The following is a 57,671-nucleotide window of genomic DNA, read 5'->3' on the forward strand; positions in this document are numbered from 1 at the left end:
TAGTGTTCAGTATCGAGTACAACCCAGAAAGTGCGCTCACTGAAACCAGAACCAATGCGACACTCCTCTCTATGAATTGTCGCTTAGTTAACCGAGTCACTTGCCAGTCTCTGGATCTAACGGGGTACTACGATACTCTTTACCAGCTAAAATATCGTAGTGAATCACCGTATCGCTACTAAACTGAGAAAAATCAAAGTAGACAGTTTCTGCGTTAAACTCCTGTTTTTTGGATATCTTTTCACCATTAACGGAATAATGGCAACCTAGCCCACCCGACCAGGTCTTGTCTTTCCATTGATGTAAAAAGGCGTCACAATTTTTCGCTTTAATTGCAGAATTTAAGTCTATCGGTTTGTTGTAATATTTTGTTCCTGATTGATAAATGCGTAGTTGGGCAAAACCTACAGTATCAAATGCGTTATAGGCTTCGACCTTGATATCTCGTAATTCGACCACGCAATTTTTACTGTTTGTGTAAGTTGAGTATGGCACGGTGAACTGATAACGGTCATCACTTACATCATTACTCGGAGTAAAGAATGTAGTGATCTTTCCTCCTCGATGGGCTTTTTGGCCAAACATATCATAAGAGTAGGATTCACAGTCATCACCATATACCCAATAGTTTGCCCACACTTTTACGGTTGCATCGGTTGGTTTTAAGCCCGTAACCAGAATAGATTCTTGCTCGGTAGTGTTCAGTATCGAGTACAACCCAGAAAGTGCGCTCACTGAAACCAGAACCAATGCGACACTCCTCTCTATGAATTGTCGCTTAGTTAACCGAGTCACTTGCCAGTCTCTGGATCTAACGGGGTACTACGATACTCTTTACCAGCTAAAATATCGTAGTGAATCACCGTATCGCTACTGAACTGAGAGAAATCAAAGTAGACAGTTTCTGCGTTAAACTCTTGGTCTTTTGATTTCTTTTCACCATTAACGTAATAAAAGCAACCAAACCCATTCGTCCATCTATTATATTTTGCAGAATAAAAGGGCTCGCATTTTTTAGCTTCGATTGTAGAATCTAAGCCTATCGGTTTGTTGTAATATTTTGTGCCTGATTGGTGAATACGTAGTTGGGCAAAACCTACAGTATCAAATGCGTTATAGGCTTCGACCTTGATATCTCGTAATTCGACCACGCAATTTTTACTGTTTGTGTAAGTTGAGTATGGCACGGTGAACTGATAACGGTCATCACTTACATCGTTACTCGGAGTAAAGAATGTAGTGATCTTTCCTCCTCGATGGGCTTTTTGGCCAAACATATCATAAGAGTAGGATTCACAGTCATCACCATATACCCAATAGTTTGCCCACACTTTTACAGTTGCATCGGTTGGCTTTGAACCTGCTACTCGAATCGACTCTTGCGGATTTGCATTCTGTGCTGAGTAAAGACTACAACCTATACCAACAAGAAATACAAGCAGCGTGAGGTTTATCCCCAACCTTGTTTGTTTAGTCGATAGCGTCATTTTAATTGTTCCTTAATTTCATCAGGTAAGGATTGATTAGACATCAGCAGTAAACTGAGCGGATACCGCTCAGGGTTGTTTAGAGTCGCGGTTAATTCGTGTCTGACCTGATGATGATTGTGCACTAATTGTTCGCAGATCGATATCTCTTGTCTTAAGCGGGCAAGATAAGCTTGATTAGTGGGCGAGTAGGGTTTGCCTAACGTTTCGGCTAACTCGTACTTAGCCTTCAAGTTGCGTTGTTGTAAATCGTCGATGGTATTTGAGAGGTAATTGATCGTGCCTTGATAATTGTCATACAAACTTTCTTTACTGAGTGCTTGCAGTTGAGCGAACAGGTTAGGGATATAAACCTCCATACCGTGTTCAGCGATTGAAGCATCGGTCAAACCATCCACTAATGCATAGGAATCATTTTCGGCCATCTTAGCAATATCTAGCATGGTGATTTGAGTCTGTCGTGGCGATAACAGTACCTGCTTGGGCTCATCATACGTGATCAATTGAGATAGGGAACCATGATGAAGATAGTTATCATCATCGTTATCCATGATCATTTTTTTGGCTAAATTCACACTGCTATTGAAAATGTCAGACAGTTCGAGACCTTCGGTTGGGTTTGTATTAGCCCATGTCATCGGGATTTGGGGAACGAGATCGTGATTATTAACATACCGATAATGGACAATATCGCGGTAACGCTCGACAAAACTTCGCGTTCCTGTGCGCGGCATTCCGTAAGTGTACAAACGCAATGTTGATGGCGAATAGGTATCTTGTATTAATGCGCTCATGATCAGCGCTGCTGCACCGCCTAAGCTATGTCCACAAGCATATATTTTCTTTTTGTTATGATGCTTGAGTATTGCATCATCAATTGATTTCCATAACGCCATAGCATATTGATAAAATCCGCGATGCAAATAAGTTCCCCCAAACTCAGGAGGAGCAATTTGTGCGAGATCAAAATTGGTCTTTACCATGTCCTGTACGAAGGGGGATTGAATTGTGTCGCCTAATTTATCTACCAACAGAACTTCTATCCCAGAAGCGGCTTTGACAATTTTGAGAAAATGAGTGTCTTCTACTCTATTTCTGTTCTCAAAATATGGCTCTGTGCCTCGTATGCCGATTATCGCGATATCATCATTAAACAAAATGTACCCTTCAGCGCCTACATCTTCATCAGCATAATAATTGTAGTTAAGTGCTTGGCTATATGGGATTTCTTGCACAATCCATTTTGTTGCTAGATTGCTACAATTTTTGGGGACTTTCCTAGTCTTTAATTGCGTTGTTACGGTATCAATAGAACCGTTTGTATCCAGTGATTTCCCATCATCTATGTTGAATTTATCTGTGGCATACGCCAGTTTCGACAACAAAGCAAAAGTGTAACTATTCACCAAGTTGAACCCATCGGTATCAACAATCATTGGCATATAGCTGCGTAGGGCTTTTATCTCGAGCACATGGGTGGTGTTGTGTGAGGCACGAACCCCTTTAATATCTTTACGTGCATTGGCTTTGAGTGCGCTATGGTGCTCGGTCAAGAACGAATCTTGAGGTGGGGTTGACCACAAATCACCCACGCTCACTAAGGCGTATTTTTTACGGTTTTGATGAACCGCACCCAGCTCTAACTCTGCTCTTGATTCAACTGGCGACGGGGTCTGTTCGTTGCGACTCTTATACTGTTCTACCGTGGCTAACAGGTTTTCTGTTTCGACGCTGATCACCCACTCCCCTGCGGCCAGATTGGCAAAATTACAGTTCCCTTGGCGACTGGTCTGTTGATGCGTTTCTAGCGTGCTGGGGTTAGTAATGGTCACCTTTAAGTCATTTATCGGTTCATCGTTTTCGCTACGAAACTCAACCTCTAACCAATTGACTGCGGGGTTACACAATACGCAGTGATTGTACATTTCAATCGCCATTACGCTTCTCCTTGCAATTGGTGATACAGGGTTTTTAATCCAAACAGCAATTCATCATCTCGCAGTCCAACAATGGTTTTTTGAATCGACACCTGATTCAGGAAGGCTTGCTTATGGGTAGTGATAATACTTGCCGTTAGTGTTCTCTCTTGTAGGGTCTGCTTTTGACTATCTGGTGCTAATTCCAATGCCGTAAAATGAGCTTGGAAGGCGCTATCAAAGTGCGGCATGTTGTGGTCAATTCTTGTTTCCATCAGTTGAGACTGATTCTGCCAGAGCCAGCTTTCTACGTTACGACTCAGCAATGGTACATTAGCTGTGTTATCAATGTGGTGCTCTTTAATTATCCACCAAGGCGTATTTTGATCTTGAGCCAAAGTTTGCTGGGTGGGGGTGTCTGCTTGCCAGCTTTGCCACTGCTGATTGTAGCGGATTAATACGCTGTGATTCCTGAGTAACTGACTGACTTCTTCAGGGAATAAACGCGGCAGCATTGCGCCAATATAACCGGGGTTATAGAAAGAAAAAAAGACGCGTTCACCAAGTAACATTGCTTGAAACAGGCTCGCAAAATGGGCGCGAAGCTCTTTTTGAACAGAATCGGTACTGACAATAATACCGCTTTGTGCATGGTCATCTTGCTGCCACCATTCTATAAACTGTGCGTTAACAGGAAGTAACCAAGGGCCATCTTCTGGATTGGTCAGAGTATCTAAGCTCATTAGTGGCCCACCATCTTCGCCACCGCACTGGTAGAAAGCGACCTGAGGTTGGTGGGGGGACCGTGGGTCGACAATGGCGTAGAGGCCTTTGTTTAGCTCGCGTTGTTCATATAGCCATTGGGTAATATTCAACTGTTTCATTTTATCTTTCCTTGCTCACAGGGTTTGAGCAATGAGGTATTAGCGTCCACAGTAGCTTGTGCTGGCAACGTTATCGGTTGTGGGGGCGTTTGTGTTTCTAAACCATTTGGCAGCTTGCTTATCTCTCCGCCATAACCACTGCCACTACCTGGGCTACCGCCCGAGTTTAAATTCACGCTAGGGCCAACCAAGCTAACACCAGACGCGTCTAGTTTTATAAAGCTGCCACCGGCTTTCAAAGTCATTTCAGAGCCCGCTTCGATAACGACCTTCATACCGGCTTTGATGTGGAGTTCATTGCCAATTTCAAATGCATGCAACTGAGCGATTTTTTGGTGCAGATTCCCTTCTACAATCGAGGTGGCGTCTTGTTTGACCAGAGTGCGACTCTCTCCGTCAATGGTGAGGTTGTGGCTGTTTTTAATCTGAGTGAAGTGGTCGTTATCGATCGTGATATGTTGGTCGCGCTTGACATGAGTGGTCATGTCATTCAGCACTATCGAGTCAAAATCCTTCTGCGCATGAAGATAGACTTGCTCTTGGTCTGCTTGGTCTTCAAAACTCAGTTCGTTAAAGCCTTGCCCTTGGTGGGTCTCACTGCGCAGGACGGTTTTGGTTTTGTTGTTGGGCAGAACATAAGGCGGTTTATTGACCGCATGATAGGTGCGCCCCGTGATGATGGGCTGATCAGGGTCACCATTAAGAAATGAGACAATCACTTCGTGCCCAATACGAGGTAAAGCGACCATGCCATATTGACTGCCCGCCCAACCTTGAGAGACTCGCACCCAACATGAACGATGTTCAGGGTTTCTCTCTTCGCGATCCCAGTGGAAATGGACTTTCACGCGACCATGTTCGTCACAGAAGATTTCCTCTCCCTCAGGGCCAACGACCGTCGCGATCATGGGGCCATCAACGGTTGGTTTGGTCTCGGGCTGCGCTTGCCAATTGAGATGAGCGGGGATGGCTTGCCATTGGTTGGCGTAGGTCGTCTTGCCTTGAGTGCCCTCTTCCTCGAGTGCTTGAGCCTGTTCGCCTTGGTGATTGACTTGAACCAGCAGCCAAGCGCGATTAAAGGATGTGTTGAGGTGGTCACTCAAGGTAAATTTATACCCTGAGCGGAGCAACAATTCGTTGCTTTTGCCTTTGGCTAACTGGGCGTTACGGCGCAGATAACTCAAGCGAGTGCGGGTGAAGGCGATGCCATTTTGGTCACCTTTGCTCGAATCGAGCAAGATCTTGCTCAGGTCGAGCAAAAAGTTGCCCGGAAGCAAGAAATGCACCGAGGAGACTGTGAACCATCACAAATGATGAAAAATCAGAAAATACCCCACTGCTACAGAGGGGTCGTTCGCAACAGTATGGTTTGCTATCCAGTGTGTTGCGAACACGTTAAGTGATAGGAGCTGCCTAATCTGAGGCGCTTATTTTGCATTTTCGTACTTAGAAACTCATCTAAGCACTCTTCTTCACCGCACTTCGTTTACCAAGCAAGTAACCTAGCCCTAGAGGTGCGAAGAATATCGCGACGATAAACAGGACAAAATAGATAATGGTACTCTTAATCAGTTCCACCAACTTGTCCATCGCTAGTGTCAGCACGTCTTGTGACACCTTATCGAGATCCTGAGTAAATTTCTCTCTCTCTGCACTGACGATCAAAGCAATCTCTGCACGCTCTCGAGCGACCATCTCCTCTAGCGCCTGACGTTCAAGACTCAATTGGTCGAGGCGCGCCGAGGTACGAACATCGATATCATTAACCAGCGGCTGCAACTGAATCGCCATCTGTTTGGCAAGGTTCTCCATATACTCTGGGTTGTTTTCTACAAAGTCCTGAAAAGATTCAGAAGTGGCCTGCAAACTTTGTAGCGTCGCCGTTAACTGCTCACCACTAATACTGCTGTTCATCGCGATCAATTGCGCTTTCCAAGTCATTATCTTTGGCGTCTGCTCAGAGACAAGACTCAATCGGTCCGACACATCACCAAGCGCCTCAGGCATGGTACCCAACGTCGAGACAGCGTCACTTTCACTGATTTGGTTTGCTTCTAACCAAGCACGATATGCGGGAGTTCTAATAAAACTTAAGTCTTCAAATGGGTGCTTAGCGGCAAACTCAGCCACAAATGTTTTAGTCGTGTTATAGCGACTTCCCTTTAGCAAAGAGTGGGCTAAGTTATCGATTTCTTGAGATAGCCTTTGCGAGACTTGCTTGGCATCGGATGTAACAAATAGCTCACCACCCGCACCAGAGTTAAAGAATTGATTCATCTGCTCCGTGAAGACCCAGCTATCGATCAGAGCTGCGGTTGGAGAAACTTGATACGCTGAACGTTGTAACCCTTCTTCGGCGTTGATCTTCCATAGCAAGACGTAAGATTGGTTAACCTTGTCTTGAGGCTGATAATTGGCAGCGATAGTATCCGCTGCTTGTTCAACCTGAGAAAAAAACTGCTGGGTGTATTCACGAGTGAGCAGCCTCATATTAAGTTCTTGCTGCGTTAACGGCGTCGTTTGACTATCCAGTTTAACTTCAAGCAGGGAACAGCCACTCAATGGCAATAACATTAAAAACAACCAAATGACGGAAGAGCGACGCATTAACTAAACCTCAGATTGAGCGAATAAAAACAAGCTCGATAGTTTATCGATTGAAAGTCAGTATACCGTCAATTTCACTGATTATTATGCTCTTTTAAGAAAAGTCTGGCTTCTGAGATCGCTCTTTCCAGACGCCAAGTCAGCTCATCTAGTAAATCTGGCACCAGAGTAATATCGTCTTTGATTGCCACCTCTACTTTACTGGCTGCTTGACGTAGTTTAGTCGCGCCGAGATTGCCGCCCACCCCCTTGAGACTATGGGCTTTTCTTTGCGCTTCTTCAGGGGAATCTGTCAACAATAGCGTAATCTGCTCACCGTCTTTATGGTGGTCCACGATGAACACTTCCAACAACATGCACACCGATTCCATATCGTTGTTCAACGATTCAAGCATTTTTTCAAAGTTAATCTCAGGCTCATCTGATGCATTGTGAAAGGTGTTTTTTCTTACTGGCGTATCATCCGGAACAACTTCGATGGCAGTGGAGGCTTCGACCTCTTGCTCTGACTCCTCTCCCTGCTGAGACCCCGCCTGACGAGTATGACGATAAGCAAGGGGGAGCATCAGTAATACTGCCAGCATAAAAGTCAAAGTAATCAATAACCCCAACCAAATATGCTTCATCAACAATTGATCGTAGGCCATTCTTTGAATATCAATTTGAGCATAGACATCGTGCGTCATCAGTTTATCGACGATGTACTGCCCTTGCGCGTACCCCCCTAAAACCAACGAAATCTGGGCTAAGACTTGTTGTAAATCCCGTCGTGCGTCCTTTGGTAACTGGGCAGACAACGAGTAGATTTGGTCTAATTCTCGGTAGATTTTAGGACTCGATTTCCGGTCGCTGAAAATCGCTTCTAGAACATTGGCACTGATTCGGTAATAGAGCAGCGATAATTCGGCATCATTTGAGTATCGTTCACGTTTAAGGCGAACCTGCTCGACAAGGGTCAGCAGATCTAAATTGTTATCCAAGTAGATCTGTGTTTGCTCTATAAATCGGTCGGTAGTAAAAAGTAACTGATTGACATCTGGTAGGTACCAACTTTTCTGATAATGCGCATCGATTTGTAATCGAAGAGCATAGATAAGCTGTAGATCGAGTGATTGCGAGTCCGCCATATGGACGCGATAAGGCGTGTCAAACGAGAAAGTCTCTCGCAAGTCTTGAATACTGCTGCCGAGCTCATAGATTTGCTCTTTCGTCGCATTTATCGAGCGATAACTGTTTGCGAGTACTGCAATGCAAGCGACCCACACACACAGTAACAACCACCCGATTTTAAGCGCCTTACCTTCCATGCTCCCGCCTAAATAGATTATTTCCCTTTAATACAAGAATATACACTATATAGAGGAAGTGGAGGACTAACTGGCAAAATATTGCAGTCAGTCCAGTTCTTATACCAATTATCTATTTCGAGTCAGTTGATCACGTAGATTTGGTGGTGTGCCTTTGATGGTTAGCGTGTCTGTTTCTGGATCGTAGAAAATGCGCTCACCAAGTAACAAACTATCGAAGCTGACATTCAAACCACCACCAGCACCAACGTATTTGGTGAGTTTGCGTACGGCGGCACGATCACCAGGAAAACTCTCTTCCAACTGATATCCCTGCTCTTGTGTGTAGTCCAAGAAACTGGTGCCATCTTGTGATGGAGGTAACTCGCCAGATAATTCTCTCACCTGAACTTCATCGCCAGATTTGATTTGTTCATTACAGTAATCTGCCACCTGTTTCTTGTAGCTGATTACTTCCTCTTTTTCGAGCTTAGAATCCGCACAGAAATCTTCGACCGCTTGCATCAATACTTGGTTTTGTACTTTGGCGTCTAGACCCACTTCTGCTTGCAGAAAATCAAGGAAGAAATCCGCAACCTTACGTCCAACGCGTCCTTTGATGTACGCGAGGTAACGGTTGGAATCTTTGTCCGTCTCAAAGCTGGTCAAATCGATTCGTGCGGCAATATCCATTTTTGATAAATCAAGATAATCTGTTGCGCTGATGTCCAACCCTTCCGTAACCTTCAAACTCTGATTAGAAGGAATAATCGCCACAAAAAGGTAGTCAGTAGCCAGTGACTGATATTCAGCAATAACCAAAATGCCTTCATCAGCAAATGGGTATTTAGATAGCTCATCCTTCAGACGGTTGGCACTGAGCTGGGAGAAATCATAAAAATTTTGATTTCCTTGACGTAATTCTTGCAACCAGACCTGAAAATCGCTGTCTGATTTAAAGCTGCCGAAGCCTTTGCCTGCTTTTGAATTGAACACTCGATGCAGTTCAGCCACTAGATTTTCGGTAGAAGAATCGTTAGCGAGAGACTCGGTTCGAAAGTTAACAACCAGTTCATCGGCATCGTTTTTTTGCAGTTGATGAAGAATAACGTTTGAAAGATGAAGACTCATGATGAAATTTATCGCTGCGTAGGTTTCAGTTGCGTGGCATTGTAGGTTATCATAAGCCGCTTTACTATCATCATAAGAGTCTTTATGCCGATTACATCTAAATACAGCGACGAACAAGTTGAACGAATCCTAACGGAGATCGCCGCAGTACTTGAAAAACATTCTGCTGGCCCAGAGCTTGCATTAATGATTGCGGGTAATATCGCTACCAATGTCTTAAATCACGATATTGCTGCTTCACAACGCAAAGCAATTGCTGAAAAATTCGCAGAAGCGCTTGTTTCTTCTGTAGAAACTAAAAAACACTAAGAACAATAACGGATAATAGAACACTTACATGGTTGATAACGGAAATACATACGGCGAACGCGTATCGCGGTTAGTGGGTTGGGGGCACTGGTTTGCCTTTTTCAACATCATCGCAGCAATGCTGATCGGAACCCGTTATATCACTCAATCTCCGTGGCCTGAAACACTACTAGGACAATTCTACCTAGCAGTATCGTGGGTTGGGCACTTTGGTTTCCTTGTCTTTGCCTTATACCTACTTGTTCTATTTCCGCTGACCTTTATCATTCCGTCACGTAAGCTGTTCCGCTTACTGGCGGTCTGTTTTGCAACAGTCGGTTTAACTGTACTGCTGGTCGACACGCAAGCCTACCAAACCATCAATTTGCACTTGACCCCTGTGGTATGGGAAGTGCTATTTAGCGATGAAGGATCGACGCTAACCGTAGACTTGCAGCACTTATTTATCGTCCTGCCACTGATATTCTTATTGCAGCTTGCCTTATCTGAATGGGTGTGGCGTAAGCAACGTAAGTTGTCGCACAAACATGTTGGCCGCCCGATCGCGGCACTGTTTTTTGTTAGCTTTATCTCAAGCCATCTGATTTATGTCTGGGCTGACGCGTATTTTTATAACCCAATCACAGCTCAGCGTGCGAACTTCCCTCTCTCCTACCCGATGACCGCGAAGTCATTCATGGAAAGACACGGGCTGCTTGACCGCGAAGAGTATTTATTGCGCTTAGAACAAAGCCAAGATAGCAACGAGCTAGTACGCTATCCACTGGAAAAAATTGAGTTTGACCGTCGTGTAAACCCACTTAACGTTTTGGTTGTTAGCGTCAATAACCTACGCTCCGACGTACTGACGCAAGAAACGATGCCTGCGGCTTATCAGTTCGCGCAACAGAACCTGAACTTTACCAACCATTACAGCTCAAGTAATGACTCATTTGGTACCTTCGGTCTGTTCTATGGATTACCTAGCAGCTACTCAAGCAGCATTAAGGCACAGGGCTCTAAGCCTATCCTTATAGACACTCTTATCGAAAAGCAGTATCAATTCGGTCTGTTTAGCGGCGATAATTTTGATGAACCTCTTTACGGTGAAACGGTTTTCCGCGGTATGAACTTTACTGGTCTTGCCTTTAACGACACTCAATCACCAGACTCGCTAGCGATCCAAGCTTGGGCAGATTGGGCAAAACAACAAGGCAATAAACCTTGGTTTAGTTACATTGAACTGACAACCGTCGATAACTTTAACGCATACGACAGCGGTGAAGCTCAGTCAGCAGCAAACAAATTGATCGCTGGCTATAAAAAATCGGTGGCAACGGCTGACCTAGAGATCGCTCAGTTGCTCAAAGAAATCAATACGCTTGAGCTCAGTGATTCAACCGTGATCATCATTACCTCTAACCACGCTACAGAGTTTAACGAGACGAAAACCAATAGCTGGGGTTCAAACTCAAACTACAGTCGTTACCAGTTACAGGTTCCAATGATCATTCACTGGCCAGGTAAAGTTGCCGCTGAATATCAGCATAGAACAAGCCACCTTGATATGTCGGTCACTCTGCTTCAAGACTTACTCGGCGTATCGTCGAACCCAAGTGATTTCAGTAGTGGTCGTAATCTGTTTGACGAACGCAAACGCAGATGGATCTTGGCAGGCGATTCGCGCGATTTAGCCTTAATTACCACCAAAGACACCACAGTCATTGATAAGTTTGGTAACTACAAACTCTATGACGAGAATTACCAACGTCTAAAAGACGAGAACCCAACTTTGCCGGTTCTGATGCAAGGCTTGACTGAATTGCAGCGTTTTTACGCAAAAAGCAACTAAATCATAGCGTTATAGGATTGACCCACAGCGTAATTAAGATTAGATTATGGGCATCGGACTGTAGCGCAGCTTGGTAGCGCACCGTCATGGGGTGTCGGGGGTCGGAGGTTCAAATCCTCTCAGTCCGACCATACACCTAAAAAAAGAGAGCTTCGGCTCTCTTTTTTATTGCCTCAAAGCAGCCTAAAGTATAAAAAACACTCGCTTAAACACCTTTTTACTTTCAACCGCTCAATATTAAAGCAAACAATAAAATTAGGGGTTTACAAGATTTGTGAACCTCTATATTATTCGCTTCAACAACGGAGAGATGGCTGAGTGGTTGAAAGCACCGGTCTTGAAAACCGGCATACGTTAATAGCGTATCTAGGGTTCAAATCCCTATCTCTCCGCCACTTTCAAAGATTAAACCGCTGTTTTTACAGCGGTTTTTTCGTTTCTATAGCCTCAGAAATCATCTTGCACAGAAAGGTAGCACAGATGTACTTAATGAGACTGAATAGCCATTCAAACAGTAGCCACCTACTGACGTCGTTGGCGTAGAGTTACAAATCACCGTTCTATAGTTGATTGATGTTTTCATACTGACCTTGGACGTAACTACCTAGATGGGTGGAAAACAGTCCTGATTCAATCAAATCCAGCGCCTTGTTTTTTAGCTCTTTAGGGTAGATGCGTAAGTCAACTAACTCGGGAATCGGGACCCATTCTACAGATTGAATATACCTTTCATCATTAAGACCACGCAGGTTTCTTGTATGCGGAACGCCAAGGTAGCTGTCGATAAGATAGAAAAACTCTGCATGATAACGATTGGTGTGTGTCTCCAAAAACTCCCTGACGCAGATAAGCTCGCCGACCTCGACCTCTATTCCTGCCTCTTCTTTAAACTCTCGCACCACACAGGCCTTGGAGCTCTGGTCACAAGCTTCCATTCCCCCACCTGGCGGAATCCAATATTCACCGCTAAAGTCTTTCACCTTTAGCAGCAACATTGCACCATCTTTTATCAATAGCCCTGCCCCTCGGATGCGATGCTCCATGAGTGCTCCTTATTAACGTCCATAAGTGTTTATCGCCGCACGAATCAGTTGCATGTGGATTGGAACCAACTCTTGATGCTCACTTCGATAACCGCCCCCAACCACACAAGCGATGGGGATCTGCTTCTGTTTCGCTAACTCAAACATAAACTGATCACGCGCGTAAATCGCTTCACTCGTTACATTTAAATAGCCTAGCTCATCATCCTGATGAATATCGACGCCTGCATCATAAAGAATAACATCAGGTTGATGAAGATTGATCGCCATCTCAACAACGGAAGTAAATGCCGAAAGAAATTCTGTATCATCAGCGTCTCTTGGCAGGGCAACATCTAAATCCGAATCGGGTTTACGCGCGGGAAAATTCTTATCGCAATGAAAAGAGAGGGTAATAATCCGCGCATCTCCATCGCATAAGGTCGCTGTACCGTCACCGTGATGCACATCACTATCCACGATTAAAATCTTATCGACACCTTCTATATCTAGCCCTTGCTTGGCGGCAAGCACCAGATCATTAATTAGGCAGAAGCCACTGCCAAAATCGTAATGTGCATGATGATAGCCACCACTGAGATGAATCGCGACCTCGTTATTGTATGCCTGCCGAACGGTTTCACAAGTTCCACCAGCCGACATTAAAGTCCGATTGATCAACTGCTCACTCCAGGGAAAACCAATTCGGCGCATTTTAGTGACGCCAAGCTTTCCGGTTATCAATGAATCAATGTAGTCGGGGCAGTGACATTGACTGACTTGCTGCTGTGATAATGGCTGAGGCTCAACATAGTGCAGACTGCGGAGCCATTGAGGATCTTTCCCTCTTTGTTCTTCAATGGCTTCAAACAATAAGCGGTACTTGTTGATAGGGTAACGATGCCCAGCAGGTAGAGCTAATTGTGAATAAAGCGAGTGATAAATCAGAGGGATCATATTGGTTCGATTTGAGCAAAGATTACGGCTAATGTTATCAGTTGGTTATTTGGTTGCAAGGCTACTCATCGACTTCAGTGGTCAAATAGTCGAGGAAATTGGAGTAGTCTGCGCAGAGTCGATTCTCAATCTATTGAATGGCAACAAGCACGAGGTGCGTTTACCGCCGATGGAGCTGATTGTCCGCCAATCAACAAAATCGATTTACCGTTAAGGCTAGCTGCGCGTGAGAGCATAGGTTAACAACGACTATCAATGCATCCAGCTTGAGTTATGGTCGTCAATCCGGCGAAGCTCAGCTTCAGGTTGCTTACAGAGCTTATCAAATCACTATAAGTATCAAAATTGATCACATTTTAGATTATGATGATACTTATTGCTTAGTTACCATCTTGCGCTTTCTCTAATCTGTAGTGGTTAAAAACACTTTAAACATCAGAGATAAGGAAGGTTAATATGAAAATGAGTAAGCACACACTTGGCTTGGCGTTACTTTCAGCCACCAGCATCGCTTTTTCGGGCGCCGCGAGTGCATTACAGCTCACCAGTAGCGATATTCAGGAAGGTCATCCAATGGCGAAAACCTTTGAGTATGCCGGCTGGGGATGCGATGGAGGTAACCTTTCACCACAATTGAGTTGGAAAGAGATTCCTCAAGGTACCAAAAGTTTCGCTATCACCGCTTACGATCCAGATGCCCCAACAGGCAGCGGTTTTTGGCATTGGATTGCCATTGATATTCCACTAGAAACAACTCAACTGCCAAAAGCAGCGAACATCAGTGAGCTTGGTGGGAAAGAAGTTCGTATAGATTATGGTTCGGTTGGATTTGGTGGTGCCTGTCCTCCGATCTCTGACGGCATGCATCGATACCAATTTACCGTTTGGGCTCTGCCTAAAGCTGAACTAGGGCTCAACAAAGACACACCTGCTGCCGTAGTAGGATTTACTCTTAATAGTATGGCTTTAGACAAAGCGACACTGACAGCCACATACACTCGCTAAACGAAAAGGAGATGTGATGACTCACCTCTATCAAGTGACAACGTTTCGAGCACAACAGCTCCAAAAGCTCCGTAATGTGACAATTCACTCTCCTAGCCTGATTCAAATATTATCTGGCAGTAAAAGGCTGTTCATTAATCAAGGGACGGTAGATCTTGCCTCGTCAACCTTGTTGCTGTGCGAGGCATCTTCTCGATTTAGCTTTGAGAATCTTCCAGATAAAGGGGCTTTTCTATCTCGGGTATTCAGTTTTCACCACCCTGCCCCACAAAGTTTGATTCAACTCAGCAACGATAATGCCAATAGGCTTCAACAATCTTGGATCAAAAACGATAAAGCGATTGAACAGACACTAAATGTTCTTTTTACTCTCGACTTAAAAACAATGAGTCACGCCACGCAGCGTCTTTGGCTGGCTCCACTTTATCAGCAGTTAGCTGAGCGAGGAGCGCTTCACTGCCTGTTTAGTAGCGAACAAACCTCGTTTAGCCAGCAACTGACTCGTTATCTTGCCCAATCTCCGAGTGACACTCACCCATTAGAAGAAGTCGCTAGTCACTTTGCGATTAGTCGAGCGACCTTTATGCGCCGACTCAAAAAAGAAGGCACCCAATATCGCGATGTGCTTACCGAAGTGAGGCTCAATCACGCACTCAATTTAATGCAAACAAGAAACTGGAGTGTTCTCCAACTCGCTTTTATGTGTGGCTATCAATCTGAACAACGTTTTACGCAACGATTTAGATCTAAGTTCGGTTTAACGCCGGCAGACTATATGCAGACCGTGAACAGCGATATGTCTCACACCGCTCAAGCAAAGGTGCATTAGAATGACAAAGTCGGCATTGGGGTTAGTAGTCGTGGCTTGTTGGATTCTGACCGCCTGTCAATCTGACCGCCCAAGCGTTTTCTTCGATGACTATCTTACTCGGGTGGTACGGGTTCAAAATGCGCCCCAAGTGGAGAGCACATTGGAAGACTATGTCAATCTACCTCGCAAGCGCGACCTATATATTGAGATACCCTCGATATCTATTGGGCTGCTCGATAGCTATCAACTGCGTCAGTGTGGCTTATTTAACTTAATTGCTGAGCGAAACTCCGTACTGGGTAAAGTCGCTGATGAGTTTCGCAACTACGATTATCAAAATGCACTATTGGATGGTTTGTCACGTTGTATTAATAGTCCGCAACTTGATCCAGAATTACAGCAAGTGCTGGCAGAGATAGGGGCACACAAACGCGCACAGTTGGCATTGCATCAGTGGAACTTGCTCTTTACTAGTGAAGCGATGCAAAAACAGTTACAAGGAAGTCAGTGGTTAGAGGCTAATCTTGGTCAAACGGTATCGGAGGTCAATGAAGCGCTAACTAGACTCAATCTCGCCTTCCATCAATCCGAAGAGAAAACCATCGACGTTCAAGAAATACTGGAGAAAAATAACATCGTTGGCAATCTAAGCTACTCTCTTGTCATGGCGACCAGTAAGCTCAATCTGGTCACGCTGCAGCTTACCGAATATGATCATAGTATTCTCTGCCAGCCCAACCGCAATACTACAAAATACCAGTACTTGAACAATGTCTTCGAACAGCAGTATGTCGCCAAAGTCCAACCTTATATGGCTCAGCTCGACCGATATTATCAGAACCTATCCGCAAACTTGACTCTGTTTGCTCCTCAACCTGATATTCACAATTATGTTTATCCGTTAGCGCAAAACCATCAAGCTTTTCGGTTAGCCATACGCCGCCACGTTGACTACTGGCAGCAGCTCTTTAAACGCTGTGGTCGTCAGCTCGGCTAACCGGACTTAGGCGCCGTTTTCGTCGCAGTTTTTTTGCGATATCGAGCGTTTTTACGCTTGTAGGCAGGGCGCTCTACTTGCGGTAAGTGACGTAGAGATTGCGGAACGTCACCACTACGAACTTGAGCCATCAGGTCATCAATTCGTTGCTGTAGCGCCTGCATAAACGGCAGATATGCCTGATTGCGATCAGCCATACCTTGCAACTGGTGCTCCCAGTTTGCCGTCATGTCTGGGAATGTAGAGTCACTCGGCAACGCGTGGATCAAACCGCGACCCGCTGGCGTACTGAGAATCGACTTACCCTGTCGTTGCAGTAACTGGCGCTTAAACAGCGTATCAAGAATCCCTGCACGTGTGGCTTCTGTGCCTAAGCCGTCGGTTTCTTTAAGAATCTTCTTTAGCTCTTTATCTGCGACAAAACGGGCAATACCCGTCATGGCTTGTAGCAGCGTCGCTTCCGTAAAGTGCTTCGGCGGCTCAGTTTGGCGATCTTTAATTTCACCCTCACGGCAAGTGAGTACACTACCTTCAGGCAGTGGTGGAACCGTATCTACCCCAGAATCTTCATCATCCACTTTGCCCAGCAACTCTTTCCAGCCAGCGGACACCAACTGACGACCTTTAGCAATAAAGGTTCCTCCAACAATATCAAACACCAATTTCGCTTCGGCGTAGACTGCCGCTGGGTAAAACTGCATTAGATATTGTCTTGCGATCTGTTGATAGATCTTCATCTCGTTCGCAGAAAGCGCATTGTGTGAGGCTTTCTTTGGCGTCGGAATAATCGCATGGTGAGCGTCGACTTTTTTATCATTCCACGCTTTTGATTTAAGGCTAAGGTTTGCACCCTTTACCGCCTCACCAAGCTCCTTGGCATTGTTAGCGACAGCGTCACAAACACTACTAGCTTGACCATAGTGCTCAAGCGGCAAGTAACGGCAGTCAGAGCGGGGATAAGTAATCAACTTGTGTTTTTCGTACAGCGATTGACAGGTATCCAGAACCTGCTGAGCACTCATACCAAAACGTTTTGCTGCGTCAATTTGTAGTGCTGAAAGCGAATATGGCAGTGGCGCTGATTGCTTCGTCTGTTTCTGCTCAGACTCAACCACTTTGGCTGGTTGATTCGCTATTCGCTGAGCAACATTTTCGACCAACTTGCGGTTTAATACCCGCCCTTCTTCATCTTGCCACGGTTTACACGCTTCACTTGGCTTCCAACGCGCTCGGATATCAAACTGATGCGAGCCATCTTGGTAGGGAATCAGTGCGTGCAATGTGAAGTAGTCACGAGGGATGAAGTTCTCGATCTCTTCGTCACGACGTACAACCAGTCCAAGTACCGGCGTCTGCACTCGACCGACAGACAGTACCCCCTGATAGCCAGCCTTTTGACCAAGCAAGGTATACGCTCGAGACATATTCATACCGTAAAGCCAGTCTGCACGGGAGCGAGCTAATGCGGAGATTGACAGTGGAATAAAGTCACGATTACTGCGCATTTGGTTCAAAGCGCGTTTCACTGCAGGTAAGTTGAGGTCGCTGATCAACAGACGTTGGGTCGCATCCTTCTTCGATTTGCTTACTTTGCAATAATCGAGCACCTCGTCCACCAGCAGTTGCCCTTCTCGATCTGGGTCGCCAGCGTGGATTATCTGACTCGATTCTTTAAGCAATTTTCGGACGACGGTTAACTGTTTGCTGGCAGACTTTCGTGGTCTTAATTGCCACTGTTCCGGCACAATCGGAAGATCTGCCAGATTCCATTTTTTATAGCGTTCGTCATACGCATCAGGCTCTACCTGCTCAAGCAAGTGACCGATGCACCAAGTCACCACATCACCGCTACCACAGCGAATAAATCCTTGCTCGTTTTTTTTAGGGCCAGGCAGTGCCGCAGCAATCGCGCGACCTAGGCTGGGTTTTTCAGCGATAAACAGACGTGACATAAAGTAGGACTAGCTAAAAACAATAAGGGCCACATTATCGAATGTGGCCCTTATAAATCAAGAAAAACTGTAAATTTAAACAGTATTATTCTTCGTCAGACGCTGCACGCTCAGCCGCTTCTTTTACTAGAGGCTGAAGTTCACCTTTCTGGAACATTTCAATGATAATGTCACAACCACCGATAAGCTCTCCTTCAATCCATAGTTGAGGGAAAGTTGGCCACTGTGCGTAAGCTGGTAGCTCTGCACGGATATCAGGGTTTTGAAGAATGTCTACGTACGCAAACTTCTCGCCACAAGCCATCAGCGCTTGTGCCGCTTGTGAAGAGAAACCGCAGCTAGGTAGTTTAGGAGAACCCTTCATGTATAGAAGGATAGAGTTTTCTGCGATTTGCTGTTTAATTTTATCGATAGTTTCCATTGCTTCCTCTTAATGGAGTTACTGCAAATATTCTGGACATTCTAAACCATTAGCGCAGAATAAAAAGCCTATAATATCTATGGTTATTTACAAGGTTATGCTTTTGAGACTTGCTGAGCTTAACTAATAAAGAAATTTCATATAGAAAATGTCACCCTGCGCTTTTAATAAAGTAAAAACTTGCTAAACTAGAGCGCAAGTCAGCAAATTGATCATGGTTGGTGATTCACTGACCATGACTAATAAATAACACTGGAAGCAATCGAGAGGGGCAACCCTTTCTCATCAATGGAGAATTGAGCAATGGCATTTGAACTACCAGCTCTTCCTTACGCGAAAGACGCACTAGAACCACACATCTCAGCAGAAACTCTAGATTTCCACCACGGTAAGCACCACAACACTTACGTTGTAAAGCTTAACGGCCTAATCCCAGGCACTGAGTTTGAAGGCAAAACTCTAGAAGAAATCGTTAAGACTTCTACTGGCGGTGTTTTCAACAACGCAGCTCAAATCTGGAACCACACTTTCTACTGGCACTGTCTAGCGCCTAACGCAGGTGGTGAACCAACAGGTGCAGTTTCAGATGCAATCAACGCTGCATTCGGTTCTTTCGAAGAGTTCAAAGCAAAATTCACAGATTCTGCTATCAACAACTTCGGTTCTTCTTGGACTTGGCTTGTTAAGAAAGCAGACGGCTCTCTAGAGATCGTAAACACATCTAATGCAGCGACTCCTCTAACAGAAGAAGGCACAACACCACTTCTAACTGTTGACCTATGGGAACACGCTTACTACATCGATTACCGTAACCTACGTCCAGACTACATGAACGGTTTCTGGGCACTGGTTAACTGGGACTTCGTTGCAGAGAACCTAGCAAAATAATCCATCTTCCCTAGGATTAAAATTTAGTCATATTAAAAGCCAGCATTGCGCTGGCTTTTTTGCTTTTCTCACTATGATTTTCCTAAAGTTTTTCGAAGCTAAGTCGCTATAAAAGCAACACTCGAGAGGCATTATGCAGATTCATACTTTAGACAAAGCAGCAATTATCAACGAACTTCAGTTCGGTAATGGGATCAACCATGCCGTACACGAAGGTCGTCGTGCAGACTTTGCGCTAATTCTGTCAATGTTCTCTGATGACGTTCGCGACAACACGCCGACGGAAAAAATTGACCAAGTGGACACCAGTGAGCAAGCGTTACGCAAACGCTTCGAGTTGCAAGGCCCACAACAATTGCGCTCAGATCAAAGCTCCTATGAACTTTCTGCCCAGCAAGCATCTCTCTTTCATAGCTCCGGTTTACCGAGTGCAAAACTGTGTCATTACTTAAAACCTGACGCTCTGACCTATCTGCCAGAAGAGACTCATGACTTGCCAGAAGAGGTCTACCATAACCTGTCGGGTCATCAGCGAAGGTTGCTCAGTGAAAAAGAACCTAAGTCTTTGATGCCTATCGATCTTTATAACCAATTAATCAAAGCTCAGCGTACTTTCCAAATTCAAGCACAAGCTTAGCACCATCATTCTACTTCACAGTTTTTTGTCTTAAATGTGCTACTCCACTAGCAAGATCCCGTCAATGTGTGAATAGTGCCAAAGAATCGTAAATAACCTTCCATCTCACTAAGGTTATTTGACCTTATTCACAACTAAGTCACAGTTAATCTACCATGATATGTGGACACCTTTTTGCGCGTACATTGCTTATGGGGGGGGAAGCCAATGGATATAAAAAAAGCTGTCGTTTTAATCACATCAGCAGGTTCTCAGATCGGGAGTACTCTTGCGTATCACTTCACCTCGCTTGGGGCGACCGTGGTTTTGTGTGATGTAAACAATCCACAATTAAAACAGACCTATCGTCTGTGCAGTGAGATCTCCGACAATGTATTCCAGTTCACGATTCAAGATCATTCACTAAGCTCAATTCAAGACCTGTTCGGTTTTATGGATAGCTCCGTCAAACGCTCACCAGATGTATTAATTAATGCATTGACGGCAGAAGCCATGCCACACATTTTTGATCAACAAGCCAGTGCATTGTTTACCCAAAAGCTCTCCCTAATGGCAGCAACCATGTTCAGTTTTGGTCAAGCAACCGCAGAACGCATGCGACAAGAGAAGAAAAATGGCGTGATTGTTAATGTCATTGCACATCCGGAATATCAGGATTTATCAGGTTTTGACAATGCCGCCTCGATGGTCGTTGGCTTCACCCAAAGCTGGGCTCGTGAACTAACGCCATTTAATATTCGAGTTGCTGGTGTTGTACCTGCTCTTGAGCATGACGATACCCATTGGGCTGAAGTGCAAGATGAGTTGATTCGGAACACAGAATATATTGTCTCTAATGACTACTTTAGTGGTCGTGTGATGGCTGCTTAGAGTGCTCACCACTAAGTATTGAAAATGGTGAGCGACAGTTTATAGAGAATCTAGAATTTTCTCAGACGCTTCTTCAATGAGATCCAACACCAACTCAAATCCGCTATCACCGCCATAGTATGGATCGGGAATTTCATCGTAGCTTGAATTGGTATAGCTTAAAAATAGTCGAATCTTGTACTGAAAATGGGCCGGACACTGGGAAATAAGATCCGCTTTATTGTCTCTGTCTGCAGCAAGAATGAGGTCAAAAGCTTCAAAATCACTGCTAACAATTTTCCTTGAGCGAATGCCTTTAAATGAATAGCCGCGTTTCTCTCCCGCCTCTTTGGAACGCGCATCTGGTGGATTGCCTTGGTGATAACCAACTGTACCTGCGGAATCAACTTCAACGTCAATACCTCGCTGGCTTGCCTTAGCTCTCAATATAGCTTCACCAGTTGGTGAACGACATATGTTTCCCATACATACGACGAGTATTCTCTTCGCCATCGACCTAGCCTCCTCGCTAGCTATTAGTTGTCCATAAAACTGGTAGGTGTTTGCATCAACTTGAATCGGTTATCATATCCACAAAGTGACTTAATAAAAAAGGAATAACCATGGTCTCTGAGAGCAACAAAGAAGCACGTCACAAAGCAAGGCAACAAAAAGTAAAACAAGAGGTCGATGCGAAAGTCGCGGCAGCTCAGGAAGAGAAAGGCTTGTTGTTGGTGATTACTGGCAATGGCAAAGGAAAGTCCACTTCTGGATTTGGTACGATTGCACGAGCAGTAGGCCATGGCCTCAAATGTTCCGTTGCTCAGTTTATTAAAGGGACATGGGACAATGGTGAGCGTAATCTTCTTGAAAAGCTCGGCGTAGAGTTCCAAGTAATGGCTACTGGCTTTACATGGGAAACACAGAATAAAGCAGCCGATACAGAAGCAGCGCAAATCGTCTGGCAGGAGTGTAAACGAATGCTTAAAGATGAGTCGATCAACGTTATCCTGTTTGACGAACTGACCTACATGGTTAGTTACGGCTACATAGACTTAGATGAGGTTGTCGACGCACTGACTAACCGTCCTAAGATGCAATCTGTAGTGATCACAGGTCGCGCCGCTCATCGTACATTGATCGAGCTTGCAGATACGGTATCCGAAGTGAAAAACGTCAAACATGCTTTTGAGTCAGGTGTAAAAGCCCTCAAAGGCGTCGACTGGTAACCTAGACAAGCACCTAGATGTAAGACTCTAGGTGCTTGGAATACAAAGCTACTCGACAACGAAACGACCTAATAGCTCCTTTTGATCCTCAGATAAACGAGCAAGTTCGTCAGAAGCTTCAAAACAATGTTCAATGCTTTCGCTGTTATCTGTTACGAGCCCAGATAGAAGCGTAATGTTCTCTGAAATAGATTCCGTCACCTGCACCTGCTCTGACGAAGCCGCCGAGACTAGCGTATTTTGTTCAGAAATTTTTTGCACAGAGGAGTCGATATCCATAAAAGCATTCAAAACTTGCTGAGAAATGTCTTCACTCTCTTTTAGCAACTCTAAATTATCTTGAATCTGTCTATAGACCGTTTCAGCTTGATCTTGAAGCGCCCCAATAACACTCTGAATCTCTGATGTTGATTCTTGTGTTCTAACCGCTAAGCTTCTCACTTCATCTGCTACAACAGCAAAACCTCTTCCTTGCTCTCCAGCTCGAGCTGCCTCTATCGCTGCATTGAGAGCCAGCAAGTTCGTTTGTTCTGAAATACCATTGATTACTTCTACTACTTGACCAATATTGCTCGAATGTTCCTTCAGCGCCATCATCACTTGGGCAGAGCCATGAATAGAACCAGAGATCTTCAATCCAATTTCTTGAGAGCAATCAACTCGGCTTCGACCCAGTGAAATATGTTGCTGCGCTTTTTTCGATGCTTCCTCTGCAAGAGATGCGTTGCTATTTACCTCTTTAGCGGTACAAGACAACTCCGTAATTGAAACGCTAATTTGATTAAACTGCTCTCGCTCTTGTATCGCATTATCTTTTGATTGTTGCATCACCGATGATAGCTCAGTCGCAGATGAAGCCACATTAAGACCATTCGAATTCATCGTTTTGATAATTTTAGAAACGGATTCTGATAGCTGATTAATAGACTTCGACAAAAGACCTATTTCATTGTTACCTTCATACAAACTAACAACAGTAAAATCTCCACTTGCCATTTTTTGCAAAGCCAAAACAATGTTATTAATAGATTTTGATAAACCATTTGAAATATACCAAGAGAAAATTAAAGCAACAATAAATATAATAGATATTTCTATATAGCTATCAATGGTAAGTTTCTTTACATCTTGCTTTGACTGTTTAAATTCATTTCTAATACTGGCATTCATCTCATCAGAAAAATCTGCAAGTGATGTAATTAATTCCAATGCCAACATATCAGCTTTTTTCAAGTACAAGTCAAATTCATCACTATCCGTCGAGTATTTCCTCTTATAGTTGACCAGCTCTTTTGCATGTTCATAGTAATTATTAAACTTATTTTTTCGAGCAACAGTGGTTGCCTTACCATCATCAATGAAGCCCTTTTCAAAGTTTTGGCGCCATTCTGTCAATAACTTTAAAAACTCACTCTCGAACTCCTTGCGCGTTGATGCTTTAAGAAATAATAACCTGATCTCATAGGTTGGCTGTATTTCGTTGTCATTAATTGCATTTATGGAGGTGAGTGCTGAGTGAGAAATCTCAGACAAAGTGACTATCTCGTCGTTCATTTGTCCTTGCTTAAGGATATAAACTGAAGAAAATGAAATTAATATAGCGACAAAAGAAATATTTAACTTACTTTTTATACCTAACCCACGAAAGAAATTTCTCATTTATTACACCAAATATTCGTACACATGTACGCCTTATTAAACACGGTTGAATTGCTTAACATGATAACAACAATAAACGAACGAATCTGTAGGATAATACCGAAATCAATGTAGGAACTATCACTTAGAACCTATCCCAAAAGGATTTTATTCCCACAGAGATTTATTCCAAACAATGCGACCACAAGCAAAAATAGCTCTATTAGATTGTTATTATTTAAGTTTATTCACGACAAGTAATGGCACTCTCAATAGATACGAGGATGAATGTACTCATGTCTTCGTTGTAATATCACGGGTACTGTTGCGAGGACAACTTGATGATAAAGATAATATTGATGAGATATGCGTGGCATTCTAATTTAATTGACTTAGGTTAGAACACCAAGCCAACAACCTGACCAGAATAACCTTACAATTGTAAAAAAGGGCTTCTAATAAATTAGAAGCCCTTTTTTTATATAACAAAATGCCAGGTGTTAGTTAAACAAGCCTTTAATTAAGCTGTTAACCGCTTCCTTGGTTTTTTCATCTTTGATTTTGTCACCTAATTTCTCATCGAGCTTTTTCAGACCACGATCAATTTCTTTTTCCGCTTTCTGTTTCAGCACATCATCGAACACGAGCTTGAACTTAGGTTCAGACCAGTGACCAGATATATTGATAGGAATGGTAACGTCTTTGAGTTCATCAATGTCCTTGCCACCTTGCCCTTCTAAAGAGCTGACAATCGATGTACTGACGGTAAAATCAACCGTTTCATTGAGGTAATTGGCACTGCCTGTACCACGAATGCGCAGCAATGGTGATTGCATGGTCAAATCGTTAGTCGACACATTGCCCTTGTTAAGCTTAAGTGTTGCTTTCATCGCACTGAAGTCAGTTTTTTGCACTTGATCAACGGACTCAACTTTTTCGCCTTTGATCTTTGCATAGTTCTCACGAATTAACTGAGCGACGTTAATACCATTAACTGCGCCATCTTCGAAGTTAATCACCACATTGCCGACTAAGTTCTTCTTAATGCCAGTTGGCGTCAGGCTAGTACCTTTTACGTCAACATCAATGTTACCCGTCCCTTCTAAGGTCTCATTGTTAGCTACATCCTTCAGTAAAGGCAGCACTTTAACACCTTTGATGCGTTTTATAGCCGTATAGCTGGCTGGTGATTTACGTGCATCTAAACGTGCTGTTGCACTAATTGAGCCCTCATACAAATTGGACGTAAACGAAGTCAGTTCAGCAACACCACGATTCACAGAGAAGCTTGCTTTAACATTCTGCATTTTGGCATTACTCGCTTTGAATTTGTCGATACTAATATCACCTTCTATATCCAACGTTTTTAATGCCGTTAAATCAGGTTCAACCTCTTCAACAGGTTTCTCAGGCGATGTTTCAGATGGTTTCTGTTCAGATTTTTGTGCTGGAGAAGAAGCTTGTTTCTGCTCTTCGGCTGGCTGATGAAGGCCTAAAAACTCATCTAAATCAATATTAGGGCTGTACAACGCAAAACGAATTTTTGGAATCTCCACGAGCGTCACATCCGCTTTGCCGTCCAATTGCAGTGCGTTGGCAGTTAATTTCTCTAGTACAAAGCTTAGGTGACTTTTAACTAGGTCAAACGATAGGTCTGATGCCATATCCACTTTCATCGGCGATTGTGGCAAAGTCTCGCCTTTGAATTGTGCATCTAGTATCAATTTGTTCATTAATACTTTGGTAATCGCCTGATCAACAGTTAACGAAGCAGAACCTTTCATATCAATATCAAGACCAGCCGCATTACCTATGACTGAGTAGGTTAACGCATTGGCTTTATCAAACTCGAACGTCTCTAGGCCGAGCTTAACACTATCAATACGAGTGGCAGGATCACTCATGCTTGCCTCGAGATTTATATTGCGCAGAGCGTATTGCGTGAAACCTGTAGCCAGCTTGAATTCAGCATCACCTTTAGCACTGAACTTCTGCTGATTGTTTTCACCTTTGGCAGCAAACTCGACTTTGGTCCATTTTTCTGCGGCAAATTCAGACAGATTTAGTGATACATCGTAAAGTTTAGTAAACGAGCCTGCCTGTTTATCCTGAACATCAACCGAAGCGTTAGAGATTGTGACGCCCGCTACATTGATACTCCAAGCCGGCGCGGAACTTGGGGTTTCTGAGCTCTGCTCGGCTGGCTCAGAAGCAACATCTGTTGTCGGCGCTGAAGTGGCGGTATCTGCCTGAGCGTTTTGTGCCTGAGTAAGAGCATCGATATTTCGCGTACCATCTTTTAGCGTTTCTAATGAGAACGCAGCACCATCCAGTGTGATGTTGCCAATTTCGAGCTGTTTGTTAAACAAAGGCATGACAGAGACATCAATCCCTACCGTATCGACTTTAAACATATTCAGCTGTTCAAAACCTTGCGGGTTACGCAATTCAGTCTGACCTAGCTCAAAGCCAATCGATGGGAAAAACTGCCAGCTAATATCACCGTCGATGACCAGATCTAACCCAGTTTGAGTTTTGGCTTGTTCGACAATTAGTGGTTTAAATTGGTTGGGGTTAACGAGGGTAACCAACGCGATAATCGCACCAAGAATAGCAATTACAGGGATGGCTATTATTAGTAATAGTTTCTTCATCAGCAGTATCCTTGCTTGGTGAGCACACCAAAAAAAAGAGGCAAGCTCCAAGTATAAATGATCGTGGCAGAATAACAGACGACCATAAAAAGAAAGTGGCACTAAAAGTGCCACTTATCTCATAAAAAATAAAGTCTTATGCGTTTATTCGGTATTAAGTTTTCAAAAGTTTTGCAATGTGAGCTTTTAGCACGTCAATCGCGATACGGTTTTTACCGCCACGAGGTACAATAATGTCTGCATATTGCTTTGATGGCTCGATAAACTGCATAAACATTGGACGAACGGTTTCTTGGTACTGTTTAAGCACTGAATCCATTGTGCGGCCGCGCTCTTCTACATCACGTTTTACACGACGTAGCAGACAGATATCCAACGGCGTATCCATAAATACCGTCGCGTGCATCAGGTCACGTAGACGAGGATCGGTCAGAAGAAGGATACCTTCAAGGATAATGACTTTCTTAGGCGTCATTGTTGTGGTGTTTTCTGTACGGGTGTGCTTAGTGTAGCTGTACTCAGGTACTTCTACTGCTTGTCCCTTAACTAACTGCTCTAGGTGTTGGCACAGCAGATCATGATCGAGTGCGCTTGGGTGGTCATAGTTGGTTTTTACACGCTCATCCATACTCAGATGGCCTTGGTCGTTGTAATAGCAATCTTCCGTAATCACACCAATTTGATGATCGCCCACTTTCGCACGTAATTCGTTGTAGATAGTGCTAGCGATTAAACTTTTTCCAGAAGCAGACGCGCCCGCAATACCGACGATGACGCATTGATTATTATCAGACATTATTCTTGCACCCGATGAATTAGATTGGTGTCATATGCTAATACTAGCAGTGCTCATCGAACCGAGCTCTGTGTATTAGGACAAATTTAGATAAACCGCCTGATTATAGGGAGTTAAGAGGTGAGTTGCCAGTCGCTATTAAGCCGATTTACGTAAATGGAATAAAAGTTTTCAGCGCAATCGATTACACGGAATAAGAATTAAAAAGAGCGCTAAATGAACGCTCTTTTTTTGACCACACGACCGATTATTCGACCATGGTAAACAGTATTGAATCGGGTTTTGCTTTGCCCTGCCAGTACAATCTCGAGCTTACTGCTTCCGCCAAGGTGAGATATTGTCTTCCATGCTCAGACTCAGGTCGAGCAGCGACTGTCGGCTCGCCTCGGTCGATATCTTCTCGCATTTGAATGTGTAGAGGGATTTGAGCTAACAAGTCTAAGCCATACTCATTGGACATTTTTTCTGCACCACCAGCACCAAAGATGTGCTCTTTTTCGCCACAGTGACTACAGATGTGGTAACTCATGTTTTCGACAATGCCAACCACAGGAACATCTACTTTTTGAAACATGGCTGCACCTTTACGCGCATCGGCCAACGCTAGGTCTTGCGGTGTCGTGACGATAACCGCACCCGTGACTGGGACTTGCTGGGCAAGCGTTAACTGGATATCCCCCGTACCTGGCGGCATATCGATAACTAAGTAATCTAGCTCAGGCCATTCGGTTTCATTGAGAAGTTGAGCCAACGCTTTCGCCGCCATAGGGCCACGCCAAATAGCCGCTTCATCTTTTGAAACCAAGTAACCGATTGAATGTGTGTAAATACCATGGGCAACAATCGGCTGCATCCACTTGCCATCTCTAACTTCTGGCTGAGCCTCTGTCTGCCCTAGCATAAGAGGAACCGATGGGCCATAGATGTCTGCATCAAGCAATCCGACCTTTGCACCAGATTTTGACAGCGCAAGTGCAAGGTTTACCGATGTCGTCGATTTACCTACTCCACCTTTTGCTGACGTAACAGCAATAACATTTTTTACCCCTTTCACCTGTGAGGCAACGTGTGTCTCAAGGGCTTTTGGTGCAACAAGAATGTCATACGAAAACGACGCCACCTCACCTTTCGATTGAGCAGCCGCTATCCAGTCAGTCAGCTCCTCAACTAAACCGTTAGCTGCAAAAGGAATTTCTATCTTAAAGCCCGCCGCTTCGACACTAACGATCTTGGCTACTGACGCCCACTGTGGCGCTAAGCTTGAATGCTCAAATTGGTTTAACCAATCACAAAAATCTTGCTTTGAACTAAATTGACGCATAGGTCCTCCTTATGCATCTAATCGTAACACTCTGTCAGCCTAGACTGAACCATGAAAAAACTAGGGTATTCCTGTAACTGGTACCTTGGAGTCACTGGTTGGATAAGGTAGTATTACTCTCTATTTTTTTATACATCCTAAGAAGCGAATATTAAGTATGGCAAACGATCCAAGAACTCTTGATCCAAGGAAACTGCTGGTCACTTGTGCCCTTCCGTACGCTAACGGTTCGATTCACCTAGGTCACATGCTTGAGCACATTCAAGCTGACATCTGGGTTCGCTACCAACGCCTACGCGGCAACACTGTAAACTTCATCTGTGCTGACGATGCTCACGGCACGCCAATCATGCTAAAAGCACAACAGATGGGTATGACGCCAGAAGAGATGATCGCTGCAGTAAGTGAAGAGCACCAAAAAGACTTCGCTGGCTTCGATATTAGCTTTGATAACTACCACAGCACTCATTCAGAAGAGAACCGTGAGCTTGCATCTCACATCTATCTGGAACTGAAAAAAAATGGCTTTATCTCTAGCCGTACTATCTCTCAGCTTTTCGATCCTGAAAAAGAGATGTTCCTTCCAGACCGTTTCGTGAAAGGTACTTGCCCTAAGTGTAAGTCTGAAGATCAATACGGCGACAACTGTGACAACTGTGGTGAGACATACAGCCCTACTGAACTGATTGATCCTAAATCAGCAGTATCTGGTGCAACACCTGTAATGAAAGATTCTGAACACTTCTTCTTCGACCTACCTCAGTTTGAAAGCATGCTACAAGAGTGGACTCGCTCTGGTTCGCTACAAGCTGAAACTGCAAACAAGATGCAAGAGTGGTTCGAATCTGGTCTTCAACAATGGGATATCTCGCGTGATGCGCCTTACTTTGGCTTCGAGATCCCAGGTGAGAAAGACAAATTCTTCTATGTTTGGCTAGACGCGCCTGTTGGCTACATGGCTTCATTCAAGAATCTATGTAACAAACGTGACGACCTAGACTTCGATGAGTACTGGAAAAAAGACAGCACGACCGAGCTATACCACTTCATCGGTAAAGACATCGTGTATTTCCACTCTCTATTCTGGCCAGCAATGCTAGAAGGCAGTGGTTTCCGTAAACCAAATAACGTATTCGTACACGGCTACGTAACGGTTAACGGTGCAAAAATGTCTAAGTCGAAAGGCACATTCATCAAGGCAGCGACTTACCTAGAGCACCTAGATCCTGAATGTCTGCGTTACTACTATGCAGCGAAACTCAACAGCCGTATCGACGATCTGGATCTTAACCTTGAAGACTTCACTCAACGCGTTAATGCTGACGTAGTTAATAAGATTGTGAACCTTGCTTCTCGTAACGCTGGCTTCATTTCTAAACGTTTTGAAGGCAAGCTATCGGCAAACTTCGCTGAACCTGAGCTATACAACGAGTTTGCGGCGGCGGCAGATCGTATCGCAGAACTTTACGAAACTCGTGAGTTTGGTCGTGCTATTCGCGAAATCACCGCACTAGCAGATAAAGCGAACCAGTATGTTGACGAGAAAGCACCGTGGGTAGTGGCGAAAGAAGAAGGTAAAGACCAAGAGCTACAAGACATCTGTTCTGTCGGTATTAACCTATTCCGCGTACTGATGACATACCTCAAGCCAGTGATGCCAGAGCTTGCTGCGCGCACTGAAGCATTTCTGAACGAAGAACTGACTTGGGATGGCATTGCGACGCCACTGACCGCTCATGAAATCACGAAGTTCAAGGCACTATTCAACCGCATCGATCCTAAAAAAGTTGAAGATATGGTTGAAGCGTCTAAGCAAGATGCTGCCGCTGAAGTAGCAGCGAAAGAGAAAGCTGAAGCTGAAAAGAACCAAGCTAGCCAAACAGAACTCGACAAAGATCCAATCGCTGACGAGATTGAATTTGACGCTTTCGCTGCAGTGGATATGCGTATCGCACGTATTATCTCATGTGAAGAAGTGCCAAAAGCAGACAAGCTACTCAAGTTCCAGCTTGATATCGGCGGTGAAACTCGTCAGGTTTTCTCGGGCATTAAATCGGCTTACAAACCTGAAGAACTGGAAGGTAAGCTAACCGTAATGGTAGCAAACCTAAAACCTCGCAAAATGAAGTTTGGTATGTCTGAAGGTATGATCCTAGCCGCTGGCCCTGGTGGCAGCGAATTGTGGATCCTTGAACCACACGAAGGCGCTCAGCCTGGCATGCGCGTCATGTAAACTGAATAAATCGTCTAACTCAGAGCCCTACTCATCGAGTGGGGTTTTTTTATGTCCCTCACATTATCAGTGCTTTATGCACCAAATCGGTTCAAAATAATTCAATAATAAAATTTAAGTGATTGAATTTTAAGAAAGTTAAAATTGGCACCATATCTGCTCCACCACTTTGTAGGTAAACATTAACAAGGAGTAAGTTATGTTCGTGCTTTTTTCACTAATCTTGTCCCTGACGGTTCTTGCAACCCTATTTCACCATTCAAAGAAACGTCATTCCGGTCTTGAACGAAAATTCGAGATTTTAGTTCTGCTGCGCCAACTATTGCTGCTTAGCCGACAACATAGAGCCATCACACATCAAGCATTGACTAGCCAAGATTTTGAGCGCCAACAAAACACACTGGCGGGCATTTTCGATTCGATGATGGACCACTCCAATACACTTATCGCTACAGCCCAGTTCGAAAACAAGCCAATGTATCGAATTTTGCAATTAAAGCTCAAATCTCTGCACCAAGAGTGGCAACACCGAACAGTGGCACGGAATCAGATTATTCACGGCAAAACCATTCGCCACTGTATGTTTTTAATGGATGAAATCGCGATTGCATGGCTAATTGAATCTGGCCGAGAAGACATTAGTGACGAATATCATATGAACTGGCAGCAGGTACTCGATAGTATGGAGACGCTCACCCAACTAAGAATATCAGTTCAGGATCTTGACCATCCTGAAGGTATGGTGCGAGTGAAATACTACTGTGATAAAACTCGACGCAAACTGAGCCAACTTTCATTGATTAGCCCGCTTTCTGTTGCGTCACCATTGAGTTCCAAGGCAATGCATACACTGACAGAACTCAACGCCAATGATGCACTAGAGATGACCAGTGACGAGCTTTACCAACTAACCACAGACATATCCTTGGTTATCTCGCAAGTGTATGACCAAATGTTGTCTGACATGACAGAAAGTCTCTATCTGCCGTTACCTAAAATCGCATTTAGTTAACGCCAAGTGCTAAGCCGTCAACACGACACTCAACAATGGGTAGCAAGCACGCTACCCATTTCTATTTCTTGAGTATTTCTTGAGAGGACAGACGCCTCAAGACTTGTCGTAAGGCCAATAAACAGATTAATGGTATCCCATATCGTCTTATGGACCACATCGAACTTATCGCCATTAGTGCCCATTAGTGGAGGGAGTACCCTTTTTGGAGAGCATTTGTGGAGAAGAGTTGCTTGCAAAACAAACATTCCCTGTCGTAGCAACAAAAATTATTCACTTTCTTTTGTTCATCCAGCTATTGATTGCAAAGATTGATGCTTTTACTATCACTTTGCTTCTTGATGATAGCCAATCCGAGTACATCACAGCAGATTTGTGGCAAGGCGATAGAGCAACTATCCAAGAGTGACTTTGACTGCGCTTTGCGCATTTTTTGACGCTCCATGTTTCTTTGTCATCACATTGAAACATGCCTATAACTTGTTGGAGACTGGCTATGGCTGCTGCTCACTCTGTTTTAGATTTTCAATCTTATTCTGCTGGTGCTCTATCTGCACCAGAATCTCAACTTATTCAATCCTCGGTAGAGCAATTTGGCGCACCACTGCTGCTGCTAGATTGTAGTATTGTTCGCCAACAATATCGTGCCCTAAGCAACGCACTACCTAATGTCACTTTGCATTTTGCACTTAAGCCACTTCCACACCCAGCCGTTGTACAGACACTATTGGCTGAAGGAGCCAGTTTTGACTTAGCAACCAGTGGTGAAGTTGACCTAGTGGCAGAGCAAGGTGTACCAGCAGAGCGTACTATCCATACTCACCCAATCAAGCGTGACCGTGATATTCGTGACGCACTGGCGTATGGTTGCCGTGTTTTTGTTGTCGACAACATTAACGAGTTAGAAAAATTCATCGCCTACCGTGACGAAGTGGAATTGCTCGTGCGCCTGAGCTTTCGTAACTCAGAAGCATTCGCAGATCTTTCGAAGAAGTTTGGCTGTACTCCTCAACAAGCGCTAGAGCTAATTGCGCAAGCTCAAGAGTGGAATATTCGTATTAAGGGGCTCTCGTTCCACGTTGGGTCACAAACCATGAATCCACAGAAATACGTTGACGCAATCGACACCTGTAAGCACCTCATGGAGCAAGTTGTTGAGCATGGTTTACCTGCGTTAAGTACTCTTGACATCGGTGGCGGATTCCCTGTGAGTTATAACACTCAGGTAATGCCGATTGAACTGTTTTGCCAGCCGATCAATGCGGCTTTAAACCAGCTACCAGAAACGGTTCAGGTTATTGCCGAACCAGGGCGCTTTATTGTTGCTCAAGCAATGACGGGTGTTGCATCAGTGATGGGACAAGCAGAGCGTGATGGACAGATTTGGTACTACATAGATGATGGTATCTACGGTTCATTCAGTGGTTTGATGTTTGATGATGCTAAATACCCTCTCACGACGATAAAACAGGATGGAGAGTGGCTACCGAGCATTCTAGCAGGCCCTACATGCGATAGCATTGATGTTATTGCGGAAAACATCATGCTGCCAAAACTGAGCAATGGTGACTTAATTGTCAGCCGCATGATGGGCGCTTACACGAGTGCCACAGCAACTGACTTTAACTTCTTCAAGCGTGCACAAACCATTCTGCTCAATGAAGAAGCAGCCGAGCAAGCTCGCTTGCTTGGTTAAAAACAAACAAATCCGGCGCGTAACCGATAATCCGAAATAAATAAAAAGGCCCTGCGTATCAACGCAGGGCCTTATCTATTCAGTCACTGTAATCTTTACAGCATCTTACGTGCAGCTTCAACTACCACTTTGATTGAACGAGCTTCTGTCTCTTTTAGAGTTGAATGATCCGGGATTTCTTTCTGAGTACGGTTGATGATTACACCCGCTACACAGCCAGCTTTAAGACCAGAACTTGCACACATAGTAAGAAGTGTTGCAGATTCCATTTCAAAGTTGAGAACACCCATCTCTTGCCACTCTTTCATAGAGCCTTGGAAGCGCTTAACAACACGACCAGAGAAAGTATCGTAACGCTCTTGGCCTGGGTAGAATGTGTCACTTGATGCCGTTACGCCCATATGAACCGTAGCGCCACTTTCTTCAACCGCTGCTTTCATTGCTGTCGCAACTTCAAAGTCTGCTACCGCTGGAAATTCCATTGGAGCAAAGTGCAAACTTGCACCATCAAGACGAACAGAACCTGTAGAGACAATCATGTCACCCACGTTAACGTGTGGTTGAATTGCACCAGTCGTGCCTACGCGTAGGAAGGTACGAACGCCAAGTTGCGCTAATTCTTCAACTGCAATAGAAGTAGAAGGGCCACCAATACCAGTTGAACATACGACAACAGGCTTGCCATCAAGCTCTGCACGGTAAAGTGTGTATTCACGGTGGCTAGCAAGGAAAACTGGGTTCTCCATTTCTTCTGCAATTTTTTGAACGCGTGCTGGGTCACCAGGAATGATCGCTAATGTTGCGCCAGCGAGATCAGATTCAGTAACACCAAGGTGGAATACAGCTTGAGACATAGGGGACTCCTTATTGTGGCGAAATTTGGTTGATTAAATTTTACCATTCGCTCTATAAATTCATCGGGTACAGAACATACTGTAACCAACTACCAAGAGCTTTATAGTGACATTGATCACAACAATGATCGCAACAAAAATGCACATTGCAAACAAAATCGTTTTCGATCACAATTTTTAGCAAATCCAATTTGTCAGTTGCATAAAAAATAGCCCTTACATCATAAATGTAAGGGCTATTTATTGTTCTATCCACTAATCGAGTTGGGACTTAAACTTTAGCAATCGCAACGCATTGAGTGTCACTATCGCTGTCGCGCCACTATCAGCCAGTACCGCCACCCACAAACCCGTTAAGCCGAGCAAGCTGGTAATAAGGAAGACACCTTTTAAACCGAGTGCCAAAGCGATATTTTGACGAATTATGCCTAACGTTGATCTCGATAACTCAATCATTCCAGCAAGCTCAGTCAAGCGGTTATGAGTCAAAGCTGCATCGGCCGTTTCTAGTGCTACATCAGTACCACCCCCCATGGCAATACCAATACTTGACGCTTTCATCGCTGGAGCATCGTTAATACCGTCTCCAACCATGGCGACATTATCGACCGCCGATAGCTGTTCAACGTAACTCACCTTATCTTGTGGCAGCAGACCAGCCTGGTAGTCAATACCGATCATTGAGCTAATAGCCCGTGCACTGCGAGGGTTGTCACCCGTCAACATGATAGAGCGAACACCCAATTTTTGTAACGCTTTAACCGCTTGTGCCGAATCATCTCGCAAGGTATCTTGCCACGCAATTACCCCCATTACTCTTGCTTGATTTTCAATCGCGACCACAACGGTTTTACCTTGCTGCTCTAACCCTTCAATCTGCGTCAGCCAATTTTCACTAAGTGGAAGAGTCACTTTACTTGGTGCTGTAACCTGATATTCAACATTATCAACGACACCTCGAACACCACTGCCAACCAAAGCTTGCTTATCTTTGGCTTCAGGAATGTCAATGCCCATGAGTTTGGCTTTGTTCACTAGAGACACCGCCAATGGATGACTTGAGCCGACTTCAATAGCAGCAATTTTCTCCATTAAGGTCATTTCGGTCCATTCACCAAAGGCAATAAGATCGGTCACTTCTGGTTTACCTTTGGTTAAGGTACCCGTTTTATCGAAGGCGACTGTGTCGATTTTTCCAAGCTGCTCTAAAGCTGCCCCACCTTTGATCAACGCCCCACGCCTAGCTGCCGCCGCAAGCCCAGACGTAATCGCTGCCGGTGTAGATATAACCAAAGCACAGGGACAGGCAATAAGCAGTAATGCCAAACCTCGATAGACCCAAGTTTCCCAAGGTTGAGCAAACAGAAGCGGAGGCGTGATGATGACAAGTAGTGACACCAACATCATCAAAGGGGTATACCAACGACTGAACTTATCCAAGAAACGTTCTAATGGTGCTTTACGCGATTCCGCCTCTTCGATGAGGTGAAGAATACGATCAATAGCGTTTTCACCCTGTTTGGAGGTAATGGTCAGTCGAACAACTTTATCCACGACAACCGCGCCAGCCATGACAGATTCATCTTGGTATCGTTCAACAGGCACAGATTCGCCTGTTAAAGCACTTTCATCGAAGCTAGCGACCTCTGCCAGTAACTTGCCATCAGCAGGAAGACGGGAACCGGGTGACACTTCAATCACATCGCCAGGAAGCAACTGACTTGCTGATACCTCAACACGTTTACCATCGATGATTTGGATTGCATTTTCAGGAACTAGCTCCATCAATGCCTGCACACCACTTCGTGCCCTTGAGGCAGCAAACGCTTCTAACCGCTCGCCAATGAGAAACAAGAGTAATACCATCGCCGCTTCGATAGTCTCCCCCAAATAGAGAGCACCAAGTGCCGCAACGCTCATCAGGGTTTCAATAGCGAAAGGGGTACCCGAACGAGCAAGGGCGATCGCCTTTTTACTGATTGGATAAAGACCTGCAAGACAGGTGAAGATAAACATCCACTCACTGATGAGCGGAAATGAGGGGTTGATGAGTGCTGCGACCGCCATAGCAGAGGCTATCGCAATGATTTGACTGTTCTGAATAAATACCGACTTCCAGCCCTGTGAACGTTTTTTGTCTTCACGCGTGCTAGCGCTAGAAAATGTAAATCCGCTATCAATGACGGCTTGCTCAACTAACTGAATGACACTAGCGCTATCGGTTTTAACGATGAGCTTTTCGGTCGCAAACAGTACCTTGGCTTCAGCAACACCACTTACTCGGTTTACTGCGGTCTCAATTTTTCTTGCGCAAGATGGACAATCCATCCCTTCAATTATCCAGCTTTGAGTAAAACGTGTAGAAAGACTGGGTTCACCCTCATCTTCACTAGGGTCTGAGCCGCTGCTACAACTGTTCGAGCTGCAACAGCCCGCTTCTGTAGTTTCGACACCGGCCATTTTAATTGACGAAATATTTGGGCTAGCGCAAGAACCAGATTGGCTTGGAACTGGTGCCATTTTGGTTGACTGACATGCTTTGTGTTTTGTGCACATATGTTTATCTCCGTTCACTGTACACTCGAAGTGTAAACCTTAGAGCTAGCTCCAAGGTCAACCTTTTTCTCGATTTTGTTCTGTAACATCTGTGGTTGTGGCAACATCATCAATGAGCACGGCATCATGACTACAGAAAGGCTGGCTGTTCACACTGGTAATAGCGGGATCAGAGGTCGCATGTTCAAGACACGCCGAACGCGCCAAACCACATTGCCCCTAAGTGGACAAAGGGCAGCGTCCCAACGTTGCTTTACCAAGATTGAGAAAAACAGCACAGTAAATTGAGCGAAAACGGATGCCTGCGCCGGCCCCGACATCACGAGTATGTGACGCATGGTTGACCCCTGAACAAACTTAGCACTCTGATCGGACATACGCTTCCCTTTTGAGCTTGATGGAAAAACAACAAGAGGTGCTCGTGGCACCTCTTATTATTTTCATGTTCTAACTGTTATACAGGATGTTTAAAGCAATCCTCAATATTTTTGCCTATCGCTCTGAGCACATCTCGTCGCGTAATGATGCCGACCAGTTTACCCGCGTCAATGACAGGATAGACTTTCGGACGCCCTACCTTCATCATCTCTGCCAACTCAATAATCGATGTATCAGACGTAACGGATAGCACTTCACGATGCATACAATCTGCAACAATGTGACTGTCCTGACAGTAGTAACTCACATTAATGAGTTTATCGAGTAGATCTTGCCCAGAAAGAAAACCGATGACCTCTTTCTGCTCGTTAATAACTGGACCACCTAGATAGCGTGAATTCATTACCTTGTCGAGAGCTGCCGTCAATGACATCTCTGGGGTAAAGGTTACCGCTTGCAGGGTCATGTAGTCTTTTACTTTTAATGATTCCATCTGTGTCTCCTTGCGTGCAAGCTTTGCTGTATATTGTAATTGTTGTCTAATTTCTTGATTTTACTAAATGGAAATCAACAATTTTTGCAATAGGCTAAGTCTATTAAACCTCACGCCACCACTTACAATGCTTCTGAACATCCGTATTCGCTCGCCATCCGCCTATCAAATGCCCTGCAAATGACATGCTATGACTAGAAAAAATTTAATCCAACAACCACAGTTTCAGATCTTGCCAGAGAGACTCTTTCGCTGTTGTAATAAACAATAAAAAAGCTTCCCTAAGGAAGCTTTCATTCTCGCAACTCGCTCTGTCACTATTTCTGCTGCCAGCGTTCAGCAGCTTTGGCGTCAGAGTCTCTTGACTCGACCCAACGCGTGGTATCTGTGGTGCGTTCTTTTTTCCAAAAGGGGGCTTTGGTTTTAAGATAATCCATCACAAACTCACACGCATCGAAGGCCGCGCCACGGTGAGCGCTCGACACACCAACAAACACGATTTGATCACCGATATCCAAATCTCCAACACGGTGAATGACTCGGATATTTAAAAGTGGCCAACGTCGCTCTGCTTCATCACAGATTTCACCTAGTGCCTTTTCAGTCATACCAGGATAATGCTCGAGCGATAAGCCAGTAACATTATCGCCAAGGTTTATATCACGAACCTTACCAACAAACGTCACCACAGCACCAGCTGAAGTACCATCCGATAACGCCTGATATTCATCACTGAGAGAAAAATCTTCAAACTGAACCGATACACGACTGTCCATGTTTATCCCCCAGTAACTGGCGGGAAGAAGGCCACTTCGTCACCAGATTGAATCGGATGATCCAAAGGTACAATCGATTGATTAACCGCGGCCAGCAGTTTACCCGGCTCCAGAGCTAAGTCCCACTTACCTTCTTGCTGAACGAGATGCGCGCGAATGGCTTCAACAGTAGCAAAGTCACCCTCTAGCTCAAGTTCATCCTTGCCAACAAGTTCACGCGTCTGTGCAAAAAAAAGAACTTTAATCATTGTTCCACCTTAAAGTGACCCGATTTGCCACCTGTTTTTTCCAGTAAGCGAACCTGTCCAATGACCATGTCTTTCTGTACCGCTTTACACATGTCGTAAATCGTCAGTGCCGCGACCGATGCAGCAGTCAACGCTTCCATCTCAACGCCAGTTTTGCCTGACAACTTACATACAGATTCAATTCGTACCATATTTTCTGCTTCAATCGCTTCTAGCTGCACTTCAACCTTAGAAAGCAATAGAGGGTGGCACAGTGGAATAAGATCCCACGTTTTCTTCGCTGCTTGAATCCCTGCGATTCGCGCCGTAGCAAATACATCACCTTTATGATGCTGACCAGAGACAATCAGCTCTAGAGTGTCAGCGGCCATGTGGACAAAAGCTTCTGCACGAGCTTCACGCACTGTTTCTGCCTTAGCCGATACATCAACCATGTTTGCTTCACCGGAAGCGTTAATATGAGTCAACTCGCTCATTGTTCGCTCCAAAAATCATACCGATAGGTGAGGCATAAAGTTACAAGGACGGTGGCTAGCGTCTAGCTGCTGCTTGATGATCTTAGTCCAACCCGTGCGGCAAGCGCCTGTCGAACCAGGCATCGCAAAAATAACCGTGTGGTTAGCAAAACCGGCGATCGCGCGTGATTGAATGGTTGACGTGCCAATCTCTTCGTATGAAACCATACGGAACAATTCACCAAAGCCTTCAACTTCTTTGTCGAATAATGGCTTCAGTGCTTCTGGTGTACTGTCACGAGAAGTAAAGCCTGTACCACCAGTAATCATAATCGCTTGAACATTTTCATCCGCAATCCACTGTGAAACGATAGCGCGGATTTTGTACATATCATCGATAACAATCTGCTTATCAACCACGTTATGACCTGCTTCTTTAGCGTTTTCAACTAAGAAGCCGCCTGACGTATCGTTTTCTTCAGTACGAGTATCTGAAACGGTTAAAACTGCAATGTTTGCTGGTTGGAATTTGCTTTCTGCGTGACCCATTTGTTCACCTATATTTTTCAAAGTAATGTTCGCACCCTGCTGTCACTGAAGTGCGTTATATGTTTGTTGATGTGTATTAGCCGCCAATTGAGGCCAAGTGCGGGGTCATACCTGAATTTCCATCGTGAAGGAAGTGGCTGACCGACTTGGTTTGCAGCTGTGCTTGAATTCGTTCAATTAGCTCGGTTTCTTGCGTATCTTGCTGAAGCAAGTCGCGTAACTCGATGCCATGATCACCAAATAGACACAAGTGAAGCTTACCCGTTGCCGATACTCGCAAACGATTACAGCTTTCACAGAAGTCTTTTTCATACGGCATAATCAAGCCGATTTCGCCTTGGTAATCAGGGTGGACAAAGACTTGCGCCGGACCATCGTTTTTATCACGGACTTTAAGTAACCAACCATTTGCAATCAGTTGATTACGAATCGCAATGCCTGAAACATGGTGGCGCTTAAATAATTCATCCATTTCACCGGTTTTCATTAATTCGATAAAACGTAATTGAATCGGTCTGTCTTTAATCCAGTTTAGAAAGGCAGGTAACTCGTGAGCATTGAGATCTTTCATCAACACAACATTTACTTTGACCTGCTCATAGCCCACTTCAAACGCTCGATCAATTCCTGCCATAACCTGAGTGAACTTGTTCTCACCTGTGATCTGATGAAACATACGAGGATCTAAGCTATCAACACTCACATTGACGTGAGTAAGACCAGCTTGCTTCCATTCAGCGACCTGCTTATCCATACGATAGCCATTGGTCGTAGTTGCAACTTTTTGAATACCGTCAGTCGAGGCGATGGTATGAATTATGTCGGTGAAATCTTTGCGTAAGCTCGGCTCACCACCAGTGATACGAACTTTTGACGCGCCACAATCAGCAAACGCGCGTACGACACGCTTAATCTCTGGTAAGGCTAGAAAAGACGAGTTTTTTTGCCCGGAAGGTTGATAACCATCAGGCAGGCAGTATGTGCATTTAAAGTTACAGACATCTGTAACAGAAAGACGCAAGTAGTAAAACTTGCGATGAAATCTATCTTCGAATTGTTGCGCCACGGAACACCTTTCCAAACACGGGAGGCATAATCATTTCCAATTATGCCCTTGTGACAACGCGCCACTGGCTCAAAACGCTTATTCAGTATGAACTTAGCTTTGTGAGCTCGGAGTTATGGCAACTACCCCTATATTGGGTAGTAGCTTTACATTAAAATACTTAATAATTGTACGTGATTCTACCCTCTAAACGAAAAAATCATGCTTAGAGCCCAAATTACCTATTATTGAGTATTTGATGTTAATGCAATAATCTAAATTGTAGTTGATTATGAATAAAATAGAAGCTCAGCATGACAGTTTACGCTAGCAAGAAAGTCGTCGCAGTCGGTGGAGGCCATGGCCTTGGTCGCATGCTTGCGGCGCTAAAGGATTTTGGCAGCAACGCCACGGGTATCGTCGCAACCACAGATAATGGTGGTTCGACAGGACGGATCCGCCATTGTCAGGGAGGGATAGCTTGGGGAGATACACGTAACTGTATCAACCAGTTGATTACCGACCCTTCCATCAGTTCAATGATGTTTGAATATCGATTTAAAGGCGCAGGCGAACTCGATGGCCATAATCTCGGCAACCTGATGCTGACGGCACTTGACAACCTTTCCGTTCGTCCATTAGACGCCACAAATCTTATACGCAATATGCTGAAAGTCGATGTGAATATCATTCCTATGTCGGAACATCCTTCAGATCTAAAGGCATTGGCACCGAACGGGCGTTGGGTGACCGGAGAAACCAGTGTTGACGAGATGCCGGATAAACTTCTCAGGCTGGATTTGGAACCCGAAGTACCCGCCACAAAAGAAGGTGTTATCGCACTCGAACAGGCCGATGCTATTATTCTCGGCCCAGGTAGCTTTTTGACCAGTATCATGCCGCCATTACTGCTGCCGGAGATTGGTCGTGCGATTGCCAATAACCGTAAGGCAAAATTGGTCTTCGTAGAAAACCTCTCTGCCGAACACGGCCCTGCAGGAAAAATGACACTTCAAGAGAAGCTCGAATGGTGTGAGCGCTCATGCCAAGGCCGACGAATTGACGTAGTGCTGGGTGAAGAGCCTCATCCAGAACTTGAAGAGTGGAACTGCGTCACGACGCCGTTAGCATCACCAAACCGTGATTGGCGCCATGACCGAAGCAAACTCCAACAAGCAATAGAATACTTACTGTGTGAGTAATTGTTGATATCTCTGCTCAGTTTGATTGAGCAGAGATAGCATTTTGTCTTTGTGATCAGCAAGCTCAAGCGTCGCGCCCGTCTTTCCTCGCGCATCAAGTTCAATCGAGTAAGCACACAACGCTTCTGCCCCAAAACTTGCGGCGCTGCTCTTTAAAGCGTGGCTGATTTCCTTGAGATACGCCTGCAGCCCTTCCCCTTCTTGTTGAGATAAGGTCTCAATATACATAGCAAGCTCGTTCAAAAATATCTCTAGCAACACAGGCACGTTTTCAGGGCCAATCTCACTCGCCAGCCTGTCAATCTTACTTTGGTTCAAAATATCCACTATTGCACTTCCTTCGCGTTCCAAGCCTGTAGCTTACGGTAGATAGTCGACGGACTGACATCTAAATAGCCAGCGGCTTTGGGAATATTGCCATCACACGCTTTAATGGCTTGCTCTATCGCACTTTTCTCGGTCAACCATAGAGGGAAGATATCTTGTACCGAGACCGTTTCGCTTTGCGCTAATGGGGCTCTAATCTCATTGGTCGCAGGCTTATTCAACGGTGGTGGCAACATCTCTAACAATATTTCCCTGCCGTTGTTGAGCACTACAACGTTGCGCAATACGTTCTGTAACTGACGCACGTTACCAGGCCATTCGTAGCGAGCAAAACGTTCAACAACATCCGGTGCTAACCGGACAAAATCTTTCCCCTCTTCCTTAGACATAAAGCCCAATAGAGAGTACGCAATCTCAATGATATCATCACCACGTTCTCTCAAAGGAGGTAGATGAAGTGGGATAACGTAGAGGCGGTAGTACAAGTCTTCGCGAAAACGCCCTTCCTCCACCTCTTTCCAAGGGTCGCGGTTCGTTGCGCATACAAAACGTACATCGACACTTTTCATCTTAGAGGATCCGACCTTTTGGAAGGTACCTGTCTGGATGAATCTCAACAGTTTCGTTTGCAACTCTAGATCCATCTCACATAACTCATCGAGGAATAGCGTACCACCATCTGCCAACTCAGCTGCACCTTGTCGGTCAGTCGCGGCACCAGTAAATGCCCCTTTAACATGACCAAACAACTCACTTTCAATCAGATCTTTCGGGATTGCAGCACAGTTAATCGCTATAAAAGGTTTATCCCCACGTTTGCTTGTCGCGTGAATCGCTTCTGCACACACTTCTTTACCGGTGCCACTTTCGCCAGTTATAAAGATGCTCGCCTTACTCGCCGCTGCGGAATCTATGGTTCGATAGACCGCTTGCATGGTTTGGCTACTGCCAATAAAACCTTGATAACCTTGGCTTGAAAGACTGTCACCTTCGTTCTTTAACTTATTCGCTTTGCGTAAAGCATTGTTCACGGTGACACGCAAACGGTCCGCTTCACAGGGCTTAATCAAAAAATCCTGAGCGCCATGGCGCATTGCTTCAACCGCAGTATCAATTGAACCGTGTGCAGTCATAAAGATAACTGGAACATCTGGGTTCTTCTCTTTAACCGCATGAAGTACATCCATGCCTGTCATATCAGGCAAACGTAGGTCAAGAAGGATCAAATCAGGGGTTCGAAAGTTGAGACTTTCGATAGCATCACGCCCAGTGCCGACGATGTTGATGTCGATCTGAAGTGGAGTAAGATAAGAGCGGTAGAGTGCAGCCACGGAAGCCGTATCCTCTACCATAAGCAGATATTTTGATTTTTGTGTTTGAGTGTTATGTTGCATAACCTAGCCAATGGTTTGTTTGCATCTTGTATAATCATTGCATTGCGCTTTGCAATTTGCAATTCAAATACCCAAAAATGACCTATTTGAGTGAAATATGGCTCATTTTGACCGCAAAAATTTTGGCACACTATATGCTATCAATTTCAATGACCCTAACGGGTCACCTAGCCAACTGACGTTGTTAGTGAATTTTATATTCACAAATTACAGCCAATAGATTAAAGATTTCTATTGGCTATTTTTTTAGTCCTGCACCAACCAATTAGCTGTTAGTAATAAACTTTTGTCTTAACCGATCTATCTGATCACGCTTCTCCGCCGCCAGTTCAAACTCCAGATCTTGAGCATGTTGATACATCTGCGCTTCAAGCTTCGCGATCTCTTTATCAAGCTGCTGCGGTGTCATGACATCGTAGCTTTGTGAGGGCTCAGCCACTTTAGACAACGGCACGGTTTTGCTCACTCGCTGCTTCTTGCTCTTAGCAATATCACCCAGTTCCATAATGTCTTTGACATTACGCTTAAGCGCTTGAGGCTCAATACCCATTTTCTGGTTGTACTCTTGCTGCTTCTCTCGACGACGGTTGGTCTCATCCATCGCCTTTTCCATCGATTTAGTGATCCGATCCGCATACAAAATCGCTTTGCCAGCAACATTTCGCGCTGCACGACCTATGGTCTGAATCAGTGAGCGCTCGGAGCGTAAGAAGCCTTCTTTATCCGCATCTAAAATCGCCACTAAAGAGACTTCAGGCATATCAAGACCTTCTCGCAATAAGTTGATACCGACAAGCACATCAAACTCACCAAGACGTAAATCACGAATGATTTCTACCCGTTCTACAGTATCAATATCTGAGTGAAGGTAGCGAACCTTTACATCATGCTCAGTGAGGTACTCTGTGAGATCCTCAGCCATACGTTTAGTTAACGTAGTCACAAGTACTCGTTCATCCTTGGCTGAACGAATACGAATTTCTGAGAGAAGATCATCAACCTGAGTTGCAACCGGACGAACCTCCAACTCGGGATCAAGCAAACCCGTTGGGCGCACTACCTGATCGGCCACTTCGCCATCCGACTTCTCCAGCTCATAGTTACCAGGAGTCGCAGAAACAAAGATAGTTTGGGGAGCCAAAGATTCAAACTCTTCAAACTTCAGTGGGCGGTTGTCCAGTGCGGAAGGTAAACGAAAGCCAAATTCCACCAGCGTTTCTTTTCTAGAGCGATCACCTTTAAACATTGCGCCTATTTGCGGCACAGTCACATGGGACTCATCAATGATGAGCAGGCCATCGTGAGGTAAGTAGTCAAAGAGCGTCGGAGGCGGCTCACCTTCTTTGCGGCCACTAAGATAACGGGAATAGTTTTCGATACCTGAGCAAAACCCAAGCTCATTCATCATCTCAATGTCAAACTGGGTACGCTGGGAAATACGCTGCTCTTCTAGCAATTTATTATTTTCTAGTAAATATTTTTTGCGCCCTTCCAGCTCGACCTTAATCTCTTCGATGGCATCAAGAATTCGATCTCTCGGCGTAACATAGTGGGTTTTGGGATAGATGGTATATCGCGCTAAGTCACGTTGCTTGACCGCCCCAGTAAGCAGGTCGAAGACACTGATACAGTCAATCTCGTCATCAAACATCTCGATACGCACTGCGTCCTGATCCGATTCTGCTGGAAAAATATCAATCACTTCCCCACGGACTCGAAACTGACCTCGCTCAAATGCGACATCATTACGACTGTACTGAAGCTCCGCTAAACGACGCAGGATATCCCTCTGATCCATCATGTCTCCACGACGAATGTGAAGCATCATCTTTAGATAAGACTCAGGATCACCCAAACCATAGATCGCAGAGACTGATGCTACAATGATGGCATCTTTACGCTCTAACAGCGCTTTTGTTGCTGAGAGACGCATCTGCTCAATATGAGCATTGACGGAAGCATCTTTTTCAATAAACGTGTCTGTCGTTGGAACGTAAGCCTCTGGCTGGTAATAATCGTAGTAAGAGACAAAGAACTCAACAGCATTGTTAGGGAAAAAGGATTTCATTTCGCCATACAACTGGGCGGCCAACGTTTTATTCGGAGCAAGTAAAATAGCGGGACGTTGCGCCGTCGCAATAACATTAGCTAACGTAAATGTCTTACCCGACCCTGTCACACCCAGCAAAGTTTGGTGAGCTAAACCCGCATCTAGCCCATCTAGCAACTGGCTGATCGCAGTCGGTTGATCACCAGAAGGCTGATAATCAGACACTAAATCAAATACTTTACTCATGACACATCTCTGTCCTTAGCTGAGGGAAGGCTTCTATTGTGTCTGTATATATATACAGACTCAAGAGCCGATTATAAAATTAATCGCTGTTTTGCTTAAAGTCGTACCTTATGGCTAGATCATTCACTTCAATCCTGATATTATTCTTCGCCCTGCTAGAGATCTCCCTCTAAAAAACCCGAATAAATACTCACAGCTTATTCACACTTTTTGCCATTTTTGCATTCAACCCACAATTACAGCCGAGATTTTCACGTTGGTAATCTAAGTGAATAAATTCTAAAAATCCTTATTTAGTAAGCCATTAGATCCAATACTCTCTGAGCATCAATTCCATCAAGCTTGCATAAATCTGACTTACTCAAATTTAACACACACACTTATCCACAGTTTTGGTGGATAAGTAAATATAGCCCTTGGTGGATAAGAGCTACAGAAAAGTAAAGACTTTTTTCTACATTTTAATTCACTTATTTTGCCGTTTGATAGTTGACACCTGAATAGGTGCTCGCTAACATTCGCAGCGCAAAATGCAATTCCCCCTTAGTTCAGTTGGTAGAACGGCGGACTGTTAATCCGTATGTCGCAGGTTCGAGTCCCGCAGGGGGAGCCAAATTCAAGAAGAAAGACGTCCTAGGACGTCTTTTTTTGTATCTAAAGCTAGCTATTGCAAGGGATTGTATTCTCTTAACGTCTTTTCCTGACTCGTACTGGCTTAGAAGTTTAGGTACACAAATAGGTACAAAAACGTGGTTATTCAACTATACATGTCTACATAACGGTAAACGCGCCAACATGACGTTTGGTAGTTACCCTAGCCTTTTCCTAACAAATGCACGAAAGAAGGCTCTAGGTGCGATAGAAACACTGAAAAAGATCTGCCAACGTGTGAACAAAATTATGAGTTTTGCTCAGAATAAGGGACTTATTGAGTACAACCCTTTAGCCAAAATCAGTTCTGCGTTCTTGAAACCTACCGTCACCAATATGAAATCAATAAGTGCCGACGAACTTCCTGAGTTAATGAGAACCCTAGGACGGGCCAGTATCATGTATACCACTCGATGTATGATTGAATGGCAACTGCATACCATGACCCGACCTATTGAGACAGCGCAAGCTCGTTGGGATGAAATTGATTGGGATGAAAATCTATGGGTTATTCCAGCAGATAGAATGAAAAAAAGAAGGGATCACCTAGTGCCTCTAACCCCACAGACTTTAAATCTGTTGAATGAGATGAAAAAAATAAATGGTGGAAGCGAATACATATTCGCTTCCTATAAAGACCCGATGAGGCCGAGTAACAGCCAAACAGCTAACATTGCTCTGAAACGTATGGGTTTTAAAGACCGTTTGGTTTCCCATGGTCTAAGAGCTCTGGCTAGCACTACGCTAAATGAAACGAAACTCTTTCATAATGATGTCATTGAACTAGCACTAGCTCACGTGGACAAAAACCAAATTCGTGGTATTTACAACCGGGCTTTATATCTTAACCAACGTCGAGAAATGCTAAGTTGGTGGAGTAACCATATCGAAGAGGCTTCGAAGGGGAACTTTTCCATTTGTGCAACTAGCTAGTCAATAACATTCATCGTGAATTAGGCTGCCAACATCGCTGACAGCCTAATTTGTATAGGTATCAGAATTATAACAATATTAACTATTTGTGAATGTACTTCTCTTTCTCTGTCATACTCCAAACTCAAAAAAGTAGGCAGAGATACCTCTTCCTTAGGTCAGATTGGCGTGTTTCGCTAGCTCCATCCGTCTCATCTAGGTTTCTAAGCTGCCTATACGGCAGTGAACCTGACCATCCTCACCCAGAACCCTCTTTGCAATTTCTAAGCTGCCTGTGCGGCAGTGAACAACGAAATCGGTCTAAGTCGTTCCAGTCAATATTTCTAAGCTGCCTGTGCGGCAGTGAACCGCACCCTTACCAGCACGACCGCGAAGACGTATTTCTAAGCTGCCTGTGCGGCAGTGAACACACACGGCGCGTGTCCGGGGCAAATCCTACTTTTCTAAGCTGCCTGTGCGGCAGTGAACCTCCATGATCGGATTGACTGGCATAACATCCATTTCTAAGCTGCCTGTGCGGCAGTGAACTCATTGGAATGTTCCAGAGATCGTCGCGATTATTTCTAAGCTGCCTGTGCGGCAGTGAACTTGGTTGATTCCGGTCCCTTCTTGCCTGTTACTTTCTAAGCTGCCTGTGCGGCAGTGAACGTGTGAAAGATCGTTAAATGTCTGGTCGTTTATTTCTAAGCTGCCTGTGCGGCAGTGAACCTGATAAGCGAAATCAATCACGAACATATCGCTTTCTAAGCTGCCTGTGCGGCAGTGAACATAAGTGTTGCGGAAAGTGCTTTAGCAATTGCTTTCTAAGCTGCCTGTGCGGCAGTGAACTGTCAAACGCTCGTCAAATGTACCAATCAACATTTCTAAGCTGCCTGTGCGGCAGTGAACTTCACGGTACAGATATCGGTGAATTCATTCGTTTTCTAAGCTGCCTGTGCGGCAGTGAACACATTACCGACGAGTCAAGACGGTTCGTATATTTTCTAAGCTGCCTGTGCGGCAGTGAACACTTTTAAGCGTCCAGCGCTCCTTTTGGTTACTTTCTAAGCTGCCTGTGCGGCAGTGAACCTTCGGTTTGGTTCGATACTGACCGTAAATACTTTCTAAGCTGCCTGTGCGGCAGTGAACGCCTGTCGCCATCTGAAAAAGCGCATCATCAATTTCTAAGCTGCCTGTGCGGCAGTGAACCCGGTCTTGGCGGCGTGTAAGTTTGGGTTGGCTTTCTAAGCTGCCTGTGCGGCAGTGAACATTACTGAGTACAAAAAGTTTGACTTTGAGAATTTCTAAGCTGCCTGTGCGGCAGTGAACGCTTGCAAAGTGATGTAAGTGAATCCGTTTGTTTTCTAAGCTGCCTGTGCGGCAGTGAACGGGTCATGGTCATTTTAGTAGCTCCTTGTTTTTTTCTAAGCTGCCTGTGCGGCAGTGAACTTCCACCGCCTGCGCCTGCTTTGCTACCAAAATTTCTAAGCTGCCTGTGCGGCAGTGAACTAGTTGTGCCAAGTAATCTGTCAAAAACGAGTTTTCTAAGCTGCCTGTGCGGCAGTGAACAATAGAATAAACCAATAAAAATAAGCTGCAACAGGCTATTAGGATAAAAATTGTCATTTTACCTTGTTAAAAACCGCCTGCTGCAACCATTTGTATTTAAAGCACATTTTTAAAGAGTAAAAATAAAGGGTAAAACTACCTTTTTTCGTTCAATTTAAAAGTGCGGTACGGTCGCCAATACTGACTGCCCATGCGTTTTGCTGCTCAAACCATAGCAATCGAAGCTCCCATCTTGTGATGTACTTTGCTGCTGCATCTGAATAAACAGCGGAAACTTGCTGTTTCTTTCTGGTGAGCGTTGCTTGGTTTGCTGGCTATGCAAGTAAATAAAGGGCAAGGAGCACAAAGCTTTCGGCTTGCTTTGTTGCAAATCCGCTAAACATTCCACCAGCGGTTTACCGGATTTTGCTGCCCATAGTTCGGCTTTTTGCTGCATATCCCGCTCTATTCGTTCGGGCGATTTCACCTGCTTGCGTACAAAGCTTACGTAAGTCACATCGTTTGGTACGGGTTTGACCCCTTTGATGTGCACATAGTCTTCTAGCCGAGTTAGCCAGCGGTGGATATCCAACTTTTCCAATGTCGCTTGCTCTTTTGCAAAGAGACGCAACTTACTGCCAAGCGGAAACTGCGCTTGACGATAATCAGGAAAACCGACCGCAACCAAAGATTGGTTACTAGCCACTTTGTGCTCCACCAAAGCAATATGCACCTGTTGAAAGACGTTTTGCCAGAGAAAGCCCAAGGCAATGTCGGCATCTGGCAATAGAGTGATCTCTTGGTAGTAGTTCATCACTGCCACCTATTTGTCACTTTCACCAAAAACACCACCACGCACCAATACCGCCATGACGTAATGCTCATCTTCTTCACGAGGCAAGCTTTCACCACGCGCCCATTTATCAAAGAAAGTGTAAAAATCTTGCTTATCTTTCGGGGTACGGAACGCCTTTCCTAAATTGGTCACAGCGCCATAGGGTTCAATCGCAATGGCTCCTGCACTTTTCTCCTCAGATGCGTAATCTGGGTACCAAGTATCAATGGAACGCATTGCGTTACCAATTTTTTGTGAGTGCATCGCAGCATGCTCATTAACCGCATACAGGATTTTACTTTTCTTGGTTTTGCTGTTGCCCTTATCGAGCACTAACTCTTCACTTGGGTAAACTTCTTGGGCTTTACCCACCTTCGCGTAGCAGTCAATTTGCAGCATCAAATGGTCCGTTTCGCTGGCCAGTGCCTGAGCAATTCTGTCGGCCAAACTATTGATGTGTGAATCGTTATGATCAAAGTGGCGAGTACTGAATTGTTTAGAATTAAAAGTCCACGCCTGCTCTGCCCCATTGTTTAATGCCCTGACTTGCACTTCAATCTCTTCTGCGCCAACGCGGTTGCGCCATAGAAAACGGGCATTGGCAAGGTTGGTGGCATAGCGTTTCGCCAATTCGAAACAGCCATATTTGGTAATGTACTGTGAAACCGCAGCACTGTAGCTCTGTTTGAACAGCGCATTGTTACACGCCGAAGGTTGGGCAAACCCCCCTAATACTTTGAGTGTGAAATGTAGCTTTAACGTATCTTGATCCTGGCCCAACGCACAGGCATCCACTCGTTGCAAATTTGGACTTTCAACTTTTGCATCGAGTTTAGCTGGATCTTTTGTGAAATCACCTACGTCTTTCTTATTGAAGCGATTAGAAATCGTGCCACGTACCGATTTTTCTTGCAGCGCTAATGGGGTGGCTTGCTCTTTGGTTTCCCACTGGCATCCAAAGAGGTAACCATCAGATGGGACAAGTTTTTTTTCAAATGCGAGTACTGATGCAGTGTCGTTATTTTTAGCCATGAGCTTGTTCCTTATTGATGTTCGTTGATAGCGTTAACTTGCTGACAAAGGTAAAGATCGTTTTCTAAATCGGGGTGGTATTGCCAAAGGATGTCATCGAGATGTTTGATTTTGTGCGCCATGACAAATTCGCCCAGTGTGACAACACTTTCGGCAAAGCGATGAGGCACTGATGGATCGCGCTGATTTTTTGCCTCACCTAATGGTGAAATGCCCTGAAATCCGGTTGCAATCGGCACAATCCAACCACTCGTCTTGCGCTGGCTATGCCAAACAACACTTTGGTCTTCAAGCTGTTCACAATGGTGGTGTACGGTGAGGTAACCAAGCAGCGCATCTATCGCGTCAGCGCCTTGCTGCATGGCGTCAATCATTAAATCGCGCCGTTCAATCAGCACATAACCCGGCATTAATTGGCGTAGAACCTGGGCTGTATTTTCTTCAGTAATCACAGATTTGATCGAGGGCTTCCCAACAGAAAGAACGTCGCCTCCTGCAACTTTCATCGTCGCGATCACTGCTTGCAACTGCTGGGCAAACTCTGGATGCTGAAGTTGCTCCTCATTGCCACTCCACTCAATGACGAGGGATACATCCAAGTGACAGCGAGCTTCCTCGATAAATGATGGTCTTACAGCATTACCATCAGGTTTATCTTTCTCCGCCTTGGGCTCTAAAGGGTTTCCCGTACCGATAATCGAATAAACAAAGTCACCTTCGCCTTTATGAGTCTGTACATCACAACGGTGGCTCACCACCGCAGCACTATGCAGCATGAGATCGGATAACCTAGCTTGGCTGAGCTTGCGCTCTAAGGCATGCACAAAGCCTAACCATGCCGTCATGGCCGGAAAGCCAATAGTAAAGGGGCTTGAAAGTGCATTGGCGTTGTGAATTTTTAAATGCGGTAAAATCAATACGTTCATCGCAAGTTCTCCTTATTGCTGGCAACCACCTTTTCTATCGCCAGCAGCTCTTGGTCTGCCAATGTGACGGGATTGGAGATCACTTTGCTGCGGGTGTAATGGTTGATTAAGCCACGGGCAATGTGGCGAGTGATTTTATCGAGCCACTCATCCTCTTGCTGACGCTGCTCTGCAAACTCTGGATAGAGCCAGATTTTTTGCTCCAAAGGCAACGCACTCGATAATTCACCGGAATAGTCTTCAAGAAACAGGCGTACTTGCCACATTTTTTCAATCACCAGATCAACGTATTGCTGAATGCGGTAGTCGCGCCCATCACGGAGATTGATGTTGTTGTAGTCGGTGAGAAAGAGTCGATGCAGCGATTCAAGCACCTCTTTGGCTTGCCAAGCGGTAAAACTCTCTTTGAAAAAATCCGTTCTCGGCAGACGAATATCGCGAAGTGTTAACTCCGGTGGAATAGAGGCCAGTAAATGTGCTTTACCTGCAAATTTATTGTTTAACACACTTATATTTGCAGGTTTGGTTCCACCAAATCCTATCGTGGTTAGATCAAATATTTCTTGATAACCAACGGGATGAAACCGATTTGCTTTCTTACACTCTCTTGCCTCGTTCGCTTCATTACTAAATCGAAGTGCATCAAGTCGTTGTCGGAGCTCAAATAAGTGCCCAGAATGCGTCAATAAAGAAAGTAAGTGATACTGCTGATCTGCGACCGGAAAATAAACCTGCTTGATTTTTGAGTTCGTAGATGTTCCTTCACTTGTACTTTTAATAGCTAAGAAGCTTGACCGGAGTTGTTCATAGTCAACACCTTTAACTGCTAAAAGCGCTCTAGCTACTTTAGTCTCAGACTCGATGTGTTTAAGAACACTCATACCATCAGAAAGAGTAACGCTAAGGAAATCTTCAGCGGCCAACGCGCCAGCATCTCCAACTGAATCAGTCAAATCAAGCCTCACATTGCCAGATCTGACAAAACCATCATTACGTTGATTTCCTTCAAATAATACAGGAGATACAAATGTGCCATCCTTAATATTTGTTTTTCCAACGCCTGTACTTGGATGGCTAAATTTACTTGGATGAGTAGTTAACGCCCTACTACATATTCTACGCGCCGCATCAGGCAACCAATTGTCTAATAGAAAGTTTTGCTCACACTCCTGTTGTTTTTCTAATACTTCTGTATCAGACATTGCTGAACTGGTGTTTTTCTTTAGCCATGCTTCTTTACGCTCAGCAAAAAAGGCGGCTATTGCTGGATCTAACACACGACTCCCCTCCATTATTTAACCTTAACCAACCCTAGTTGGTCGTTGAAGCTGTATTGCTGATTACCTTCACGGTAGATAAAACTGAGTTCTCCATAGCGCACTGAGGTGGCGAACTCCTGCTCAGGGCTTGGACTGTATAAACTGACTAACTCACTGTAATCACGCTGTAGCCAAAGCTTCTGTTGCTGCGTTGGTGCCAGCGGCCGATGTTCAATATTCAAGGTGCGTTCAATCGGATGTAAGCCGCCCTGTTCTTCACGCAAACAAAACTCAATACTGCGCGCTTTTTTGACTAAGTAGATTTGCACTGTGGGTTCACTTTTACGAAAGCGTTTGAAGTGTTGTGGCAATGCGGTAAGCCACCAGTAGCCGTGAATATGACCATGCAGATGCTCATACCAACATGACTGCGGCGAGCTACTGCGACGATTACGGCTGTATCGATCCTGACGGCTGATATTGGCTTGCTGTGGTTTGCCAATTTGATCGGAGCCAAGGGTTTTCGCGGTGGCAAAGTGCTCTAAATCTGCCAAGTTGTTGCGCGGTTCTAGCACTGCTCGCTTTTGAATACGGACAATGGCATTAACCGCTTGCAACAGCGACTTTTCATCCACCAACTCACATAAATCATGAGTGGCAAGCTGAGTAGCGCTGTCTGTTTCATAACCGGGATGATTAAATACTCGCTCAGCGCCGCCCTTAAAGCCTTTAAAGTTGTATTGCAACAAGCCAATATTGGGCTCCTGTATCTCGCCATCGCGATGCCTGCGTACCCGACCTGCCATTTGAATAATCGAACGGAAAGATGAGGGTTCAATTACCGCCCAGTCAAAGTCATGATCACGCCCCACTTCTTCAACTGGGGTGGCAACCAAAATAAAAATCAGGTTTTTTGCTTGGCAAGCCGCTAGGTGTTCGCGGATCACGGGATGAGAAAAAGCACTTGGCAGTTCACCCGCTTGCTCTTTGCGCTTGAGTACTTCATCCAAATGCTTTTCTTGCTCATGGCGCAGTAACATCACTTGCTGACTGTGATAAGCCATGCAGCGCACTTCGGTATCGGCTGGCCAATCACAGCTGAGTAGATATTGGGTTAATTCGACGCAAGGTTGAATATTGGCAACACGAACCACGCCAAACGATACCCTTGTTTGGCTTTCTGGCTCTAAGGTGTTGTTGTGCTGGTGTTTGGCCAAAACCGCTTGTTTGACTATCTCGAAATACTGTTTTTCTAGCGGTTGATCATTCTGTTTAATACATTGAATGATATCGGCTTTTCTCTTCGCGACCTGCTGTTTTAGCTTATCCACGCGTTTAGACACAAAGCGTTGCTGGAAAGCCTCATAAGCAGCTAAATCAGCATCATCGCTACCCACCATCTGAACATCAGCTCTAAATTCATCGACATAAACACAATTAACAGTGCTGACTCGATCACGGCTGGCAGCAAAGACTTTCCATCCTTGACGATAGGCATTGTATAAACCCAATGCTAAATCCGGCGGTATAGTGGCAGAGGAAATCATCACTTTGCGCCCCAGCATGCCTGCCAAATGCACTAATCGGCCAATCGCAATTAGATCATCGCCTGTGAAGTCGTCAATTTCATCAATCACCAAGTCTGATGACATTAAACGCAAACAGGGCAGAATATAGCGCCCACCACGCTTGGTTTCAGTCGCGGCCATGATGTGATCGATGGTGCATACCAGTACAGGGGCATACAGAAGTTTTCGATCTTTTTCTTTGGTTAAAACGGTCGTGAGCTCTTCTTCAGGCAGCACACCTTGCCAATCTAGAATATCGTTTTCATCTTGAAGACTCTCCAAAGACTCAGAACCAGCATCCGCTTGTTCAGGTTCAATGTCGTCTTTTTCAGCCGCTTTACCCGATTTATGCAACTCCGAAATGGCTTTAGAGCCAATCAGCACTGCTAAATCGCTCTCTTTCAGTTTGAGTCTTTCTTTATATTCGTCTCCGGTTTGCAAAGTGAGTGTACGCAGGCCAAGTGCCAGAATAAAACGCAGACTTTCACCCTCTTCAGATAACGCCTGCATAATTTTGGCATTGGCGATGGTTTTGCCACAACCGGTACTGGCCATGTTCACCACAAAATAGCCTTGGCTTTTATCTTCCGTGTGTTCACGCCACTCATTGATTTTGCGTACCGCTTTGTCTTGCCAACGGAATGCTTTAGGCGTGTTGGCCTTAGGTGCAAGCTCGCTGAGCTCGGTGGCTTTGAGCGGCTCGGTTTCAAAAAACGGCAGTAACTTCACTGTGTTCACCGCGACTTTAGCGACATTCACTAAGTGCTCATCCAGCTTTTGTTTACGTGCTTTGGTGGTGGGTTCGGTGTTAGCGTACAGCTCTATCGACGTTTTCCATTGATGATCATTGGGTTGTGAAGAGTAATAGTGATCACCCAGCATCAGGCACAATCGGGCATGATGTAAAATACCCCGCCAACTACCATCATTGATTGCCTGATCGAGTAAAGGCAGATGATGCAATAGATCCTTTGCGCGGCGTTTTAGCTCAGCAAGCCAAATAGAGGAATTGGAGAGCAGCCCTAACGGAAATTCAACACATTTCGGCAGCAGCGCATTGTAATTATCAAAGCGGTTTTCATAGCCCCATGCTGGGGTAATTCTGGCCAACAATTCCTCTAAAGAAGCGTGACCCACTTCTCGCAGGTTATTACATAGCGCTTCTTCTTTTGGCAAAGGTAATCGGTGATGAGAAACAATCAACCAAGCAATCAGCGCAGCCACGGTCGGCAATTCGGCAAGCGCCTTTTCTTTAGGCAATGCATTAGCATTAAAGCAAGTTTCATCTATGCCTTTATCAATCAGTGAATTTAGCCAAACCTCATCAAGACGCTCATGAGTTTGATGAGTAACCCATTGTTGAAAGAGCAGACAAGATACCCACTCATGGCGTAGCGGGTCACCTTTATGCTTGGTTTTAATTTCTGGATTTAACTTTTCCTGAAAAAGTAAAGAGGCTTTACCCCAATCATGAAGTAAAGCGGCCATCCCAGCCAACCCTTTGATAAGCGGTAGATATTTCCAGTCACTTTCATAATCCGAGTTAAGCAAATCTTTTTCTGTGTAATTTACTGGCACTACACCCTCACTATTAAATTTCTTCTTGTTACCCACCACCCATAACAACTGGCTGCGCGAGCGGGAGCGGATCCAGTGGCAACTGACTGCGGTACTGCGGCTGGCGGTTTGGCGCAGCATTTTTTTCACCGTGAGTAACCCTTCTTCGGTGATGAGGGTTTGCCAGGTGTTATCGCCAATGCGGTTGGCGAAGGCATCCAGTACACGGCGGGTTTTCTTGAGGGCGTTTTTCTCGCATTGGCTAACAAAGGTGACCATCATAATTGATGTGCCTCGCGCTCTTCTTCCTCTTTGCCTTGCAGTGCGACGTGTTTCACTGTGTCGAACATGAAGTCGAGCGCTTTGTGTTCGATGAAGGCTTGCAGAATTTGTTGGCGAAACTCTTGTTCGCTGGCGTTCTCTTTGGCGCAAACAAACGCCCACGGCAGCACAATCGCATCTTTGATTAAGTCGGCGACATCAAATACCAAAGCACCACGGCGGGTTTTGCCATGCATGACGGCAAAGCCGTGCGGAATGCCCAGCACCCACAGGCAGCTTGCCGCAAGCCCGTAGGCTAAATAGTTGCCGTGATTGAGAAAATCGTTGGCTTTGTCGGTGCATTTTTTATCCGGCTGATGCTGACGCGTAAAGCCTTCTTTGCCTGTGTTATTGGCGGCGTACTTGTACAGAGCTTTGGTGAGTTGCGCTTCAGTGAGGAGCAGATCGGCTGGTTTACTCGCGGCTTCAGTACGTTGGTAAAAGGTATCAAGGGATTGCTTGATGACTTCATCTTGTAGATTAAATTTCTCATGGGTTAATTCTCGATCGGCGCGCCAAACACGCTGCAAATAATCAATCCGTGCGTTTTGAAATTGTTTGGCGGCGGCCAAGCGCTTTTCATCATCAAACCAGAATGAGAGCCAGCCTTGTAAGTATTCTGTTGGGCGATACTCGCTCTGTGGCGTGAACCATTCCACCTCGCAAGCCATGTGCAGTGGCGTACCGCCGCCGCCACAAAATCCGACCAATACGCCGGCCTGTGAGAGCATGCGCATTGCGGCTTGAGTAATGGAGGTGCCGTTGCCGAGCATGAGTACGGTGGTATTAGCAATCGGAATATTGAAGTAGAGGTTTTCTTTGTCGGCTTCGGTCAAATAGAGCACGCGGCCATCTTTTTGCATCACACGGCAATATTCCAAGTAATACATATTGGCGCGCTTTGAGTGTAGGATGACTTT

The 57,671-nt window shown here is 44.9% G+C and carries 48 protein-coding genes, 3 tRNA genes, 3 pseudogenes, 1 CRISPR repeat array and 1 riboswitch (1 of these 56 running past the window's edge); of the genes and pseudogenes, 19 read left to right on the forward strand and 35 right to left on the reverse strand.

Annotated elements, in window-relative coordinates; genetic code table 11:
• Positions 1 to 96 precede the first annotated feature (96 nt).
• From DA100_RS19050 to yejK, 8 genes and pseudogenes are all read right to left on the reverse strand, one after another.
• Positions 97 to 795: a hypothetical protein gene (locus tag DA100_RS19050; protein ID WP_171052262.1), complete on the reverse strand. Its 699-nt coding sequence runs from the start codon at positions 793 to 795 to the stop codon at positions 97 to 99.
• Positions 792 to 1,487 carry a hypothetical protein gene (locus tag DA100_RS19055; RefSeq protein ID WP_138973574.1) on the reverse strand — a complete coding sequence of 232 codons (696 nt, stop codon included), beginning with the start codon at positions 1,485 to 1,487 and terminating at the stop codon, positions 792 to 794. Before DA100_RS19055 ends, DA100_RS19050 begins: the two co-directional genes overlap by 4 nt.
• The gene (locus DA100_RS19060; protein ID WP_138973630.1) at positions 1,484 to 3,418 is read right to left on the reverse strand and encodes a lipase; all 1,935 of its coding nucleotides are present in this window, start codon (positions 3,416 to 3,418) and stop codon (positions 1,484 to 1,486) included. The genes DA100_RS19055 and DA100_RS19060 overlap by 4 nt, the downstream gene beginning before the upstream one ends.
• A 5-nt stretch (positions 3,419 to 3,423) precedes the next feature.
• Entirely contained in the window at positions 3,424 to 4,287 is an 864-nt protein-coding gene (locus tag DA100_RS19065) for a DUF4123 domain-containing protein (protein ID WP_138973575.1), read from the reverse strand.
• Positions 4,284 to 5,510 (reverse strand): annotated as a pseudogene (gene tssI / locus DA100_RS19070) (type VI secretion system tip protein TssI/VgrG); the annotation flags it as partial. The gene DA100_RS19065 and the pseudogene tssI, both read right to left, overlap by 4 nt.
• Positions 5,511 to 5,745: 235 nt before the next feature.
• Positions 5,746 to 6,894: a chemotaxis protein gene (locus DA100_RS19075; RefSeq protein WP_138973576.1), complete on the reverse strand. Its 1,149-nt coding sequence runs from the start codon at positions 6,892 to 6,894 to the stop codon at positions 5,746 to 5,748.
• 74 nt (positions 6,895 to 6,968) lie between these two features.
• Positions 6,969 to 8,201 (reverse strand): Hpt domain-containing protein, encoded by a 1,233-nt coding sequence (locus tag DA100_RS19080; protein WP_138973577.1) that lies wholly within the window; start codon positions 8,199 to 8,201, stop codon positions 6,969 to 6,971.
• Between the two features lie 108 nt (positions 8,202 to 8,309).
• On the reverse strand, positions 8,310 to 9,311 hold the full coding sequence (gene yejK, locus DA100_RS19085; RefSeq protein ID WP_138973578.1) for a nucleoid-associated protein YejK: 1,002 nt from the start codon (positions 9,309 to 9,311) through the stop codon (positions 8,310 to 8,312).
• A gap of 84 nt (positions 9,312 to 9,395) precedes the next feature.
• Here yejK and DA100_RS19090 point away from each other — a divergent pair, with 84 nt between their 5' ends.
• The 4 genes from DA100_RS19090 (at position 9,396) to DA100_RS19105 (ending at position 11,846) form a co-directional block, all read left to right on the forward strand.
• A complete protein-coding gene (locus DA100_RS19090; protein ID WP_138973579.1) occupies positions 9,396 to 9,620 on the forward strand; it encodes a YejL family protein in 225 nt (74 codons plus the stop codon).
• A 28-nt stretch (positions 9,621 to 9,648) separates the two neighbouring features.
• Entirely contained in the window at positions 9,649 to 11,451 is a 1,803-nt protein-coding gene (locus tag DA100_RS19095; protein WP_138973580.1) for a DUF3413 domain-containing protein, read from the forward strand.
• Positions 11,452 to 11,505: 54 nt separating this feature from the next.
• Positions 11,506 to 11,582, forward strand: a tRNA-Pro gene (locus DA100_RS19100).
• Positions 11,583 to 11,755: 173 nt separating this feature from the next.
• Positions 11,756 to 11,846 (forward strand) — tRNA-Ser (locus tag DA100_RS19105).
• Between the two features lie 165 nt (positions 11,847 to 12,011).
• On the opposite strand, the gene DA100_RS19110 is transcribed toward DA100_RS19105, so the two are convergent.
• Both DA100_RS19110 and DA100_RS19115 read right to left on the reverse strand, forming a co-directional pair.
• Positions 12,012 to 12,494: an NUDIX domain-containing protein gene (locus DA100_RS19110; RefSeq protein ID WP_138973581.1), complete on the reverse strand. Its 483-nt coding sequence runs from the start codon at positions 12,492 to 12,494 to the stop codon at positions 12,012 to 12,014.
• Positions 12,495 to 12,506: 12 nt separating this feature from the next.
• The gene (locus DA100_RS19115) at positions 12,507 to 13,430 is read right to left on the reverse strand and encodes a histone deacetylase (protein ID WP_138973582.1); all 924 of its coding nucleotides are present in this window, start codon (positions 13,428 to 13,430) and stop codon (positions 12,507 to 12,509) included.
• A gap of 82 nt (positions 13,431 to 13,512) precedes the next feature.
• On the opposite strand from DA100_RS19115, the pseudogene DA100_RS19120 reads away from it, so the two are divergent.
• From DA100_RS19120 to DA100_RS19135, 4 genes and pseudogenes are all read left to right on the forward strand, one after another.
• Positions 13,513 to 13,644, forward strand: a pseudogene (locus DA100_RS19120) (LacI family transcriptional regulator); the annotation flags it as partial.
• Positions 13,645 to 13,886: 242 nt separating this feature from the next.
• Complete coding sequence (locus tag DA100_RS19125; RefSeq protein WP_138973583.1) at positions 13,887 to 14,435, forward strand: YbhB/YbcL family Raf kinase inhibitor-like protein; 549 nt, start codon at positions 13,887 to 13,889, stop codon at positions 14,433 to 14,435.
• A gap of 16 nt (positions 14,436 to 14,451) precedes the next feature.
• Positions 14,452 to 15,264, forward strand: coding sequence for a helix-turn-helix domain-containing protein (locus DA100_RS19130; RefSeq protein ID WP_138973584.1), 813 nt, complete (start codon positions 14,452 to 14,454; stop codon positions 15,262 to 15,264).
• Between the two features lies 1 nt (position 15,265).
• Entirely contained in the window at positions 15,266 to 16,243 is a 978-nt protein-coding gene (locus tag DA100_RS19135) for a DUF3080 domain-containing protein (protein WP_138973585.1), read from the forward strand.
• Here the strand turns inward: DA100_RS19135 and DA100_RS19140 are convergent.
• Positions 16,240 to 18,195, reverse strand: a complete 1,956-nt coding sequence (locus tag DA100_RS19140) for a DNA topoisomerase III (RefSeq protein ID WP_138973586.1) — start codon at positions 18,193 to 18,195, stop codon at positions 16,240 to 16,242. The two genes, DA100_RS19135 and DA100_RS19140, sit on opposite strands and share 4 nt — an antisense overlap.
• Positions 18,196 to 18,280: 85 nt before the next feature.
• Positions 18,281 to 18,616 (reverse strand): Grx4 family monothiol glutaredoxin, encoded by a 336-nt coding sequence (locus DA100_RS19145; RefSeq protein WP_138973587.1) that lies wholly within the window; start codon positions 18,614 to 18,616, stop codon positions 18,281 to 18,283.
• Positions 18,617 to 18,919: 303 nt separating this feature from the next.
• Between DA100_RS19145 and sodB the strand changes: the two genes are divergently transcribed.
• The 3 genes from sodB to DA100_RS19160 all read left to right on the forward strand — a co-directional run bounded on the left by sodB (position 18,920) and on the right by DA100_RS19160 (position 21,011).
• Positions 18,920 to 19,504, forward strand: coding sequence for a superoxide dismutase [Fe] (gene sodB / locus DA100_RS19150; protein ID WP_138973588.1), 585 nt, complete (start codon positions 18,920 to 18,922; stop codon positions 19,502 to 19,504).
• 133 nt (positions 19,505 to 19,637) lie between these two features.
• Positions 19,638 to 20,141: a VC2046/SO_2500 family protein gene (locus DA100_RS19155; RefSeq protein WP_138973589.1), complete on the forward strand. Its 504-nt coding sequence runs from the start codon at positions 19,638 to 19,640 to the stop codon at positions 20,139 to 20,141.
• Between the two features lie 207 nt (positions 20,142 to 20,348).
• Complete coding sequence (locus tag DA100_RS19160; protein WP_138973590.1) at positions 20,349 to 21,011, forward strand: SDR family oxidoreductase; 663 nt, start codon at positions 20,349 to 20,351, stop codon at positions 21,009 to 21,011.
• A 39-nt stretch (positions 21,012 to 21,050) separates the two neighbouring features.
• Here the strand turns inward: DA100_RS19160 and DA100_RS19165 are convergent, their stop codons facing one another.
• A complete protein-coding gene (locus tag DA100_RS19165) occupies positions 21,051 to 21,503 on the reverse strand; it encodes a low molecular weight phosphotyrosine protein phosphatase (RefSeq protein ID WP_240800961.1) in 453 nt (150 codons plus the stop codon).
• 110 nt (positions 21,504 to 21,613) lie between these two features.
• On the opposite strand from DA100_RS19165, the gene cobO reads away from it, so the two are divergent.
• Positions 21,614 to 22,219: a cob(I)yrinic acid a,c-diamide adenosyltransferase gene (gene cobO, locus DA100_RS19170; RefSeq protein ID WP_138973591.1), complete on the forward strand. Its 606-nt coding sequence runs from the start codon at positions 21,614 to 21,616 to the stop codon at positions 22,217 to 22,219.
• Between the two features lie 48 nt (positions 22,220 to 22,267).
• Here cobO and DA100_RS19175 read toward each other — a convergent pair whose 3' ends face one another.
• The 4 genes from DA100_RS19175 to apbC all read right to left on the reverse strand — a co-directional run bounded on the left by DA100_RS19175 (position 22,268) and on the right by apbC (position 28,628).
• Positions 22,268 to 23,878, reverse strand: coding sequence for a methyl-accepting chemotaxis protein (locus tag DA100_RS19175; protein WP_138973592.1), 1,611 nt, complete (start codon positions 23,876 to 23,878; stop codon positions 22,268 to 22,270).
• 479 nt (positions 23,879 to 24,357) lie between these two features.
• Positions 24,358 to 26,511: an AsmA family protein gene (locus DA100_RS19180; protein WP_138973593.1), complete on the reverse strand. Its 2,154-nt coding sequence runs from the start codon at positions 26,509 to 26,511 to the stop codon at positions 24,358 to 24,360.
• A gap of 154 nt (positions 26,512 to 26,665) precedes the next feature.
• Positions 26,666 to 27,307 carry a uridine kinase gene (gene udk / locus DA100_RS19185; protein ID WP_138973594.1) on the reverse strand — a complete coding sequence of 214 codons (642 nt, stop codon included), beginning with the start codon at positions 27,305 to 27,307 and terminating at the stop codon, positions 26,666 to 26,668.
• A gap of 247 nt (positions 27,308 to 27,554) precedes the next feature.
• Positions 27,555 to 28,628, reverse strand: coding sequence for an iron-sulfur cluster carrier protein ApbC (gene apbC, locus DA100_RS19190; protein ID WP_138973595.1), 1,074 nt, complete (start codon positions 28,626 to 28,628; stop codon positions 27,555 to 27,557).
• Positions 28,629 to 28,785: 157 nt separating this feature from the next.
• Between apbC and metG the strand changes: the two genes are divergently transcribed.
• The 4 genes from metG to DA100_RS19210 all read left to right on the forward strand — a co-directional run bounded on the left by metG (position 28,786) and on the right by DA100_RS19210 (position 33,569).
• Positions 28,786 to 30,861, forward strand: a complete 2,076-nt coding sequence (metG, locus tag DA100_RS19195) for a methionine--tRNA ligase (RefSeq protein ID WP_138973596.1) — start codon at positions 28,786 to 28,788, stop codon at positions 30,859 to 30,861.
• A 199-nt stretch (positions 30,862 to 31,060) separates the two neighbouring features.
• Positions 31,061 to 31,873 (forward strand): hypothetical protein, encoded by an 813-nt coding sequence (locus DA100_RS19200; protein ID WP_138973597.1) that lies wholly within the window; start codon positions 31,061 to 31,063, stop codon positions 31,871 to 31,873.
• Between the two features lie 205 nt (positions 31,874 to 32,078).
• Positions 32,079 to 32,282 carry a hypothetical protein gene (locus DA100_RS19205; RefSeq protein WP_138973598.1) on the forward strand — a complete coding sequence of 68 codons (204 nt, stop codon included), beginning with the start codon at positions 32,079 to 32,081 and terminating at the stop codon, positions 32,280 to 32,282.
• A gap of 87 nt (positions 32,283 to 32,369) precedes the next feature.
• Positions 32,370 to 33,569, forward strand: coding sequence for a type III PLP-dependent enzyme (locus DA100_RS19210; RefSeq protein WP_138973599.1), 1,200 nt, complete (start codon positions 32,370 to 32,372; stop codon positions 33,567 to 33,569).
• A 95-nt stretch (positions 33,570 to 33,664) separates the two neighbouring features.
• On the opposite strand, the gene udp is transcribed toward DA100_RS19210, so the two are convergent.
• The 9 genes and pseudogenes from udp to moaA form a co-directional block, all read right to left on the reverse strand.
• A complete protein-coding gene (gene udp, locus DA100_RS19215; protein ID WP_045953819.1) occupies positions 33,665 to 34,423 on the reverse strand; it encodes a uridine phosphorylase in 759 nt (252 codons plus the stop codon).
• 255 nt (positions 34,424 to 34,678) lie between these two features.
• Positions 34,679 to 36,979 carry a zinc/cadmium/mercury/lead-transporting ATPase gene (locus DA100_RS19220; RefSeq protein WP_138973600.1) on the reverse strand — a complete coding sequence of 767 codons (2,301 nt, stop codon included), beginning with the start codon at positions 36,977 to 36,979 and terminating at the stop codon, positions 34,679 to 34,681.
• A gap of 57 nt (positions 36,980 to 37,036) precedes the next feature.
• Positions 37,037 to 37,270: pseudogene (locus tag DA100_RS21440) on the reverse strand (hypothetical protein); the annotation flags it as partial.
• A gap of 163 nt (positions 37,271 to 37,433) precedes the next feature.
• The gene (locus DA100_RS19230; RefSeq protein ID WP_138973601.1) at positions 37,434 to 37,850 is read right to left on the reverse strand and encodes a CBS domain-containing protein; all 417 of its coding nucleotides are present in this window, start codon (positions 37,848 to 37,850) and stop codon (positions 37,434 to 37,436) included.
• Between the two features lie 317 nt (positions 37,851 to 38,167).
• Positions 38,168 to 38,626: a molybdopterin synthase catalytic subunit MoaE gene (gene moaE, locus DA100_RS19235; protein WP_138973602.1), complete on the reverse strand. Its 459-nt coding sequence runs from the start codon at positions 38,624 to 38,626 to the stop codon at positions 38,168 to 38,170.
• 2 nt (positions 38,627 to 38,628) lie between these two features.
• Entirely contained in the window at positions 38,629 to 38,874 is a 246-nt protein-coding gene (gene moaD / locus DA100_RS19240; protein WP_138973603.1) for a molybdopterin synthase sulfur carrier subunit, read from the reverse strand.
• A complete protein-coding gene (gene moaC, locus DA100_RS19245; protein WP_138973604.1) occupies positions 38,871 to 39,350 on the reverse strand; it encodes a cyclic pyranopterin monophosphate synthase MoaC in 480 nt (159 codons plus the stop codon). Before moaC ends, moaD begins: the two co-directional genes overlap by 4 nt.
• A 15-nt stretch (positions 39,351 to 39,365) precedes the next feature.
• Positions 39,366 to 39,878 carry a molybdenum cofactor biosynthesis protein B gene (moaB, locus tag DA100_RS19250; protein WP_138973605.1) on the reverse strand — a complete coding sequence of 171 codons (513 nt, stop codon included), beginning with the start codon at positions 39,876 to 39,878 and terminating at the stop codon, positions 39,366 to 39,368.
• Positions 39,879 to 39,954: 76 nt separating this feature from the next.
• Positions 39,955 to 40,944 (reverse strand): GTP 3',8-cyclase MoaA, encoded by a 990-nt coding sequence (moaA, locus tag DA100_RS19255; RefSeq protein ID WP_138973606.1) that lies wholly within the window; start codon positions 40,942 to 40,944, stop codon positions 39,955 to 39,957.
• Positions 40,933 to 41,069: riboswitch (molybdenum cofactor riboswitch) on the reverse strand. Its footprint overlaps the gene before it by 12 nt.
• Positions 41,070 to 41,237: 168 nt before the next feature.
• Here moaA and DA100_RS19260 point away from each other — a divergent pair.
• Positions 41,238 to 42,125: a YvcK family protein gene (locus DA100_RS19260; protein ID WP_138973607.1), complete on the forward strand. Its 888-nt coding sequence runs from the start codon at positions 41,238 to 41,240 to the stop codon at positions 42,123 to 42,125.
• Here DA100_RS19260 and luxU read toward each other — a convergent pair.
• The 3 genes from luxU to uvrB all read right to left on the reverse strand — a co-directional run bounded on the left by luxU (position 42,111) and on the right by uvrB (position 46,142).
• A complete protein-coding gene (gene luxU, locus DA100_RS19265) occupies positions 42,111 to 42,452 on the reverse strand; it encodes a quorum-sensing phosphorelay protein LuxU (RefSeq protein ID WP_138973608.1) in 342 nt (113 codons plus the stop codon). The genes DA100_RS19260 and luxU overlap by 15 nt on opposite strands.
• Positions 42,452 to 43,846 (reverse strand): quorum-sensing sigma-54 dependent transcriptional regulator LuxO, encoded by a 1,395-nt coding sequence (gene luxO / locus DA100_RS19270; protein WP_138973609.1) that lies wholly within the window; start codon positions 43,844 to 43,846, stop codon positions 42,452 to 42,454. Before luxO ends, luxU begins: the two co-directional genes overlap by 1 nt.
• Before the next feature lie 265 nt (positions 43,847 to 44,111).
• Positions 44,112 to 46,142 carry an excinuclease ABC subunit UvrB gene (gene uvrB, locus DA100_RS19275; RefSeq protein WP_138973610.1) on the reverse strand — a complete coding sequence of 677 codons (2,031 nt, stop codon included), beginning with the start codon at positions 46,140 to 46,142 and terminating at the stop codon, positions 44,112 to 44,114.
• A gap of 537 nt (positions 46,143 to 46,679) precedes the next feature.
• Here uvrB and DA100_RS19280 point away from each other — a divergent pair.
• A tRNA-Asn gene (locus tag DA100_RS19280) sits at positions 46,680 to 46,755 on the forward strand.
• 35 nt (positions 46,756 to 46,790) lie between these two features.
• On the forward strand, positions 46,791 to 47,726 hold the full coding sequence (locus DA100_RS19285) for a tyrosine-type recombinase/integrase (RefSeq protein WP_346763726.1): 936 nt from the start codon (positions 46,791 to 46,793) through the stop codon (positions 47,724 to 47,726).
• A 200-nt stretch (positions 47,727 to 47,926) separates the two neighbouring features.
• A CRISPR array of direct repeats spans positions 47,927 to 49,274; the repeat unit is 28 nt; unit sequence TTTCTAAGCTGCCTGTGCGGCAGTGAAC.
• A gap of 154 nt (positions 49,275 to 49,428) precedes the next feature.
• Here the strand turns inward: DA100_RS19285 and cas6f are convergent.
• The 6 genes in view from cas6f to cas1f are tightly spaced (at most 11 nt apart) and all read right to left on the reverse strand, a layout consistent with a single transcriptional unit that may run on beyond the window.
• Positions 49,429 to 50,067: a type I-F CRISPR-associated endoribonuclease Cas6/Csy4 gene (gene cas6f / locus DA100_RS19290; protein WP_138973612.1), complete on the reverse strand. Its 639-nt coding sequence runs from the start codon at positions 50,065 to 50,067 to the stop codon at positions 49,429 to 49,431.
• Between the two features lie 9 nt (positions 50,068 to 50,076).
• A complete protein-coding gene (gene csy3, locus DA100_RS19295; RefSeq protein WP_138973613.1) occupies positions 50,077 to 51,120 on the reverse strand; it encodes a type I-F CRISPR-associated protein Csy3 in 1,044 nt (347 codons plus the stop codon).
• An 11-nt stretch (positions 51,121 to 51,131) separates the two neighbouring features.
• The gene (csy2, locus tag DA100_RS19300) at positions 51,132 to 52,046 is read right to left on the reverse strand and encodes a type I-F CRISPR-associated protein Csy2 (protein WP_138973614.1); all 915 of its coding nucleotides are present in this window, start codon (positions 52,044 to 52,046) and stop codon (positions 51,132 to 51,134) included.
• A complete protein-coding gene (locus DA100_RS19305) occupies positions 52,043 to 53,338 on the reverse strand; it encodes a type I-F CRISPR-associated protein Csy1 (RefSeq protein ID WP_138973615.1) in 1,296 nt (431 codons plus the stop codon). Before DA100_RS19305 ends, csy2 begins: the two co-directional genes overlap by 4 nt.
• The gene (gene cas3f / locus DA100_RS19310; protein WP_138973616.1) at positions 53,338 to 56,712 is read right to left on the reverse strand and encodes a type I-F CRISPR-associated helicase Cas3f; all 3,375 of its coding nucleotides are present in this window, start codon (positions 56,710 to 56,712) and stop codon (positions 53,338 to 53,340) included. The genes DA100_RS19305 and cas3f overlap by 1 nt, the downstream gene beginning before the upstream one ends.
• A protein-coding gene (gene cas1f / locus DA100_RS19315) for a type I-F CRISPR-associated endonuclease Cas1f (RefSeq protein ID WP_138973617.1) crosses the window boundary here: on the reverse strand, positions 56,709 to 57,671 show its 3' portion. 27 nt of this gene lie beyond the right edge of the window; only the last 963 of its 990 coding nucleotides appear in the window; the start codon falls outside the window, past its right edge — the gene reads right to left on this strand; the stop codon is at positions 56,709 to 56,711. The genes cas3f and cas1f overlap by 4 nt, the downstream gene beginning before the upstream one ends.

Origin of the sequence: Vibrio sp. Hep-1b-8, from assembly GCF_006124995.1 — a bacterium.
In the GTDB taxonomy this organism is placed as follows: Bacteria; Pseudomonadota; Gammaproteobacteria; order Enterobacterales; family Vibrionaceae; genus Vibrio.

What these genes read in the sequence shown, in the direction of transcription:
- DA100_RS19080 (WP_138973577.1), bottom strand. Translation starts at nt 8,201, where the DNA reads ATGGAAGGTAAGGCGCTTAAAATCGGGTGGTTGTTACTGTGTGTGTGG.
- cas3f (WP_138973616.1), bottom strand. Translation starts at nt 56,712, where the DNA reads ATGATGGTCACCTTTGTTAGCCAATGCGAGAAAAACGCCCTCAAGAAA.
- moaD (WP_138973603.1), bottom strand. Translation starts at nt 38,874, where the DNA reads ATGATTAAAGTTCTTTTTTTTGCACAGACGCGTGAACTTGTTGGCAAG.
- DA100_RS19210 (WP_138973599.1), top strand. Translation starts at nt 32,370, where the DNA reads ATGGCTGCTGCTCACTCTGTTTTAGATTTTCAATCTTATTCTGCTGGT.
- DA100_RS19110 (WP_138973581.1), bottom strand. Translation starts at nt 12,494, where the DNA reads ATGGAGCATCGCATCCGAGGGGCAGGGCTATTGATAAAAGATGGTGCA.
- cobO (WP_138973591.1), top strand. Translation starts at nt 21,614, where the DNA reads ATGGTCTCTGAGAGCAACAAAGAAGCACGTCACAAAGCAAGGCAACAA.
- DA100_RS19230 (WP_138973601.1), bottom strand. Translation starts at nt 37,850, where the DNA reads ATGGAATCATTAAAAGTAAAAGACTACATGACCCTGCAAGCGGTAACC.
- DA100_RS19130 (WP_138973584.1), top strand. Translation starts at nt 14,452, where the DNA reads ATGACTCACCTCTATCAAGTGACAACGTTTCGAGCACAACAGCTCCAA.
- DA100_RS19160 (WP_138973590.1), top strand. Translation starts at nt 20,349, where the DNA reads ATGGATATAAAAAAAGCTGTCGTTTTAATCACATCAGCAGGTTCTCAG.
- DA100_RS19055 (WP_138973574.1), bottom strand. Translation starts at nt 1,487, where the DNA reads ATGACGCTATCGACTAAACAAACAAGGTTGGGGATAAACCTCACGCTG.
- DA100_RS19260 (WP_138973607.1), top strand. Translation starts at nt 41,238, where the DNA reads ATGACAGTTTACGCTAGCAAGAAAGTCGTCGCAGTCGGTGGAGGCCAT.
- metG (WP_138973596.1), top strand. Translation starts at nt 28,786, where the DNA reads ATGGCAAACGATCCAAGAACTCTTGATCCAAGGAAACTGCTGGTCACT.
- uvrB (WP_138973610.1), bottom strand. Translation starts at nt 46,142, where the DNA reads ATGAGTAAAGTATTTGATTTAGTGTCTGATTATCAGCCTTCTGGTGAT.
- sodB (WP_138973588.1), top strand. Translation starts at nt 18,920, where the DNA reads ATGGCATTTGAACTACCAGCTCTTCCTTACGCGAAAGACGCACTAGAA.
- DA100_RS19180 (WP_138973593.1), bottom strand. Translation starts at nt 26,511, where the DNA reads ATGAAGAAACTATTACTAATAATAGCCATCCCTGTAATTGCTATTCTT.
- moaC (WP_138973604.1), bottom strand. Translation starts at nt 39,350, where the DNA reads ATGAGCGAGTTGACTCATATTAACGCTTCCGGTGAAGCAAACATGGTT.
- yejK (WP_138973578.1), bottom strand. Translation starts at nt 9,311, where the DNA reads ATGAGTCTTCATCTTTCAAACGTTATTCTTCATCAACTGCAAAAAAAC.
- DA100_RS19075 (WP_138973576.1), bottom strand. Translation starts at nt 6,894, where the DNA reads ATGCGTCGCTCTTCCGTCATTTGGTTGTTTTTAATGTTATTGCCATTG.
- csy2 (WP_138973614.1), bottom strand. Translation starts at nt 52,046, where the DNA reads ATGAACGTATTGATTTTACCGCATTTAAAAATTCACAACGCCAATGCA.
- DA100_RS19095 (WP_138973580.1), top strand. Translation starts at nt 9,649, where the DNA reads ATGGTTGATAACGGAAATACATACGGCGAACGCGTATCGCGGTTAGTG.
- moaE (WP_138973602.1), bottom strand. Translation starts at nt 38,626, where the DNA reads ATGGACAGTCGTGTATCGGTTCAGTTTGAAGATTTTTCTCTCAGTGAT.
- DA100_RS19305 (WP_138973615.1), bottom strand. Translation starts at nt 53,338, where the DNA reads ATGGAGGGGAGTCGTGTGTTAGATCCAGCAATAGCCGCCTTTTTTGCT.
- udp (WP_045953819.1), bottom strand. Translation starts at nt 34,423, where the DNA reads ATGTCTCAAGCTGTATTCCACCTTGGTGTTACTGAATCTGATCTCGCT.
- DA100_RS19090 (WP_138973579.1), top strand. Translation starts at nt 9,396, where the DNA reads ATGCCGATTACATCTAAATACAGCGACGAACAAGTTGAACGAATCCTA.
- cas6f (WP_138973612.1), bottom strand. Translation starts at nt 50,067, where the DNA reads ATGAACTACTACCAAGAGATCACTCTATTGCCAGATGCCGACATTGCC.
- DA100_RS19200 (WP_138973597.1), top strand. Translation starts at nt 31,061, where the DNA reads ATGTTCGTGCTTTTTTCACTAATCTTGTCCCTGACGGTTCTTGCAACC.
- csy3 (WP_138973613.1), bottom strand. Translation starts at nt 51,120, where the DNA reads ATGGCTAAAAATAACGACACTGCATCAGTACTCGCATTTGAAAAAAAA.
- DA100_RS19135 (WP_138973585.1), top strand. Translation starts at nt 15,266, where the DNA reads ATGACAAAGTCGGCATTGGGGTTAGTAGTCGTGGCTTGTTGGATTCTG.
- DA100_RS19115 (WP_138973582.1), bottom strand. Translation starts at nt 13,430, where the DNA reads ATGATCCCTCTGATTTATCACTCGCTTTATTCACAATTAGCTCTACCT.
- DA100_RS19140 (WP_138973586.1), bottom strand. Translation starts at nt 18,195, where the DNA reads ATGTCACGTCTGTTTATCGCTGAAAAACCCAGCCTAGGTCGCGCGATT.
- DA100_RS19175 (WP_138973592.1), bottom strand. Translation starts at nt 23,878, where the DNA reads ATGAGAAATTTCTTTCGTGGGTTAGGTATAAAAAGTAAGTTAAATATT.
- luxO (WP_138973609.1), bottom strand. Translation starts at nt 43,846, where the DNA reads ATGCAACATAACACTCAAACACAAAAATCAAAATATCTGCTTATGGTA.
- apbC (WP_138973595.1), bottom strand. Translation starts at nt 28,628, where the DNA reads ATGCGTCAATTTAGTTCAAAGCAAGATTTTTGTGATTGGTTAAACCAA.
- DA100_RS19155 (WP_138973589.1), top strand. Translation starts at nt 19,638, where the DNA reads ATGCAGATTCATACTTTAGACAAAGCAGCAATTATCAACGAACTTCAG.
- moaB (WP_138973605.1), bottom strand. Translation starts at nt 39,878, where the DNA reads ATGGGTCACGCAGAAAGCAAATTCCAACCAGCAAACATTGCAGTTTTA.
- DA100_RS19125 (WP_138973583.1), top strand. Translation starts at nt 13,887, where the DNA reads ATGAAAATGAGTAAGCACACACTTGGCTTGGCGTTACTTTCAGCCACC.
- DA100_RS19145 (WP_138973587.1), bottom strand. Translation starts at nt 18,616, where the DNA reads ATGGAAACTATCGATAAAATTAAACAGCAAATCGCAGAAAACTCTATC.
- DA100_RS19165 (WP_240800961.1), bottom strand. Translation starts at nt 21,503, where the DNA reads ATGGCGAAGAGAATACTCGTCGTATGTATGGGAAACATATGTCGTTCA.
- DA100_RS19220 (WP_138973600.1), bottom strand. Translation starts at nt 36,979, where the DNA reads ATGTGCACAAAACACAAAGCATGTCAGTCAACCAAAATGGCACCAGTT.
- udk (WP_138973594.1), bottom strand. Translation starts at nt 27,307, where the DNA reads ATGTCTGATAATAATCAATGCGTCATCGTCGGTATTGCGGGCGCGTCT.
- DA100_RS19065 (WP_138973575.1), bottom strand. Translation starts at nt 4,287, where the DNA reads ATGAAACAGTTGAATATTACCCAATGGCTATATGAACAACGCGAGCTA.